Below are 57,671 nucleotides of genomic sequence, written 5' to 3'. Positions count from 1 at the left end.
ACTGGCCGGTACATCGAGATCGTTACTGATTGATTTAATCACTTCGGTTTTGCTGCCTCTTAACAAGCCAGCAAAGGCATACTCAGAGAGCGAATCTGGTACTGGCGTTACTGCACCTAGAATGGTTGCAGGGTCAGCACCAAAGGCTACCGAGACAGGAAATGGTTTTCCTGGGTTAGCTTCTGACCAATCTCTGAGATCTAGAGCACCGCCTCGATGCGCTAACCAACGCATAATGACTTTGTTTTTACTTAGCTTTTGTTGGCGATAAATCCCAAGATTTTGTCGCTTCTGGTTGGGTCCACGTGTAACTGTTAATCCCCACGTTAATAGTGGAGCTACATCCTCGGGCCAACAGCTCATTACTGGAATCTTATCTAAATCAACATCCTCGCCTTGCCAGACGATTTCTTGACAAGAAGCCTTACGAAGACGTTTTGCCGGCATATTTAGGACTTGTTTAAATACGGGAAGTTTATCTAAGGCATCTTTAAAGCCTTTTGGTGGCTCAGGTTCTTTAAGATAAGCGAGCAGCTTCCCTACCTCTCGTAGATCGCTGACTTGTTGACGCCCCATACCAAGAGCAACACGTTTGGACGTACCAAATAGATTGGTTAAGACCGGCATATCATAGCCAATAGGGTTCTCAAACAATAACGCAGGGCCGCCAGCACGTAGGGTTCGGTCGCTGATTTCTGTCATTTCATAGTCGGGATCGACCGGATGGGAGATGCGCTTTAATTGTCCTTCTTTTTCCAGAAGGGCAAGGAAGTCTCGCAAGTCTTTGCAGCTCATAACAATCCATTTAGCCTAAAAAGATGGGCGCAGTATAGCAAAAAGCCCATCACCTTCCGCTAACAAATTTAACGATTAAATATTTCTGGGTACTTACTTGCCCACTCGTTAAACCAACTGTTGTACCCATAGCTTTGGATACTTTTAGTGATAACCTGTGCATCACCTTGGTTTCTCATCCTAGAAACCAAAAAATCTTCTGCTGGTTGTGAGGTTGGCGCGTATTTGGCCAGTAGTTGCAGACTACGCTCACTCAATGAAGGGTTTTGACTTGCCACGATCATTTGCTGTATTGAAAAGACACTACCGTCTTTACCTAGCCTTTCTAGCTCTCTGTTTAATGCGCTATCGGCTTTCATTTTCCATACAATATTGTAGAGATCAGAGTTATTGGATGTCGTTGCCATTGCGACCATTAGATCTGAACTCGGTAGCCAAGATAACACGCTATTATCGGTAATCTGCCCAACAAGGTATGACAAACCTTCATCTGAGATCTTATCTATGTTGTTAATAAGTAATTTTTCTCTTTGTGAAGTCAGATCCGGGTTTTCCGTTAGCCAGGAGCGTAAATTGAGTTGCTCATTCTCCACTCCCACGTATAACTCAATCACTTGGTCATTCAGCTTCCAATCATCAATAAGACGCTGAGCCATTATCTGGTAAGAAAACGCTGGAGAAACAAAATGAAAACCATCCCCCTGTTCCACTATTTTCAGTGAAGGGGCTACCTTTCGCTGGGTATCCACAAAGACAGCTAAATCAGAGGTATATCGCGGTGTGCTTTCAGCAATAGATTTGATGGCGAGAAACCTAACGACTTCTTGTTGTGGTTGTTTAATTCGAAGCAGATTAAAGTTCGCTTGATCGGACTGTTCGGATAACGCAAGCGACACTATGCGTTGTGCACTCGCCTGAGACTGAGCATCGGACAGCATTTGTTGCTTATCTTCAAGGCTAAGTTCAAGAGCTTGCACCGTAAACGAACTGCCAAGTATGGCAGTTAACATCGTAGCCAAAAGCCTTTTATGCATACTCTTACTCCCTGTAATCCTATGTACCAGCTTAGTGGTACTATGCCATCCTGGCATATAATTATCGTCGTGATTTAAAAAACGCCACCTAATTAGGTGGCGTTTCATACGATAAGTTCCGCAAATTACAAATTCCTAAAGAAATCTGTTATTGACGTCGCATTGCGTCGAAGAACTCATTGTTGGTTTTGGTCATTGCTAACTTATCAATCAGGAACTCCATTGCATCGGTCTCACCCATTGGGTGCACGATCTTACGAAGAATCCACATTTTCTGAAGCTCATCTGACTTAGTCAGTAACTCTTCGCGACGAGTACCTGAACGGTTGAAGTCAATCGCAGGGAAGACGCGTTTTTCCGCAATCTTACGGTTTAGGTGCAGTTCCATGTTACCTGTACCCTTAAACTCTTCATAGATAACTTCATCCATCTTAGAGCCGGTATCTACCAACGCAGTTGCGATAATAGTTAAGCTACCACCTTCTTCTACGTTACGTGCAGCACCGAAGAAGCGCTTAGGTCTGTGAAGGGCATTCGCATCCACACCACCCGTTAGAACCTTGCCTGAAGAAGGAATTACGGTGTTGTATGCACGAGCTAGACGAGTGATTGAATCAAGAAGGATAACAACGTCTTTCTTATGTTCAACTAGGCGTTTCGCTTTCTCAATTACCATCTCAGCAACTTGTACGTGACGAGATGCTGGCTCATCAAACGTAGAAGCGATAACTTCACCCTGTACGAGGCGTTGCATTTCAGTTACTTCTTCTGGGCGCTCATCGATAAGCAATACCATCAACTCACACTCAGGGTGGTTGCGGGCAATACTTTGGGCAATGTTTTGTAGCAACATTGTCTTACCCGCTTTTGGCGGTGCAACGATCAAGCCACGTTGACCTTTACCTATCGGTGAAGCCAAATCTAGGATACGAGCTGTAATATCTTCAGTCGCACCGTTACCTACTTCCATTACCATACGCTCATTAGCGTGCAATGGAGTTAGGTTTTCGAACAAAATCTTATTACGTGCGTTATCTGGCTTATCGTGGTTAACAGTATTAACCTTTAGCAATGCAAAGTAACGCTCACCATCTTTAGGTGGACGAATCTTACCTGCAATGCTGTCACCAGTACGTAGGTTAAAGCGACGAATCTGACTTGGAGATACATAGATGTCATCTGGGCCAGCTAGATATGAACTGTCTGAGCTGCGCAGAAAACCAAATCCGTCTTGTAGAATCTCTAGGACGCCATCACCAAAGATATCCTCTCCGCTTTTCGCGTGCGCTTTTAGCGTCGAGAATATGATGTCCTGCTTTCTCAATCTAGCAAGATTCTCAAGACCAAGGCTCTCACCAAGTTTCACTAAGTCTGAGACAGGCCTGTTCTTCAGTTCTGTTAGATTCATAGTGGTCGATTTTGTGGTGGTCTTTGTATTAGATTTAGTAGTCAAAATAGGATCTGTATGTGTTAGTTAGAGAGATTTGGTCTCAGGATCGACCAAGAAAAGGAAAATTGTATGATTTACGTGCAATAAACTAGCACTAAAAACAAGCGTAGTCTAGCTTCTAGAAAAAACAAAACCGTGCATTAAAAAATACACGGTTAATTTGTTTTTCTCATTTCTAGATATTTGCGTCTAGGAACTCTTTAAGTTGAGTCTTTGAAAGCGCACCTACCTTGGTTGCCGCTACATTGCCGTCTTTAAACAACAGTAATGTTGGGATACCACGAATGCCATATTTTGGTGGCGTTGCTGGGTTGTGATCGATATTCAACTTACCAATGGTAAGTTTACCAGCGTACTCTTCTGAGATTTCACTCAGAATAGGGGCAATCATTTTACAAGGACCACACCATTCTGCCCAGAAATCTACTAGCACAGGGCCTGCAGCTTTAATTACATCACTTTCAAAACCATCGTCAGAAAGCTGCAAAATCTTATCGCTCATCTTTAGCTCCAAATCAATTTTCTGCTGCCGATTTGATGATTATCAGCAATTAGATTGCCTATTGGAATGGATTTCCTTTCTTAATGCAAGCGTAAGCTGATATTCTATGCTCATGAAAAAGACACACATCACAGAGCAAAAATTCGCCGACTTCGATTTGCACCCTCAGATTATCTCTGGGTTGCAAGCAAAAGGATTTGAGTATTGTACTCCGATTCAAGCGTTAGCGCTGCCAGTACTGCTCACTGGCCAAGACATTGCGGGGCAAGCTCAGACGGGTACTGGTAAAACTTTAGCCTTTCTAACCGCTACTTTTGATTACCTACTAAAAAACCCTGCCGATGAGTCTCGAGCAGTGAACCAACCGCGCGCCATTATTATGGCACCAACGCGTGAGTTGGCGATTCAGATCCATCGTGATGCTGAAGCTTTGATTGCAAGTACTGGCCTGAAAGCTGCACTTGCATATGGTGGTGAAAGCTACGACAAGCAGCTGAATGAGCTACAACAAGGTGTTGATATTTTGATCGGCACTACCGGCCGTATCATCGATTTCTTCAAGCAAAAAGCCTTTAACCTCAATCATATCCAAGCTGTAGTTCTCGACGAAGCTGACCGTATGTTTGATCTTGGTTTCATTAAAGACATTCGCTTCTTGTTCCGTCGTATGCCAGAGCCGAAAGATCGTCTTAACATGCTTTTCTCTGCAACCCTTTCTTACCGCGTGCAAGAATTGGCGTTTGAACACATGAACAATCCAGAACATGTGGAAGTAGAACCAGAGCGTCGCACCAATGTTCGTATCGAAGAAGAGCTATTCCACCCTTCAAACGAAGACAAAATCGCTCTGCTTATGACCTTGATTGAGCAAGATTGGCCTGAAAAAGCGATCATTTTTGCCAATACAAAATACAAATGTGAGCAAGTCTGGGGCTATCTAGCCGCCGATGAACACCGTGTGGGTCTTTTAACCGGTGACATTCCGCAGAAAAAGCGTGAGCGAATTTTAGAGCAATTTACCACGGGTGAATTGGACTTCTTGGTTGCGACTGATGTAGCAGCACGTGGTCTTCACATTCCACTAGTAACGCACGTATTTAACTACGACTTACCTGATGATGCTGAAGATTATGTTCACCGTATTGGCCGTACAGGACGTGCTGGTGAAAGCGGTCATTCCATCAGTTTTGCTTGTGAAGAGTACGCAGTTAACTTGCCTGCAATCGAAGAATACATCGCGCACTCAATTCCAGCCTCTGATTATGATCCTGAAGCTTTGATTCAAGAGCTGCCGAAGCCTATTCGTCTTCAACGCTCACCAAACACCCGTCGTCAAGGTGGTGGCAAACCTCAAGGTCGTAATAACAATCAGCGACGTAATAGACCATCTCGACCTCATAACAGAACATCAGGAAACAGCTAATTTAGGTTATGACAGACTCATCTCCTCTTTATGCCGCCATTGACCTTGGCTCGAATAGCTTCCATATGCTTGTTGTTAAGCACGTGCATGGAAGCGTCCGTACTATGGCCAAGATTAAGCGCAAGGTTCGCCTAGCTGCTGGGTTAGACAGCAACAACGCGTTAAGTCAGGAAGCAATACAAAGAGGATGGGACTGTTTGTCTCTATTTGCTGAGCGCTTACAGGACATCCCAGAACAAAACATTCGTATTGTTGGAACCGCCACGCTCCGTGTCGCAACCAACATTGATGAGTTCTTGAGTAAAGCCAACCAGATTCTAGGCAAAGATATTCAGGTGATCTCTGGGAAAGAAGAAGCTGCTACTATCTACAAAGGGGTTGCTCATACTTCTGGTGGTAAAGGCAAGCGTCTAGTTGTTGATATTGGTGGTGCCAGTACCGAGCTGATTATTGGTGAAGGTTTTGATGCCAAGGTACTCAACAGCCTACAAATGGGCTGTGTTACTTGGTTAGAGCAACACTTCAACGACAGACAGCTCACCGCTGACAACTTCCAACGTGCTATAGAGGCTGCCAAGCAAACCTTAGCTCCTGTTCTGAGTAATTATACAGAACTTGGTTGGGACTTGTGTGTAGGAGCTAGTGGCACGGTTCAAGCACTGCAAGAGATAATGCTAGCGCAAGGCATGGACGAAGTGATTACTCACTCCAAATTGAAGCGCTTACAAAAACAAGCCATGCGAGCTGATGCCTTAGAAGAGCTCGAGATTGAAGGTCTCACCCTTGAGCGAGCACTTGTATTCCCAAGTGGTCTTTCTATTTTATTGGCCATATTTGAGCTTTTAGATATTGATGAAATGACCCTTGCGGGTGGTGCTCTTCGAGAAGGCATGGTCTATGAAATGATCACGGAACTGCATCAAGAAGACATTCGTCAGCGAACCTTAACCAGCATTCAACAGCGTTTTCAGCTCGACCAAGACTATGCAAATCAGGTTGCTAAGACCGCAAGTAAGTTGGTTGAACAATGTGGTAGTGAGTTCCTTCCTGAACCCGTAGCCATAGAGTTGTTACAGGCCTCAGCTCAGTTACATGAGATTGGATTGACTATCGATTTTAAGAAAGCAGGGCTACATAACGCCTACCTATTGAGAAATCTTGATTTACCCGGTTATACAAGAGCACAGAAAAATCTACTTGCTGATGTTACGCTACGGTATAAAGACGCTTTATCTTCTTTGCCTGAGCAGCAAGCGGTCAATAAGCAGAGTGCAGAAAACATCTTAAGAATTCTGCGCTTATCTGTACTTCTTACCCATAGGCGTAATGTGAATTTGCAGCCTTCAGTCAAACTAGAAGCGACAGATAAACAGCTTTGTTTATCCATTAGTGAAAATTGGTGTAATGCCAATCCATTAACCTTCGCGGAACTCGAGATTGAAGCTAATCGGCAGTCAGACCAAAACTGGCCTTTGCAAATCAAGCAGATATAATTTAACTAGCCCAGTTTATTAAACTGGGCTTTTTTACAGACAAATATTTTGGACATAAAAGCAAAGCAAGGAGAGCTTGAGAAATGAGCATAATATTGGAGTGCATCCGCTGTGTTGGCCGAGGAGAGCGTGGGCGTAAACCTCTCTCGTTTGATCAAGCCTTTACTGTTATGGATCAATATCTTGATGGCCAGATCGACGACGATCAAATGGCGATGTTGATGATGCTCATCCGAGTCAACAACGAGACAGCAGCAGAGATTGCTGGTTTCACCAAGGCCTTCCACCAGCGATTGCCAACAATCGAAGTCGATATTGATTGGCCTTGTTATGCAGGAAAGAAAAGCAAACAAGATCTCAATGACAATCAGCAATCTCTACCTTGGAATCTGGTTGCAGCCTCTATTCTCGCAGATGAGGGTTACAAGGTACTGATCCATGGCCATCTTGATGCTGGGTCAGATCGCGTGCACAGCCAACATTATTTGCAACAACTCGATATCGAAACTGCCAACGATATTGAGCATGCTACCTCGTTGCTGCAATCCTCAAACATCGCTTACTTACCACTATCTCACTTTGCTCCTATCGCAGAGAAGATGCTTGATTGGAAGAAACGCTACGGTCTAAGAACTCCGATTAATACTGTAGTAAGAGGGTTAAACCCTGGAAGTGCTAAATATGGAGTCAGGGGTAGTTTCCACCCAGGGTTTCAGGAATTACATGCAGAGATAGAAACCAATATTGGCCATTCAAACTGTTCTATTGCTTCATTTAAAGGTGTATCAGGTGAGTCTGAGTACAATCCAAAGGTAAGCCAAACCATTTGGACAAGCGATAGTAAGGGCTTACATTCGCACTACTGGAAAGAAATGTACAATGAACAAATTGTCACGCCAAAGCGGTGCCCTCTTGGCACAATTGAAGCCGATAAAGTTCAAATGGCTAACCACGTAGTCGCTTCCATTGCAGTGTTACTTTTTACCAAACTAAAAGATAAGCAACTGGCCGATCAGGAAGCCTATCGTCTATGGGCACAGTTCTGCACCAAGCACTGATTCTAGACATAAAAAAAGAGCTCCGATAGGAGCTCTTTTTTTTGTTTTCTATGCCTCTGCAGCAATTCGTTGGTCAGGTTCGGTCGTCAGTTTTCGAATCAAATAATTGAGCAAGACACCATACATAGGAACAAACAAGCCCAAGCTAATCACAAGCTTAAACACATAGTCCACTAGTGCTATCTCTTGCCAGTGCTGCGCCATAAACGCATCAGGACTGTTATAGAAAGCGATACTAAAGAAAGCCAATGTATCTAATGCGTTACCAAATAAGGTAGAGCATGTTGGAGCTATCCACCATTGCTTCATTTGGCGCAGACGATTAAATACATGCACGTCCAAGATCTGCCCTAATAAATAAGCCATGAACGAAGCGATAGCAATTCTAGCCACGAACAGGTTGAATTCTCCAAGAGGTGAGAAGCCTTGAAATTGTCCTTCAAAGAAAACCACTGAAAGCAAATAAGACACTATTAGCGAAGGCAGCATTACCAAGAAGATAATTCTACGTGCTAGTGGCGCACCAAAGATGCGAACGGTCAGGTCCGTTGCCAAAAAGATAAAGGGAAACGTAAATGCCCCCCAAGTGGTGTGGAAACCAAAAACAGTAAATGGCAGCTGAACGAGATAGTTACTCGATGCAATGATGATCAGGTGAAATGACGCCAAAAAGAAAAGCGCTTTTCGCAGTTGCGATGGATTAAAACGGTTCATATTGTACCTTTTTAGTAGATGGGGGCGAGGGAACCCATTCGAAGCAAGTCGCTTCATCTCAAAATTTAAAGCCCACCAAAATGGCGGGCTCAGAATTATACATAACGATTCAGATTGTGCAATACATGAACAGCACTATGGTTTCATGTGAAACTTTTTTAACTAAATACCCTTTGCTACCAATCCTGCGAGGTATTGTAGTTCTTCTTCAGATTGGCCCGCAGATAGCGCCTCCAACCACATAGATTCACTATAGTGTTCCGCGCGCAACATTAATTGGCAACCTTCGAAGTCAATCAACCAAGAGTGAAGATCGGCATCCTGTTGCTTTTCTACTACCGTAGCACCAATAAGGTCGATAAATTGTTGTCCAACTGTAGGAAAATCATCATGGTCGAACGATGGCGTTATCAAAGAAATTCGACCTTTTTGTGAATCAAAATGACGAAGAGTAAAACTAGACACCCGTAATGTGCTCCTGAATTAGATCGAGAAAAGCATCAGCATATTTATCAAGCTTGCGCTGCCCTACACCATTTACGGCAAGCATTTCACCATATGAGGTTGGCAGGATATCCGCCATATCAATCAAGGTAGCATCATTAAACACCACATAAGGCGGTAAACCTTCCTCATCAGCAACGCGCTTACGAAGGTTACGTAATTTCGCAAACAACTTTTTATCGTAGTGTTTTGTTGGAGTCTTGTCGGATTTAGCAGAAACAGTAAGATCCAACCTTGGTACAGCAAGTTCTAGTTCCATATCGCCACGTAACAAAGGTCTCGCTTCTTCTGTTAGTTGCAAGGTTGAGTTTCGTGCTATGTTTTGTGTCAGCATGCCTTTATGCACCAATTGACGCATAACGCTCACCCAATAGTCATGGCTGTTATCGCGACCAATACCATAGGTTGATAGCTTATCATGGCCGTTCTCGCGAATACGTATATTCTGCATGCCCCGAAGCACCTCAGTCACATACCCCATACCAAAGGATTGATTGACTCGATACACACATGAGAGCGCCTTTCGAGCAGCCTCCGTGCCATCAAACGTTTTCGGTGGATCTATACAAATATCGCAGTTACCGCACGCTTTCTCTCGATACTCGCCAAAATAATGTAGCAGGACTTGTCGACGACAGGTTTGCGCTTCAGCAAAGGCACTCATTGCGTTGAGTTTATGCATCTCTACTTTTTTCTGCTTCTCATCTTCTTTTTCATCAAGCATACGGCGAAGCCAATTGATGTCTGATGGGTCATACAAAGTCATCGCCTCAGCAGGTAAACCATCTCGACCTGCTCGGCCTGTTTCTTGGTAATAAGACTCAATGTTTCTTGGGATATCAAAGTGCACAACAAAACGCACATTCGGTTTATTGATCCCCATGCCAAAGGCAACGGTTGCTACAACGATTTGAATATCATCTTTTTGAAACGCTTCTTGTACATAGCCCCGTTCATCAGGATCCATTCCTGCATGGTAGCCCATGGCTCGAATACCGTTGTTACAGAGTTTTTCCGTCACCATTTCAACTTTCTTACGGCTACCACAATAAATGATGCCACACTGACCTTTTTGGGTTGCTAGATAGCGAATCACTTGTGCAACCGGCTTTGCTTTTTCTACCAAGGTGTAGCGAATATTAGGTCTATCGAAGCTACCCAAGTAGCAAAGAGGATCATCAAGCTGCAGTCGAGCATTAATATCGAGTCGTGTCGTATCGTCTGCCGTAGCGGTAAGTGCCATAAACGGAACATGACTGAATTGCTGTTTCAACTGGCCTAGTGAAGCATATTCCGGTCTAAAGTCATGCCCCCATTGAGAAATACAGTGCGCTTCATCAATGGCGATTAGATTTATCTCTAGGTGCTGTAAGCGCTCCATAAACTCACGCATAAGCACTCGTTCTGGCGATACATAAATCAGCTTTATTTTACCTTGATGCATTCGGTTATACACCGACAACAACTCCTCACGAGTCATGCTTGAGTTAATACACTCTGCAGCGACACCATTCGCTTTCAATTGGTCGACTTGATCCTTCATCAATGAGATTAAAGGTGAGATCACCAAGCCCATTCCAGAAGCCACCAGCATAGGAACTTGATAACACATAGACTTACCACCACCCGTGGGCATGATAACCAAAGTGTCCTTTCCGGAGAGTGCAGCATCCACCACCTGCTGTTGGCCGTCTCGAAATTCCTGATAGCCAAACACATCCTCCAGCACACGCTGGGGCGTTGTTTGAGTATCGGATTCCTCAATCATAGACAAATGGGATGACATGTAGGATGTATTACCTGTGAGTAGTGTGTGATGAATCAGCGCTACATTGTAAAGGGGATGATCTAGGATGGAAACCGCATTTTACTGGCTCTTAGAGTGTACGCTCTCTATACTCTGCTGTTTTCCGATCAGTATCTCGAGAATCTATGGATAACCTAGCTCAACAACGCACTCGACAAGGTGTCATCTTTGCCATAATGGCATACACCATGTGGGGAATTGCACCTATATATTTCAAAGCGTTATCTTCAGTTCCGGCTATTGAGATACTTATCCATCGAATCATTTGGTCTTTCTTTCTACTTGCTGGGCTGATCCACTTTGGGCAAGGATGGCGCTCTTTTCAAGAAATACTAAAAAGTAAAACCAAGCTTATTTATTTAATCACCTCTTCTCTCTTGATCGGAGTGAATTGGCTTATTTTTATCTGGGCGGTCAATAGCAACCACATGCTAGAAGCCAGTCTTGGCTATTACATAAACCCAATCATCAATGTCATACTCGGTATGGCATTTCTGAGTGAACGACTAAGACCTGTACAATGGATCGCAGTTGCACTGGCATTTTGTGGTGTAGCTATTGAACTGATTGCCTTTGGTTCTATTCCTTACATCTCATTTGCTCTGGCTTGTAGTTTTGGCGGATATGGGTTGCTAAGAAAGAAGGTAAATCTTGATGCTCAAACAGGCCTGTTCGTTGAAACCCTGCTTTTACTGCCTTTAGCTGTAATTTACTGGGCATTCTTTGCCAATAGTGATACTTCGAACATGTTTAATAACAGCTGGGATTTAAACGCACTTCTTATGCTGGCAGGAGCAATCACCACAGCACCTTTGCTTTGCTTTACTGGCGCTGCGACTCGTATCAAGCTCTCTACTTTAGGCTTCTTCCAATACATAGGTCCAAGCTTGATGTTCATCTTAGCAATCACCATCTACGGTGAGCACTTTAGTATCAACAAGGCAGTAACTTTCTTGTTCATTTGGGCGGCATTAGTTGTGTTTAGTTTCGATGGAATAAGAAACGCTAGGAGCAATAGAAAGTGAATGAAATTAACGTGTTGTTGACGTTAGCTAGCGTGCATTTCATTGCTCTTATGAGCCCTGGTCCTGATTTTGCTTTAGTGGTGCAAAACTCAACGCGTTACGGCAGACAAACCGGTATTGCCATTGCGTTTGGTCTTTCCATTGGCATCCTAATTCATTCGATTCTCAGCCTAACAGGAATCAGCTACTTAGTTCATTCGCACCCGACGCTATTTCTTCTGCTTCAGCTCATGGGGGGTAGTTATCTGGCTTACCTAGGCTTAACAGGTATAACGTCGATAATCCAAAGTATTCGAAACCCTTCCCAAGACAAAAAGCCAAGTAAGGATTTTACCCTCAATAGCAAGAAGCAAGCCTTCACGCGAGGGTTGACTACTAACCTATTGAACCCAAAAGCCTTAGTGTTCTTTGTGAGCTTGATGTCGACATTAGTACCAGCAAGCATGTCTGTAGAAGGCAAAGTCGCAGCTCTGGTTATTCTTTGGGGCTTATCATTGTTTTGGTTCGCACTATTGGCTTGGGCCTTATCGACAAAAAGGCTGCAACAAGTACTGGCTCGAGTTGCCATCTATATTGATGTCATTTGTTGTCTGCTGTTTTCTATCTTAGGTACAGCCATTCTTTGGCAAGCTATCACTCAACTTCTATAACTTCTCTCTCAAAACGTTCGTTTTCATTTGAAAAATTATAATTAAATGCCACGCTTTCAGTACTTTACTGCAATAGCGTGGCAACCTAATGACTCTTCGAACACTATCTCTACTCACTTTAGCCTGCATGGCTCCTTCTGTAGCCATCGCCAATCAAGCCAGCGATGCTGTCGCTCCCGAAACACCTACTGGTTGGGAAGCTAAAAAGGCTCAGAAAAGCAAAAAATGGATGGTTACAGCCGCAAATCCTATCGCTAGCCAATATGCTGCTCAGGTACTAAATGATGGTGGGAATGCGATTGATGCCATGGTAGTGACACAATTGGTACTAGGGCTCGTTGAACCCCAATCATCGGGAATTGGTGGCGGTGCTTTTCTCGTATACTGGGATGGGCAGAAAAAAAAACTCACCACTTTCGATGCTCGCGAGACAGCTCCCTTAGCCGTAAAGCCAGAACACTTTATTGGCAAAGATGGTCAACCATTAAAATTTTATGACGCTGTTGTAAGTGGACTTTCGGTAGGAACACCCGGTGCGATAAAGCTATTGTGGGAAATGCACCAAGAGCATGGTAACGTCAAGTGGCCAAGACTGATTGAGCCCGTAATAGAGTTAGCAGAGCAAGGTTTTGCTATTAGCCCTCGATTAGCCCGTTTAATTGAACGAGACAAACAACACCTATCAATTGATGAAAACACCAAAGCTTACTTCCTAAATGAGGATGGTAGCGCTAAACAAGCAGGTGAAGTACTCATTAATCAGGAATATGCCGACACTCTAAAGCTTTTGGCCACCTATGGTGAAAATGCTTTTTACCAAGGCGATATCGCCAATGATATTGTTGCAGCGGTCACTAATCACCCTAAGCATACAGGCGTGCTAGCAAAGAAAGACCTTGCCAGATATGAAATCATAGAACGTACCCCAATCTGTGTGGACTATCTAGAATACGAGGTTTGCGGAATGGGACCACCGAGTTCAGGAGGGATTGCCGTAGGCCAAATACTCAAACTTTCTGAGCAATTCCCTCTGCATGAGTGGGGAGCTACCAACGCTAAAAGCTATAAAGTCATTGGTGATGCCACCCAGTTGGCTTTTGCAGATAGGGCTAAATTTTTGGCCGATGGTGACTTTGTGTCAGTCCCTTCTCAGGGGCTCATTAATGAAGACTATCTTAAACAGCGCGCAAAAATGATAAACCTAAAAACACCTCTCAAATCAACCAGTGCTGGGTCTCCTCCATGGGAAGTCGCCCTTAACTACGCCAATGACCAATCCATAGAGCTTCCCTCAACAACTCACTTTAATATTGTTGATGCACAGGGAAACGTAGTCAGTTTAACCAGTAGTGTAGAAAATGTTTTTGGCTCTCGAATCATGGTCAGAGGATTTCTGTTGAACAACCAGATGACGGACTTTTCCTTTAAACATCATCAAGATGGACAGATCATAGCTAACCACATTGCCCCAGGTAAAAGACCGCGCTCTTCAATGTCACCAACGATTGTACTGAAGAACGGTTCACCTTATTTATCTATTGGTTCACCGGGTGGTAGCTATATCATCGGCTATGTTGCACAAGCTCTCATCGCTCACTTAAATTGGCAATTACCTTTAGAGGAAGTGGTTCAATTACCGCATGTTTCCAATCGTTTTGGCATAGTAGAATTTGAACAAGACACTAACGCACGACAATATGAGCAACAATTTAAGAAATGGGGTTACAAAACTAAATCAAAGCCTTTGAATTCAGGCCTTCACATCATCAAAATTGGACAAGATTTAATCGGCGCGGCTGATCCAAGACGCGAAGGGGTCGCGATTGGAGAAAGTCAGATGGTAAGACAATAACGATATCCGCCCGAAATTTGTAAGAGATCTCTCACAAATGTGTGCGCGATCGAAGCTAATATTTGTCGATAATAGACACAATCAGTAGTAAGTCATTGTTTTTATTGCATATGACTTGTGAGTTATTGTTACGATTAAAATATTTTTACTGACACCCCATTGAGCAAAAATGAGAAAAGCATAATATAACAAGGGTCGGAAGGAAGCTGACACGGAAAAGGAAATCACCAAGGATTAGGTGTTCTTCAGGATGAAGATTCGGTTATTCAGGATGAATGGTCGGCATGGAAAGCAAATTGGACATTGAATGGACGCAATAGTAGCTAGGATGGTTACTACTAAGGAAAGACAATGGACACCTCTGGATGAGGAAAGGACTGAACATCAGGATGATGTAAGGGACACCGCTCAAGGAATAAGTGAAGTGCGCTAACGAGGATTGTTGGCAGACCAGGATAAGGTCATATGGACACCGCTAGGATGGCGAGAAAAGGAATACGCTGAAGGATAACAGCACACTATCATGGATTTGATGCATGGAGCACACTTAGTAGCCGGATTGCTGCGAGTAAGACTATAACCCCGAAGAGCGCAAGCTCTCGGGGTTTTTCTTTATGTGATATTCCATTCATTCGTAATGTTTACCGACAATTATAAATAGCCCATCATCGTCATGTAATGGGGGTAATTTTGACAGCTGTTACAGTAAATAGTCTTTTGCTTGATATAAAAAACCCCAGTATTTACTGGGGCTCTATATAATTATAGTCTTTCGAGTTTAGCGTATTGGGTAATCAGCCATTTTATGCCTTCACCGTTGAAGGCAACCTGAACACGACTTTGTGCACCACTACCTTCAAAATTGATAATGGTACCCTCTCCAAATTTTGGATGACTAACTCGCTGCCCTAAACTGAAGCCAGTCTCATTAAAGCTTTCTTTCTTAACCGTTTGGCTGAACCTACCACTATTTGTTGGTCGACTCACCTGGGCCTTCATTCGCACTTCCTGAACGCAAGCTTCTGGCAGTTCTTTAATGAAGCGAGATGGCTTGTGGTACTTGTCTTGCCCATACAAGCGACGCATCTCCGCATAAGTGAGATACAGTTTCTGCATCGCTCGAGTCATACCCACGTAAGCGAGTCTGCGCTCTTCTTCGAGTCGACCTGCTTCCTCTGATGACATTTGGCTTGGGAACATGCCCTCTTCTACGCCTACCATGAATACTAAAGGAAACTCCAGACCCTTGGCACTGTGCAGAGTCATAAGCTGCACCGCATCATCAAATTCATCAGCCTGACCTTCACCGGCCTCGAGAGCTGCGTGAGTCAGGAAAGCAGTAAGATCACTCATTTCGTCAGCCTCTTCAGGCTTTTCAAATTGACGCGTAGCGGTGACGAGTTCCTCAAGGTTTTCTATGCGAGCCTGAGCCTTTTCACCCTTTTCTTGCTGATACATGGTAAACAAACCAGAGGCATTAATGACATGGTCAGTTTGCTTATGCATTTCCATTGCAGCAGTATCGTCCTCTAGGGCATTGACTAATTCGACAAAGCGTCCTAGTGCACCTGCAGCTCGACCAGCAAAGACCTTTTCTTCTAAAAGCTGATTGCTGGTTTGCCACAGTGTGGCACCACGATCCCTAGCAGCAAAGCGAATGGTTTCAAGGGTTTTATCCCCTAGACCACGCGTCGGTGTGTTAACGACTCTTTCAAATGCTGCGTCATCGTTTCGGTTCGACATTAGACGTAAATAGCCCAATGCATCTTTGATTTCCTGACGCTCGAAAAATCGCATCCCACCGTAAATGCGATAAGGCATTCCTGCTTGAATCAAGGCTTCTTCAATCACACGTGACTGGGCGTTATTTCGATACAAGATTGCTGAATCTTTGAGTACACCACCCGTATCTTGCCACTCTTTGATCTTATTGACTGCAAAACGAGCTTCATCGAGTTCATTGTAAGCTGAATACACCGAGATAAGCTCACCGTCACTGCCATCGGTCCACAACTCCTTACCCATGCGTTCAACATTATTGGCAATCAGATGGTTAGCCGCTGTCAGTATGTTTTTAGTAGAACGGTAATTTTGTTCAAGGCGCACTGTTGACGCTTGCTTAAACTCATTCAGGAAGCGCTGAATATTTTCTATCTTAGCGCCACGCCAGCCATAAATAGATTGGTCATCATCGCCTACAATCATAACGTTACAGTCTGGGCTAGCCATCATACGCAGCCAAGCATATTGAATATTGTTGGTATCTTGAAATTCATCCACCAAGATATGTTTGAAACGAGCCTGATAGTGTTCACGAATATGTTGTTTATCACGCAGAAGCTCATGGCAACGTAGCAAGATTTCAGCAAAATCGACTAAGCCTGCTCGATCACACGCTTCTTGGTATACCGAATAGATACGCAGCCAAGTCTTCGTGACGGGATCATGATAGCTATCGATGTGTTGAGGCCTCAGCCCCTCATCTTTTTTACCATTAATCCACCAAGCTGCTTGCTTTGCTGGCCATTGCTTTTCATCTAGATTTTGTGCCTTGATCAAACGTCGAAGTAAGCGCAGTTGATCATCAGAGTCAATAATCTGAAAACCCTCTGGTAGCTTAGCATCAAGGTAGTGGGCACGAAGTATACGGTGGCAGATTCCATGGAAGGTGCCATTCCACATTCCAGAAGCGGTACCTTGCATCAGTTCTTCAATACGACCACGCATCTCGGCAGCCGCTTTATTGGTAAAGGTTACTGACATGACCGAAAACGGAGATGCTTGCTCTACAGACATCAACCAAGCTATACGATGAACCAACACACGGGTCTTACCACTGCCTGCGCCAGCTAGGATCAATAGGTTGCCCAATGGGGCTGCAACGGCTTCTCGCTGTTTATCATTGAGTCCGTCGAGTAATAATGATGCGTCCATCGTACCTTTCCAATCTATTACTGTTTATTTATACATTAAAGCTCAGTATACAGGGTTACAGGTACAATCTCTAACCTGTGTTCTTGTCATTTATCCATAAAAAAACAACAATAAAAAATTCTTTATTTTCATGTACATAGCAATAAAACCTCAATTTATTATATTTTTTTGAAAGATTTTTGTGGCCCAACCCGTCCTATCTAACAGGCAATCGCAACAAATTATTAACATTAATCAGCGATTGCTCAACCAACTTAGAATCATATCGAGGATGAAATTATGAAAAAGTCTAATCTTGCAGTTACAGCGGCAGTTACTGGTTTATTAGCTCTAGGTGGCACCATGCTGACAGCATCACATGCAGTCGCAGCGGACAAAGAAAAGTGCTATGGCGTATCGAAAGCAGGCAAAAATGACTGCGCAACGAAAACAAGTTCATGCGCCGGCACATCAAAAGAAGATCATCAAAAAGATGCCTTTGTAGTAGTCCCTAAAGGACTTTGTGACAAGTTAGCAGGTGGTAGTACTTCATCTTCGTAATCTAGCAACGAATTAGATTTAAGACCTGGGGCACACCTATCAATCGTGCCCCTCTTTTTCGCTAACTTATGAGGATAATGACTATGCGCAATATGGGGATTCATAACAGTATTGGAGTGGGTTTACGTCACCCTCATCTTAACTTTTTTGAACAAAATCCTGGTCACGTTTCTTGGCTAGAAGTGCATAGTGAGAATTACTTTGAAATCAATTCACCAGCACGACAGCAACTTAGAAGCATTCGCCAACAGCATCAAATATCTTGTCACGGTGTTGGACTATCTCTGGGCTCAGTGAATGAAATAGAGACATCCCATCTGCAATCTTTGGTTCAACTGGTTGATGAAATCGAACCATCGCTCGTCTCCGATCACTTAAGCTGGAGTGAGAATGGTGGTGTACATTTTAATGACTTGCTTCCTCTTCCTTATACAGAAGAAGCATTAGAAGTTTTTGTGCGAAATGTTCTTCAAGTTCAAGATGCTATCAAGCGTCCGCTACTAATTGAAAACCCAAGCAGTTACCTGCGCTTTAAGCACTCCACCATTTCTGAGTGGGACTTTTTAAATGAAGTACAACAACGTTCTGAATGCCAGCTACTACTCGACCTAAATAATATCTATGTTTCTTCTTTGAATCATGGCTTTGATGCTCTTCACTACCTGAATGCAATCAACCAAAACGCGGTTCAAGAGATCCACCTTGCTGGATTCACCGTCAAAGAAATACAAAACTCGAAGATATGGATTGATACACACAGCACTAAGGTGTGTGATGAAGTGTGGGAACTATATCGTGTATGGAGCCAATCAAACCCAAACACAGCCACTCTTATAGAGTGGGATATGGATATACCGTCACCAGAAGTACTGCTATCCGAGGCAAAAAAAGCATCTGTTATTGCTGGAAAATCGATACAGATTAGAGAGGCCTCATGATCAGTCTGTCTGAACTGCAAAGCAACTTTGCACGCTCATTAGTTTATCAAGGAGAAATCTCTGACTGCCACATTCATAGTGACCATTTCACTGATGATCAGCGCATTCAAATCTATCGCAACAATGTTATACATAGCTTCACTGATGTGCTGAAAGCTATGTACCCGTACACATTGGCTTTGGTCGGTGACGAGTGTTTTGAACAGATAGCAAGATCTCACATATTAAATACACCCTCATCAAGCGGCAACGTTTCTAGTTATGGCCAAGGGTTCGAGAAAACGATAACTACTTTTCCTCAAGTCATTGAAGCGGCTCCTTATATTAGTGAGGTCGCAAGGTTTGAAGCCTTGGGTGATAAACTTAAACTTAACCTTCACAACGCAATTGAGAATGCACACCGCCCGCTTTCTGCCTTGAGTCAGTTGAGCGACCAACAACATCAAAAATTATGCTTAGTCTCTAAAGCAAGCGTTCGTAGTTTTGAATCAAGTTACTCAATATTCGATCTGATTGAAGCCATTGATCGAAACTCGTTCGATGATTTGCAACTCAACCGTTCTCAATATGGTTATGTTCAAGCAACGCTAAATGGAAGCTTTCACTTTCATCAACTTGAAAACAACGAATTTCTGTTGCTAAGAGCAATCGAAAACAAACAACCATTATCAGAAATAAACGAACAGCTACTTTCATCTATACCGTCATTGGTAGAGCGAATGCTGATCGCCGGCTTTTTATAGCTAAGGAGTTGATATGAACAGTGCAATCCAATCTAAATATCAAATTTATGTCAGGTTAGTCGAACACCTTCAAGGCTTGGCAGTTCCTGCCCTTCTGCTCTTTTGTCGACTTTGGGTCGCTTGGGTGTTCTTTAATTCAGGATTGGTGAAGATAGGAACGTGGGACAGTACTCTGTTTTTATTTGAGTACGAATATCAGGTGCCTATCCTTCCGTGGGAAATAGCAGCTTATGTAGGAACAGCGACTGAACTCATCATTCCTGTTTTTATCGCCCTTGGTTTATTTACACGACCATTTGCTGCGATATTATTCGTATTTAATATCATGGCCGTGGTGTCTTATCCTGTACTGTGGGAGAAAGGATTTTATGATCATCAACTTTGGGGCTTAATGATCCTAATTAACTTAATTTGGGGAGCAGGACTACTGTCTGCCGATCATATTCTGGCTAAGCGATTCAAGCAATAATAACTGATAATAAGCTCCTATTTAGGAGCTTATTTATTCATATATGCTTTTAAATCTTCGACAGAGATACCGTCTTTTATGAGTTCTTGAGCAAGCAAATCAACCTGCTCACCTTTTCGAGACTCAATGACTCTTTGAAACTGATAAACGATGTCTTTTAGAGTATGTAACGGTAATTGCTTTGCCGCACTTCTAATTCTTTCTTCACTTTGATTTCCAAGCTCGCGCAGTAATTTGCCGTACATTACTTTTTCTGGAGATTCTTCCATCTGCTCCATTATACGAGCTAACTCATAGGTGGTTAATGCCATACTATTTCACTTCAATAAGAATTTGTTGTGTTTTGAAGAAATCAAAACTCGCGGTGGGACGAAAATATTGTCTGTATATAGAATATACTCTTTTTACTATAACTAGAACAGTTTTCATTTGCGTTATGTAACGTCATTTTCCACACTCTGAAATTGCACACAGACTTTAAAAAGAGTAGCTTAATCGCCATACGCATAAAGGTAGTAACGAAAAGGAGAGATTATGCCTGCTCAGATTAAAAGCCGTGTTGCAGATTTTCGCAACTGGTTAAGTACAAATGGATTGGACGCCTTCATTGTTCCCCACGAAGATGAGTTTCTCGGTGAGTATATCCCTGAACACAATGAACGCTTACACTGGCTGACAGGTTTCACAGGTTCAGCAGGAGCTGCAGTAATCTCAACTAGTGATGCGGCTATTTTTATCGATGGCCGTTATACCGTTCAAGTAACAAAACAAACTCCCTCTGACGTTTATTCTTATCAACATTTAGTGCAAAACCCACCTTTAGTTTGGGTGGCTCAAAACCTACCTAAAGGCAGTAAAGTGGGTATTGACCCGAGAATGCATTCGTCTCGTTGGTTAGCTTCTGCCAAGCTATCTCTTTCTGAAGATTATGAGATCGTGTACATCGACAACAACCCCGTCGATACATTGTGGGATGACAGACCACAGGCAACGCTTTCTACATTACGTCTAATGGAGAATGATTGGGTTGGTGTAGGTAGCCAGGAAAAACGTGCTTTAATTGCGAATGAACTAAAGGCAAACAAAGCAGATAGTGCAGTTCTTACCGCCCTAGACTCAATTTGCTGGTTATTGAATATTCGCGGTAGCGATATATCTCGTTTACCGGTCGCCCTCTCTCATGCCATTGTTCATAGCAACAATCAAGTTGAGTTCTTTATTGATTCAGATCGTGTACCTAGTCAGTTTAATGAGCACGTCGGGTCTGGGGTTCTCGTTTACTCTCCATCAGAACTTGAAGATCGCCTAACAGCGCTTAAAGGCCGCAAGGTAATACTTGATCCAGCAACCAGTAACGCGTGGTTTGAGCTGGTTCTTAATCAAGTAGGTGTGGAAGTATTACCCATTGCCGATCCTTGTTTAATTCCTAAAGCGGTAAAAAACAGTGTTGAAGCACAAGGAATGAAGAACAGTCACGTTCGCGATGGTGTCGCGATGGTTAAGTTTTTGTCGTGGTTTGATAAGAAAAATGACAATGGTGATTATCTCAATGAAGCTCAACTTTCCGATAAGCTAGAAAGCTTCAGAAAAGAAGATCCTTCTTTAGCTGACTTGAGTTTTGATACTATTTCCGCAGCTGCTCATAACGCAGCAATGTGCCATTACAACCACAACAACGAACCTACCCCCGGTGTTGTTTCTAACAACTCGATGTACTTAGTAGACTCAGGTGGTCAATATCCAGATGGAACGACAGACATTACTCGAACCATCGCAATTGGTACCCCAACAGAAGAAATGAAGAAACAATTCACTCTTGTATTAAAGGGGCATATTGGCCTAGCTCAAGCTCGATTCCCTATAGGAACAAAAGGACATCAATTAGATATTCTTGCGCGCCAACATTTATGGGCTAATGGATTTGATTACGACCATGGTACAGGCCATGGTGTTGGACATTTCCTTAGTGTGCATGAAGGGCCACAGCGTATCGCCAAGGTATATAATGATACCGCCTTAGAGGCAGGAATGGTTCTGTCCAATGAACCAGGTTACTACCGTACAGATGAGTTTGGCATTCGTATTGAGAACCTAGAGATTGTTGTTGAGATTGAGACCGAAGGCGATTTCTCTGTATTAGGTTTCGAGTCTCTGACTCGCTGCCCTATCGATAAGCGCAATATTGACCTGACTCTTCTTTCTTCACACGAAGTTGATTGGCTAAATACATACCATCAGAAAGTATGGAACGACCTTTCCCCATTAGTAGACAGTGAAGTTAAGCAGTGGCTGCAACAAGCGACTAGTGCCCTGTAATATTCTTTAAGGGTAACAAACAAAAAACCAGTGGCATCGCCACTGGTTTTTTAATTTGGTTTCACGTGAAACACCTATCTAGGAACCTATTTAGGAACCTATCTAGAAATCTTTATCCCGAGTAAATCGAAGTCCAGTCTCTCCACACCGGTTCTAGTCCTCTATTTCGAATCGCCAGCTCTACTTCTGAAGCGGAACGTTCATCCGAGATTTCAAACTGCTCAAGTTCTTCAGTATCGACAGCATATCCTCCCGGTTGAGTTTTAGATGCGGCTGACACTGTCGTCACACCTAGTGGAAGAATATTATCTCTGAAGCTTGCTGACTCTCTCGTTGAAAGAGAAATATCAACGTGCTGATTGAAAATACGGTACGCGCAAATAAGCTGTACCATCTGCTTATCATTCAATATTGATTTGGGTTGCACCCCACCCTCACAAGGCCTTAATCTAGGCAGAGAAATACTGTAGCGAGACTTCCAGTAGGTTCTTTCTAGATAATCCAAGTGAGTGGCAACAAACAGACTATCAACCCGCCAATTATCTAAGCCAATAAGCGCACCGATACCAATCTTATCAATACCCGCTTTTGCTAATCGATCTGGTGTTTCTAGTCGATAGTAAAAATCTGTTTTCGAGCCTTTAAGATGATGTTCGGCATAAGTCGATGGGTTATAGGTTTCTTGATAAACCATCACAGCATCCAAGCCCAAGGTCTTCAGCTCAGCATATTGCTCTTGCTCCAGAGGCTGTACTTCCATCGCAAGATAATTAAAGTCCTTTTTAATTTTAGGAAGCACCTGTCGGAAATAGTCCATCCCGACTTTAGTTTGATGCTCGCCCGTCACTAGCAATACACTATCAAACTTCATTTGTTTAAGTGCATCGATTTCCAGACCAATTTCGTCTAGATTAAGCGTCTTACGCTTGATCTTATTCTTCATGGAAAAACCACAATAAGTGCAATCGTTTGAACAGAGATTCGATAGATATAAAGGAACATACAGCCCCACGGTAGAGCCAAATCGCTGCCTTGTTTTCTGGTAAGAAAGCTGTGCCATAGACTCTAAATACGGCTCGGCTGCGGGTGAGATTAACGCCTTAAAATCCTCAATATCTAACCTAGGCTTGTTTAGCGCCTTTTCAACATCCATGGCCGTCTTAGACATAATGGATAGGTAGCTTTCACTCCAGTCTGTAGATTTAAATACATCTACAAAACTCATAACTTAGCCTCGTACTGAGAATCTAAAAATGCCGTCATAGGGCTAGAAGCTACCGCATTTAACTGCTGTGTACCTAAGCCCGCTTCGTAAGCCATCCTGCCAGCTTCAACTGCTAACTTAAATGCTCGACTAATCGCAATTGGATCACCTGCAGTCGCCATTGCTGTGTTAACCAATACCGCATCTGCACCAAGTTCCATGGCTTGTGCTGCATGAGAGGGCGCGCCGATACCTGCATCGACAATAACAGGAACGTTAGCTTGCTCAATAATAATCTTAAGGAAATCGATAGAAGCCAATCCTTTATTGGTGCCGATTGGCGCCCCTAGAGGCATAACCGCGGCACAACCTACTTCCTCTAATCGCTTACATAAAACAGGGTCAGCATGACAATAAGGCAACACTATAAAACCATCTTTAACCAACTGCTCTGCAGCCTTTAATGTCTCAATTGGATCTGGCATTAAATACTTTGGATCCGGATGAATTTCCAATTTTAGCCAGTTTGTTTGTAGGGCTTCTCTAGCAAGATGCGCTGCAAAGATTGCATCCTCTGCATTCTTTGCACCCGAAGTATTTGGTAATAGATTAACGCCAAGATCTTTCAGGGGCTTCAAGATGTCATCCTGCTGATCAAATACATCGACACGTTTTAGTGCCATAGTCACTAACTCGGACTCAGAGGCTTCAATTGATGATGCCATTAACGTGTTATTAGCGTATTTTCCAGTACCTGTGAACAGTCTTGATTTAAATGTCTTGTTTGCAATTTTAAGCATTATTAACCTCCAGCTATCGCGCGGAACACAGAAAGTGTGTCACCCTTTTGTAATTCAATGGTGTTCCACTTTGATTTAGGAACCACCTTGTTGTTTACCGCAATAGCACAACCCTCTGAAGGGATACCTTGCTTATTTAAAACGTCAATAAGTTTAGACTCCATACCAATATTGGTCGGCTTGTCGTTTATAGTTACCATTACTTCATTCATTGTTGTTTCCCTCACTACATACCGCGCAACTTTCATCTTTCTCAATCATAAACTTTTGATGACTCATCTCTCTCCCGTTGAACACAATCAATTCACCGGTGGTTAGTGTTGTTGGCTCTGCAATTGCTCTTATTGCGAGCATAGATTGAAGGCTTCCAATCATATTGACACTCGGCCCCATTACACCGGCTTCGCTGCATTTGGTCGCTTGATTGGATTCATTGAACGGATATAAACAGTGATAACAAGCGCTATTTTGCTGACCATCAAAGTAAGCAACTTGGCCATCCCATCCAATTGCCGCACCCGACACTAACGGGGTATGACTCGCCGTACAGGCCCGATTAATATCTTGTCTAGTAGGGAAGTTGTCACTACAGTCGATAACGAGATCAGCTAAACTGATTTCGATCTTCAGCAAATCTAAGGACATGCGTCTGTTTACGCTACGTGTACTAATCGATGGATTGAGTTGTTTAATCTGCCCCGCTAGGGCAGCTGTCTTTGCTTGGCCAAGGTCCGACTCTCTGTAACTTAGTTGACGATGCAAATTGCTTAACTCAACACTATCATCATCACAAAGAACTAGTTTACCAATGCCTGCGCCGGCAAGTTGCAACGCTACAGCACTGCCTAAACCACCACACCCAACAATAAGCACCTTAGCGTCGAGCAATAATCGCTGCCCATTCTCACCCAGTTCAGGCAGCATAATCTGACGTTGATAGCGCAAAAACTCTTGATCAGACAACATGAGTTGCCTCTTCGAATTGATGCTTTTGTTCAAATAACTGTTGGAATTTTTTTACTACTTCATGTTTGTCGTGCGCTTGGGTTACTGCTCTAACCACAGCCACACTCGTTACACCTGATTGAATAACTAACGGAGCTCGCTCTAGGTCTATACCGCCAATCGCAACAGAAGGGAGTATGTCTCCACGTTGTTCACCAATAGAAGTAATGAGAGCTTGGTATAAGTTGAGCTTGATTAGGCCTTGTGGTGAAGATGGCATTTCTTTCGTAGTAGTCGGAAATATGTGTCCCAATGCCAAATAGGAAGGCTTGTACTGCAACGCATTGATAATTTCATAGTAGCCATGCGTCGATATCCCTAAGCCAGTTTCGCTGCTCAAAAGGCGACTATCAGCTAACTTCGCTAAGTCCTCTTGTCCTAAATGAATGCAAGAAGCTCCATGCTCTAGAGCTAGCTCCCAGTAATCATTAATGACAACATCCACTCCTCGTTCTCTTCCGATCTGAATTGCACGTCTGATATCTTCGGATACTGCATCATTAGACTTGTCTTTGATTCTCAGCTGTAAAATGTTTACGTCGCTTTTAGAGACTTCATCGACTAGTTCAAGGTTATCAAGCACAGGATACAAACCATAGCATCGAGTCGATTTTCTCGTCACAACTTGATGATGGCGCGCTGTTAATTGAGGAAAGAACTTAATATGGTTGGGCCATGTTTCACATGAAACATGCTGGGCACTCCTCGCAATAAGCGCGGCATCTTCAATAGTGAATTCTAAAGACAAAGCGATAAGAAGCCATGCTACATAGCTATCACTGCAGGTTGGATAGTCTTCAGGTTTATATGCCCACTCAAAGGAACTAGCACCACTAAAAGTGATTGAGTCCTGCCCTTTAGTATGAAGAACTACAAGGGAGGCAATTTGGTGGTTGTCTGAATCGACGATAGTCGCAGAAAACTGTTGTTCATCATTGTTATCAGCAACAAGCTTAAATGTTTGATTTGGAGTGGCGACAACGTAGCTATCCCCACCAGAGATCGCAGTAATCACATTGCTAAAGCCCGCTGTAATAGCCTTGCTTACAACAAGTGAAAACGCTTTTTCAAAAGCAGGTGTTATCGTTGGGGATTGTATAAAACTATTTAGCGGGGAATTCATCGCCCTATCCTTCTGTAAAAAACACAGCTTGTCGGATAGTTTGATGGTGCAAGTATCAGGTAAAAACCCAATAGCTTTTCGAAATGACCACCTTGTTTCCTTCGCAGGTATTATCCTGTATCAGGTTCAACGAATTCCGTATTCACGGTCTCAGCATCTTGTGATTAACACTTCAGCACTCCGACAAGCAGTCCCATTATATATAAACTACGAGAAGAACAAAGCAGACATGTTAATTTTTGAATACTAAATGGAATCCAATCATTGCAGCAGAGATACTAAATACAACATTGAGTACAATATTTAAACCTGCCTTCCAGTAGTCCCCTTGTTGGAACATAAGGACATTATCCATTGAGAAGGTAGAAAAGGTCGTTAATGCTCCCAAGAAGCCAAGACCGATGATTTGACGCCAAGGATCAACAGCAATCACTTCATTTTCAAATAGGGCAATAAGTGCTCCCATGATAAATGAACCTACAATATTGACAGTCAACGTACCATACGGAAAACCACGTCCCAGAAGTATGACACACAGTTCAGAAATCAAATATCGCGAACAGGCACCAAAAGCGCCACCAATTGCGATAAATCCAAGGGTTGCTAGCTGTCCCATCCCTTACTTCTCCTCAGTAAAATAGCTTACATTTCAAAAGTTACACCTGTCACGTAACGGTGCCTTTTTGTGATATAGATCGATAGCATAGCAAACATATGCATCGGATATCGTGTAAAAGTTTAGATTGCAGAAAATAACAGCAAATGATTTTGGGGTTGGTATAGGAGGAATAGAAATACTACAGATACAAAAAAACCGCTGACTTGTCAGCGGTTTTTTGCAATGTGGCGGAGAGATAGGGATTTGAACCCTAGAACCGCTATTAACGGTTGCCGGTTTTCAAGACCGGTGCTTTCGACCACTCAGCCATCTCTCCACAAATTGTTACTAGTTAAGGTCTTATTAATGCCTTGTCTAGCTTTTGTTTTCAGATTAATAAATCTAAAAACGTATTTAAAGCCTGGCGATGTCCTACTCTCACATGGGGAAACCCCACACTACCATCGGCGCTATTATGTTTCACTTCTGAGTTCGGCATGGAATCAGGTGGGTCCACAATGCTATGGTCGCCAAGCAAATTTTAAAATTCGGAAAGCTAATATCTAAAAGTTCTTAATACACATTCAAAGTTCTTACTTCGAGTCCACAAAACCCCTTGGGTGTTGTATGGTTAAGCCTCACGGGCAATTAGTACAGGTTAGCTCAATGCCTCGCAGCACTTACACACCCTGCCTATCAACGTTCTAGTCTTGAACAACCCTTTAGGACACTTAAAGTGCCAGGGAAGACTCATCTCAGGGCTCGCTTCCCGCTTAGATGCTTTCAGCGGTTATCGATTCCGAACTTAGCTACCGGGCAATGCCATTGGCATGACAACCCGAACACCAGAGGTTCGTCCACTCCGGTCCTCTCGTACTAGGAGCAGCCCCCTTCAATCTTCCAACGCCCACGGCAGATAGGGACCGAACTGTCTCACGACGTTCTAAACCCAGCTCGCGTACCACTTTAAATGGCGAACAGCCATACCCTTGGGACCGACTTCAGCCCCAGGATGTGATGAGCCGACATCGAGGTGCCAAACACCGCCGTCGATATGAACTCTTGGGCGGTATCAGCCTGTTATCCCCGGAGTACCTTTTATCCGTTGAGCGATGGCCCTTCCATTCAGAACCACCGGATCACTATGACCTGCTTTCGCACCTGCTCGAATTGTCATTCTCGCAGTCAAGCGGGCTTATGCCATTGCACTAACCACACGATGTCCAACCGTGTTTAGCCCACCTTCGTGCTCCTCCGTTACTCTTTGGGAGGAGACCGCCCCAGTCAAACTACCCACCAGGCACTGTCCGCAATCCCGATAAGGGACCAACGTTAGAACATCAAGCATACAAGGGTGGTATTTCAAGGACGGCTCCAACGATACTAGCGTACCGTCTTCAAAGCCTCCCACCTATCCTACACATGTAGGGTCAATGTTCAGTGCCAAGCTGTAGTAAAGGTTCACGGGGTCTTTCCGTCTAGCCGCGGGTACACTGCATCTTCACAGCGATTTCAATTTCACTGAGTCTCGGGTGGAGACAGCGTGGCCATCATTACGCCATTCGTGCAGGTCGGAACTTACCCGACAAGGAATTTCGCTACCTTAGGACCGTTATAGTTACGGCCGCCGTTTACCGGGGCTTCGATCAAGAGCTTCGACCGAAGTCTAACCCCATCAATTAACCTTCCGGCACCGGGCAGGCGTCACACCGTATACGTCATCTTACGATTTTGCACAGTGCTGTGTTTTTAATAAACAGTTGCAGCCACCTGGTATCTGCGACTCCTAGTAGCTCCATCCGCAAGGGACTTCACCGCCAAGAGCGTACCTTCTCCCGAAGTTACGGTACCATTTTGCCTAGTTCCTTCACCCGAGTTCTCTCAAGCGCCTTGGTATTCTCTACCCGACCACCTGTGTCGGTTTGGGGTACGATTTCTTATAATCTGAAGCTTAGAGGCTTTTCCTGGAAGCATGGCATCAATGACTTCACTGCACGTAGCAGCTCGACATCGTATCTCAGCGTTAAGAAAGTCCGGATTTACCTAAACTTTCCGCCTACATACTTGAACCTGGACAACCATCGCCAGGCCCACCTAGCCTTCTCCGTCCCCCCATCGCAATTATAAGAAGTACGGGAATATTAACCCGTTTCCCATCGACTACGCCTTTCGGCCTCGCCTTAGGGGTCGACTTACCCTGCCCCGATTAACGTTGGACAGGAACCCTTGGTCTTCCGGCGAGGGAGTTTTTCACTCCCTTTATCGTTACTCATGTCAGCATTCGCACTTCTGATACGTCCAGCAGCCCTTACAGACCACCTTCAACCGCTTACAGAACGCTCCCCTACCCCGCATACAAAAGTATGCAGCCGCAGCTTCGGTGTATAGCTTAGCCCCGTTACATCTTCCGCGCAGGCCGACTCGACCAGTGAGCTATTACGCTTTCTTTAAATGATGGCTGCTTCTAAGCCAACATCCTGGCTGTCTGAGCCTTCCCACATCGTTTCCCACTTAGCTATACTTTGGGACCTTAGCTGGCGGTCTGGGTTGTTTCCCTCTCCACGACGGACGTTAGCACCCGCCGTGTGTCTCCCGGATAGTACTCAATGGTATTCGGAGTTTGCAAAGGGTTGGTAAGTCGGGATGACCCCCTAGCCTTAACAGTGCTCTACCCCCATTGGTATTCGTCCGAGGCGCTACCTAAATAGCTTTCGGGGAGAACCAGCTATCTCCAGGTTTGATTGGCCTTTCACCCCTAGCCACAAGTCATCCGCTAATTTTTCAACATTAGTCGGTTCGGTCCTCCAGTTGATGTTACTCAACCTTCAACCTGCCCATGGCTAGATCACCTGGTTTCGGGTCTAATTCTAGCAACTCGACGCCCAGTTAAGACTCGGTTTCCCTACGGCTCCCCTATACGGTTAACCTTGCTACTAAAATTAAGTCGCTGACCCATTATACAAAAGGTACGCAGTCACGCTTCGAGGCGCTCCTACTGCTTGTACGTACACGGTTTCAGGTTCTATTTCACTCCCCTCACAGGGGTTCTTTTCGCCTTTCCCTCACGGTACTGGTTCACTATCGGTCAGTCAGTAGTATTTAGCCTTGGAGGATGGTCCCCCCATGTTCAAACAGGATATCACGTGTCCCGCCTTACTCGTTTTCACTTAAAATGCGTTGTCGGTTACGGGGCTATCACCCTATACTGCGAGACTTTCCAGACTCTTCACCTGACGCATTAAAAGCTTAAGGGCTAATCCAATTTCGCTCGCCGCTACTTTCGGAATCTCGGTTGATTTCTCTTCCTCCGGGTACTTAGATGTTTCAGTTCCCCGGGTTTGCCTCGTTATGCTATGTATTCACATAACGATACGTGCTTATGCACGTGGGTTTCCCCATTCAGAAATCCCAGACTCAAATGGTTATTACTACCTAATCTGGGCTTATCGCAAGTTATTACGTCTTTCATCGCCTCTGACTGCCAAGGCATCCACCGTGTACGCTTAGTCACTTAACCATACAACCCCAAAGGGTCTTGCTTAACGCAATACGCTTGCTACAGCGTAGTATGACGTTTCCAAGGTGCGTTATCTCTTTATTATGAGCGAGATAACATTCGATTTTGCCGGACTCAAATTTGAATGCACTCTGGCAAGAGTACATTCCCAAGAACACTTGAATGTGTGTTGGTACCTACATCATAAAGACATAGGATTTGAGAACTTTTAAATTTGAACAACAATGAAATCACATTGTTGTTCGTCAGCTTTCCAAATTGTTAAAGAGCGAGATTCAAACAAATGAACCATTTTTAAACACACTAACTTCTTTATTTCTAGAAGAAATATGCTTAAAGATGGTGGGCGATACCGGGCTCGAACCAGTGACCCCCTCCTTGTAAGGGAGGTGCTCTCCCAACTGAGCTAATCGCCCACATTGTTTTGCTGTTATTCACAGCTTCCTCTGTGGGGAGGAAATGGTGGGTCGTGCAGGATTCGAACCTGCGACCAATTGATTAAAAGTCAACTGCTCTACCAGCTGAGCTAACGACCCAATGGTATCCCGTAGGGGAGTCGAACCCCTGTTACCGCCGTGAAAGGGCGGTGTCCTAGGCCTCTAGACGAACGGGACACTAGATTTATCTTCACTCCGAAGAGTAAACATAAACTGTCGAAGCACCTTGGGAGGTGCTTCAAATCTCTTTACTTTCTAAACCATATCAATCTGTGTGGACACTCATCGTGAGTAATCATCGTATAAGGAGGTGATCCAGCCCCAGGTTCCCCTAGGGCTACCTTGTTACGACTTCACCCCAGTCATGAACCACAAAGTGGTGAGCGTCCTCCCGAAGGTTAAACTACCCACTTCTTTTGCAGCCCACTCCCATGGTGTGACGGGCGGTGTGTACAAGGCCCGGGAACGTATTCACCGTGACATTCTGATTCACGATTACTAGCGATTCCGACTTCATGGAGTCGAGTTGCAGACTCCAATCCGGACTACGACGCACTTTTTGGGATTCGCTCACCATCGCTGGTTGGCCGCCCTCTGTATGCGCCATTGTAGCACGTGTGTAGCCCTACTCGTAAGGGCCATGATGACTTGACGTCGTCCCCACCTTCCTCCGGTTTATCACCGGCAGTCTCCCTGGAGTTCCCACCATTACGTGCTGGCAAACAAGGATAAGGGTTGCGCTCGTTGCGGGACTTAACCCAACATTTCACAACACGAGCTGACGACAGCCATGCAGCACCTGTCTCAGAGTTCCCGAAGGCACCAATCCATCTCTGGAAAGTTCTCTGGATGTCAAGAGTAGGTAAGGTTCTTCGCGTTGCATCGAATTAAACCACATGCTCCACCGCTTGTGCGGGCCCCCGTCAATTCATTTGAGTTTTAATCTTGCGACCGTACTCCCCAGGCGGTCTACTTAACGCGTTAGCTCCGAAAGCCACGGCTCAAGGCCACAACCTCCAAGTAGACATCGTTTACGGCGTGGACTACCAGGGTATCTAATCCTGTTTGCTCCCCACGCTTTCGCATCTGAGTGTCAGTATCTGTCCAGGGGGCCGCCTTCGCCACTGGTATTCCTTCAGATCTCTACGCATTTCACCGCTACACCTGAAATTCTACCCCCCTCTACAGTACTCTAGCCTGCCAGTTTCAAATGCGGTTCCGAGGTTGAGCCCCGGGCTTTCACATCTGACTTAACAAACCACCTGCATGCGCTTTACGCCCAGTAATTCCGATTAACGCTCGCACCCTCCGTATTACCGCGGCTGCTGGCACGGAGTTAGCCGGTGCTTCTTCTGTCGCTAACGTCAAACACATAAGCTATTAACTTATATATCTTCCTCACGACTGAAAGTACTTTACAACCCGAAGGCCTTCTTCATACACGCGGCATGGCTGCATCAGGCTTTCGCCCATTGTGCAATATTCCCCACTGCTGCCTCCCGTAGGAGTCTGGACCGTGTCTCAGTTCCAGTGTGGCTGATCATCCTCTCAGACCAGCTAGGGATCGTCGCCTTGGTGAGCCATTACCTCACCAACTAGCTAATCCCACCTGGGCATATCCTGAAGCGAGAGGCCCGAAGGTCCCCCTCTTTGGTCCGTAGACGTTATGCGGTATTAGCTATCGTTTCCAATAGTTATCCCCCACATCAGGGCAATTTCCCAGGCATTACTCACCCGTCCGCCGCTCGACGCCCAATAAATCACCCGAAGGGTCAATGTTGTCGTTTCCGCTCGACTTGCATGTGTTAGGCCTGCCGCCAGCGTTCAATCTGAGCCATGATCAAACTCTTCAATTAAAGTTTTTTTGGTCTTTCGACCGGCTCAATGAATACTGACTTCAAAACTGTTCCTTACTCGAAAGTAAGAAGTAATTTTAAAGCTATTATCGTTCCAACAGAACGATAATGAATTGACTGTGCCAATGATTAAAAATCATTGTATTGGTCACTCAGTTCATTGATAAATCTTTTCGATTATCATCAACGAGTGCCCACACAGATTGATAGGTTTAAATTGTTAAAGAGCGTTGCTTTCGAGGCTTACCTCTCAAGCGGACGGCCATTCTAGCGATTTGAATCTCAGTGTCAAACACTTTTTTGAATTTATTTTCGAAGAGAAGTTAAACTCAAATGATTCAGCTACTTAGCCTACTGAAACACTGCGAAGCGTTGTCGCCATTGCCGTGTCAGTGAGGCGCATTATAGAGAGCTGAGTCACATTGGCAAGCCTTTTTTGACGTTTTTTTTGAATTTATTGTCGTTCGGCTAATTTTGCATCACCAAAGGTCAAAAGTGACTATTTACTGTCCATTTCTGCTACTTTTTTCGTGAATAAAGAGACTTTTTTCCAGTTGGTATACTCAACTTCTTTAGTTGTATCTGTTTCTCCACCCGTCATAGACATAATGAAGCGAATCATAAATTTGTCGAAGAAGTTATAGCGTGGATAACGTAGAGCTCCAGCAAAGACTCCTATTAGCTTGGGCTCCCATGGTGATTTCTTTAGGAAGGTTTTAATGTACGCACTCCCCTCTGGAGTATCTTTACCTTGGTCTTCCTTTCTCGCAGTTAGGTTCACACAGAAGAAAGCGGCATTCACCTGCTCTAATTGTACTAAGTGCTTTTGAATGAATTGGTACAGTTTCTTGTTCAAGTGCCCATAACGTATAGAAGCACCAATCACTACACGGTCAAACTTGAGTAAATCCAAGGTATCTATCGAGGCTAGATCAAAAGACTCGCATTCAAACCCTTCTAGTTCACCCTCTATATGAGCGGATATCTTACGAGTCTGTCCATCGCAGGTGGAATACAACAATGCTGCCTTTTTCAATGATTCTTCCTTTAACTTTTCCAAAATGCAGGAGTAAATAGGATCAATAGTGTGAAGACCTCTAGTCGACCAAACAACATAGAGACAACCAAGACCCATTTCGCAGAGTCACTTATATCACCGTAATGCAGAGATACTTCACCTAGACCCGGGCCTAAGTTGTTTAATGTTGAAGCTACAGCCGAGAATGCGGTCAATTCGTCCATACCCGTTGCAATCAATGCCAGCATACAAATAACGAATACCAGCGCATACGCTGAGAAGAAGCCCCAGACGGCATCAATGACTCTCGATGAGAGCGCTTTATTACCCAGTTTGATCGTAAATACGGCTCTAGGGTGAACAAGACGCTTTAGTTCACGAAATCCTTGCAACGTTAATAGCAGTACTCGGATTACCTTCATACCACCACCCGTTGAACCCGCACACCCGCCTATAAAAGAAGAGAAGAGTAAAAGCACAGGTAAGAACAGTGGCCACTCGGCAAAACCCGTAGTAGTAAATCCGGCTGTCGTGGAGATGGACACGCTCTGGAACAAAGCCTGGTCAAACGCTTCATAGTAGGTGTCATAACTATGATGATTAAGTAGCACCAAGAAACAAATAGCAAACAGAATGACCTGAACACCTATAAAGGCTCTAAATTCAGGGTCTCTTAAATAGTATTTAGGGTGGATTCCACCGGAGGCAAATGCTGCGAAGTGCAAAGAGTAGTTACACGCAGAAATAAGTAAGAAAACTACGGTGATCATATTCACCGCATAGCTATCGAAGTAAGCCATGCTTGCATCGTGAGTAGAGAACCCTCCTATCGCGATGGTAGAAAAACTATGCCCAACCGCATCAAAGAAAGTCATACCGGCCATCCAAAATGCAATAGCACATGCTACCGTTAAGCTCAGGTAGATGTACCAAAGCGCCTTAGCTGTTTCTGCAATTCTAGGCGTCATTTTGCTGTCTTTAACTGGCCCTGGTATTTCTGCACGATAGAGCTGCATACCACCGATACCTAAAACGGGCAGTATAGCCACCGCCAATACAATGATCCCCATCCCCCCAAACCACTGTAGAAACTGTCGATAAAAAAGCATCGCCTTGGGTAATTCATCTAACCCAACAATTACGGTGGCGCCAGTCGTAGTTAATGCAGAGAAGGATTCAAAGAAAGCATCGGCAACACTTACAGCGGCATTGTCGATAACGAGAAAAGGTAACGAACCTGCGCTTCCGATAACCGTCCAAAACAAAACAACGATAAGGAAGCCATCGCGCGCTTTTAAATCTCGCTTATGATGCCGATTGGGAAACCAGCAGGCAAAACCACATATCAACAAAATGATAAAGGTCACCACGAAGGGCACACCTGCACCATCTCGGTAAATTAGAGCAACCCCTGCAGGTGCCAACATAGATACGCTAAACAGCGCAAGTAGCAGACCTACTATTCGAATAATGGAACGAAACTGCATACTTGGGTTAGCTCATCCTTGAAACTAAGGCTTTCGCCCCTGTTTTGTTAGTCATGGTTTGGATAAAGTCACTTTCGTTAAGGACTTCAATCTCCACAATCAGTTTAGCCTTGATATCGTAAGAGGCTGATATTTCCACTGCCTCATACTGCGCCATAATAGACTGAGTTAATGATATGAGAGAGTAATCAACCTCTACTATTAACTGAGTTGTGATTTTCTTTTCAATTGTCTCAAGTAGTTTAAGGGCTTGTTGAACCCCTCCACCGTAGGCTTTAACAAGCCCACCAGTCCCTAACCGAATACCACCATAGTAACGAGTCACTACTGCAGTGAGCTCACCTACTCCCGAGCCAGTTAACTGAGCCAGTATAGGTTTCCCTGCTGTACCAGAAGGTTCGCCATCATCGCTAAATCCCCACTTCATTGAGTCTTCAGGGCGACCAGCAACGAATCCCCAGCAGTTGTGTCTCGCGTCATTATGTTTCGCCTTTATTTCATCCACAAATGCTTTGGCTTGTTCTATAGACGGAGTGTGAGCCAAGTAGGTAATAAACTGGCTCTTCTTGATCTCTTCTTCAAAAATCGTTGATTTTGCGGGTATTAGATAAGGAGAGGCGTTCATTAGATCTATGTTTTGTTTAGGTAATCCTATTAGTTTATCACGAGAACGCATTTCGATTAATAGTGACCGGAGTAACGATTGTTAATGACTTGTTGAACAAATGTATTGAATTTTGCTTATTATATGGTCAAACTTAACTGGTCTTACCACGATCTTTAGCTCGCCTTTAAGGCTGACCCGACTCATGGAGAACACGGATGATCTATCAAGCAGAGACCCTCACGGTCAAACAACATCAAGATGGCATAGCAGAAATATGCTTTAGTGGGGCGAACTCCGTCAATAAACTCGACCTTAAAACACTAGAATCTCTTGATATTGGCATTAAATCACTACAACAACATCAAGACCTCAAGGGTGTAATTGTTACGAGCGATAAAGACACCTTTATCGTTGGTGCCGACATTACAGAGTTTCTGGGACTTTTTGCTAAACCCAAAGAAGAATTAGGCCAGTGGCTGCAGTTCGCTAATTCCATCTTTAATAACCTTGAAGACTTACCCGTTCCAACCATTTCTATCATTAAAGGGCATGCTCTTGGTGGTGGTTGTGAAGCTATCTTAGCTACCGATTTTCGCTTAGCAGATAAGACTGCCAACATTGGTTTACCGGAAACCAAGCTAGGCATAATGCCAGGTTTTGGTGGAACCGTTCGACTGCCACGTCTCATTGGTGCTGACAGTGCAATGGAAATCATTACTGCTGGAAGCTCAAAGCGAGCAGAAGAATTACTCAAAATTGGTTTAATCGATGCCATTGTAGATACCGATAAGCTATTTGATTCAGCTGTTTCGCTTATACATGACGCCAATTGTGGCGCCATCGATTGGCAAGCTCGTCGCAAACAAAAAACCTCAGCACTAGGCTTAGGAAAACTAGAAGCCATGATGAGCTTTACAACAGCCAAAGGCCTCGTTGCTCAAAAAGCTGGCCCTCACTATCCCGCACCGATGATGGCGGTTAAAACCATTGAAAACGCAGCTAGATTTGCTCGTGATGAGGCGCTCAATATAGAAAGAGAAAACTTCATTGCTCTGACTCAAACAGAAGTCGCGACCTCACTAGTAGGGTTATTCCTTAATGACCAATATATAAAGGGGCTCGCTAAAAAAGCCGCTAAAGCTTCAAACAAATCCACGGAGCGAGCAGGCGTACTTGGTGCAGGCATTATGGGGGGCGGTATCGCCTACCAATCCGCACTCAAAGGGGTTCCTGTATTAATGAAGGATATTGCACAACCCTCTTTAGATCTGGGCTTGGATGAAGCCTCAAAATTGCTAAACAGTCGTCTACAACGAGGGCGCATTAAACCTGATAAAGTGGCTAGGGTTCTCACCTCTATTACACCGAGCCTTCACTACGCAGGTATTGAGCAAGCTGATGTCATTATTGAAGCGGTTGTTGAAAATCCTAAAGTCAAAGCAAGTGTATTGGCTGAGGTCGAACAACACGCAAGTACAGACGCGGTAATTACCTCTAACACCAGCACCATTCCTATCAACCTTCTAGCGAAATCATTGGAACGCCCAGAAAATTTCTGCGGCATGCACTTCTTTAATCCTGTACATAGAATGCCTCTGGTGGAAATTATTCGTGGGGAGAAAACCTCAGACGAAACTATTAATCGTGTTGTGGCTTATGCCGCCAAAATGGGTAAATCACCCATAGTGGTCAATGATTGTCCTGGGTTCTTTGTAAACCGCGTTCTATTCCCATATTTCAACGGATTTAGCCAGTTAGTCAACGATGGTGCTGACTTTCAGCATGTCGATAAAGTAATGGAGCGTAAATTTGGTTGGCCAATGGGACCCGCCTATTTGCTCGACGTTGTTGGACTAGATACGGCGCATCATGCTCAGCAAGTAATGGCTCAAGGATTTCCAGAGCGAATGGCAAAGCAAGGTACTGATGTGATTGATGTTCTATTTGAGCAAAAACGCTATGGTCAAAAGAATGGCGCTGGCTTCTACGAATATCACCCCGATAGAAAAGGTAAGCCTAAGAAGTCCTTCAACCCTGAGGTTAGTGAGCACTTAGCAACACTAAACGCACCCACTAAGCAATTCAGTGATGAAGAGGTACTTCATCGTATGATGATTCCAATGATCAACGAAGTTGTGCTGTGTCTTGAGGAAAACATTATTGCCTCACCACAAGAAGCGGATATGGCTCTAGTGTACGGCTTGGGATTCCCACCATTTAGAGGAGGCGTATTCCGCTACCTAGACAGCTTGGGCATCAAAAGCTATCTAACACTATGTGAACAGTATCAATCGCTAGGTCCACTGTACAAAGCACCACAGCTACTTTACTCAATGGCCAGTTCTGGCGATAGCTTTTACGCAAACCAACAAGCCACCAGCGTGTAATCAATAAGAGGGATTAGAAAATGAAAAACGTCGTAATTGTTGATTGCATTCGTACACCAATGGGACGATCTAAGGGCGGTGCCTTTCGTCATGTTCGAGCAGAAGAACTTTCTGCTCACCTTATGAAGGGACTACTAAAAAGAAACCCAGCAGTTAACCCTAGTGAAATAGAAGATATTTATTGGGGCTGTGTGCAACAAACCCTTGAACAAGGCTTCAATATTGCCAGAAACGCCTCTCTACTTGCTGGCCTCCCTATTGAAATTGGAGCGGTGACAGTAAATAGATTATGTGGTTCTTCCATGCAAGCACTCCACGATGCGAGCCGCTCAATAATGGTGGGTGACGCTGATATTTGCATCATTGGTGGTGTTGAACATATGGGCCACGTACCAATGAATCATGGTGTCGATTTCCATGATGGTTTGGGTAAGAGTATCGCTAAGGCTTCGGGCATGATGGGACTTACTGCCGAAATGCTGGGTAAGCTGCACGGTATACCAAGAGAACAGCAGGACGAATTTGCGGCTCGCTCGCATGCGAGAGCTCACCAAGCCACCCTCAGCGGTGCTTTTAAGTCAGAGATCTATGCCACTGAAGCACACGCTGCAGATGGTTCTCTCATTTCACTCGACTACGATGAGGTTATTCGTCCCGAAACCACCGTAGAGGGACTATCACAACTAAGGCCAGTTTTTGACCCCGCTAATGGTACTGTAACTGCAGGATCATCATCCGCTCTGTCGGATGGAGCTTCAGCAATGCTGATCATGAGTGAAGAAAAAGCTAACGAACTTGGCCTGACTATTCGAGCTAAGGTTAAATCAATGGCAATTGCGGGCTGCGATCCTGCCACAATGGGGTACGGCCCTGTTCCGGCAACCAAGAAAGCTCTAAAGCGGGCCGGGCTGACCATTGACGATATGGATGTGGTAGAACTTAACGAAGCCTTTGCGGCACAGGCACTTCCGGTAGCCAAGGACCTTGGACTGCTTGAGGTAATGGACGAAAAGGTTAATCTGAATGGTGGCGCCATTGCCCTTGGACATCCATTAGGGTGTTCAGGTGCTCGAATCTCAACAACATTGATAAATTTAATGGAAAGTAAAGATGCAAAATATGGCTTGGCAACCATGTGTATTGGTTTAGGACAGGGCATCGCAACCGTATTTGAACGACCATAGTCCTGCCTCTGTATGCGACTCTAGTATTCGCTAGAGTCGCACCATCACGAAGATCATAAATTAATCGCAATTAATGCACAAAACGCATAGTTATAATGATAACAAATCATTTTTTTTATCTGCCAATCTTCTCTACACTTATCAGCAATCAAGAACGTTAACCCTTTGGAGTTACTAATGTTTAAAGCACTTGTTCTGAACCAAGAAGACAAAAAAACCCTTGCTGCTATCGAGCTGGTTGATGAATCACAATTACCAGAAGGTGATGTGGAAGTCGCAGTCGATTACTCATCTCTTAACTACAAAGACGGTCTAGCGATTACGGGTAAAGGCAAAATCATTCGTAACTTCCCTATGGTACCTGGTATCGATCTAGTCGGTACGGTGACAACTTCTGAAGACGCACGCTACCAAGCTGGCGACAAAGTGGTTTTAACCGGCTGGGGTGTAGGTGAAAACCATTGGGGTGGCATGTCTGAGAAAGCTCGCCTAAAAGGTGATTGGCTAGTACCACTAGTAGATGGCTTATCAGGTCAGCAAGCAATGAGTGTTGGTACTGCAGGTTTCACGGCAATGCTTTGTGTACAAGCAATCGTTGATGGTGGCGTAAAACCTGAAGACGGTGAAGTGCTTGTAACCGGAGCTAGTGGTGGTGTAGGTAGCGTAGCCGTAACTCTACTAAACCAACTTGGGTATTCAGTTGCTGCAGTAACAGGTCGTGCGTCTCAAAACGGTGATTTACTCACAAGTCTAGGTGCCTCTCGCATCGTTGAACGTTCTGAATTTGCAGAACCAGCAAAACCACTAGAGCGTCAAGTATGGGCCGCTGCAGTAGATACTGTGGGTAGCAATATGCTGGCAAAAGTATTGGCGCAGACTAACTACAACGGTGTAGTGGCAGCATGTGGTCTTGCTGGCGGTTTCGACCTTCCAACATCAGTTATGCCATTCATCTTGCGTAATGTGCGCTTACAAGGTGTTGATTCAGTAATGTGCCCAAGAGAAAAACGCATTCAAGCTTGGGAGCGTTTAGTGGAACTGCTTCCTGCATCATATTTCGAGCAAGCAACTAAGCTCATCAACCTTGAAGATGCGATTCAAGCAGCTAATGACATCACCAATGGCCAAATTACGGGTCGTGTTGTGATTAAAGTAAATTAGATTGCTGGGGGCAGCATTCTATAAGCCAGTGAAGAAATTCACTGGCTTACTTCAACCCTAAATCCATAACCCTCTTTTCAATTAACCTTCCACATTCCTTTTTCAGTATTCCCCTTAGCCACTTTTGCGCTGGAGAGGTATCGCATCTCGAATGCCAGATAAGAGAATAATCGAATGGAATGAATTCAAATGGCAACGGCTTGATCACTAAGTCATGTCTTTCTGATACCAGGTAAGCTAAATCGGCAGGAACGGTAATCACTAAAGGTAGGCGATCCACAATCGCTAATGCCGCCTCCAAGTGATATGCACGCATTATCAAATTCATTGAGCCATGAGGCTTCAAACTCTCATCAATCAAAGACTTAACACCATCACTTATCGCTATCATAGCGTGAGGTAATGTCAAAAAATCACTAATATTCAGAGGTTTGTCCGATAAAGGGTGATGCTTTGATAGCAGGCAGGTAACTCCAACTTTACCAAGTACCTCTCTACGTAAAGGTGTTATTTCTGAAACAGGTCGGCAGATGGCCATATCAGCTCTTTCTGCTGTTAATTGATGGTAGATGTTGTCGTGCTGCAGTGGCTGAAAGTCCAAAGAGATATTCGGCGCTTCTTCATAGATCTTAGGCAGAGCAAACGGCAGTATAGTTTGCATTGCATAGTCAGTTGTAGCCACTACAAAGCGTTGTGTGCACTTTGAGGGATTAAAGTCTGTAGGAGTGAGCAAATCTCTTATCGCTTCTAGCGGGAACTGAATCTGCTCATTGATCAATAACGCTTTTTCTGTGGCTATTAGGTTTTGCCCATTGCGAGTAAACAATGGATCATTTAGCAACTCTCTTAGTCGCCCTAATACGCGGCTCATCGCCGACTGGCTGAGATTAAGCCTGAGGGCGGCTCGACTCACACTTCCCTCTTCTACCAAAACCCGTAAGGCTATAAATAGATTAAGATCTCTGCGATAAATATCTTCTAGTTCCATGTAACCTCAAACACCAACAAAGCTTATTGTTTATAGTATCAGTTAACTGAATTCGTAGTTACAAATAACCAATTTGGGTAGGGTACTGAATTTTAGACAAAAAAATCCCGCATCGGAGTGCGGGGAAGCCCAAGAAAAAGGGATAGTATCGGAATATCTGTCCAACCTGACTGTTATCAAGTTGTTAAATTTAAGTTAAATTAACAATACACCTTGAACTGAAGATTGCCAAGTTGATATTGAATATTTTTTATACTCGAGTATGATCGCGATCTCATTTTTTGGGAGAGGAAACTATGTCGTTTAATCCAGAAGTTGCAAATCACATCCTAGAAGCAGAAGGTTTACGCTGCCCAGAGCCCGTTATGATGGTAAGAAAAACCATTCGTAACATGCAAGATGGCGAAGTATTACTCGTAAGAGCAGACGACCCATCTACAGTACGTGATATTCCAAGTTTCTGTCGCTTCATGGATCATCAGCTAATCGCTGAAAAAACTGATACAGCCCCATTTCAATACCTAATCAAAAAAGGGCTGGCTTAATCTCATCTCTCTAGTAAATGGCTGCGCTTACCGCAAGTATTGCGAATAGTGCAGCGGTTACCTTTCTAATCATTGCCAATGGCAAACGCTCTGCCGACAATTTACCAATAATCACAATCGGCACATTCGCAAGTAACATCCCTATCGTCGTGCCCAATACCACCATCATCAACGCATCTGCATATTGTGCACCTAAGATTGACGTTGCTATCTGTGTTTTATCGCCAATCTCAGCGATAAAAAAAGCAATGAAGCTGGCAACAAAAGGACCTCGATTAGAGATGGATTCGTCTTCATCCAATTTATCTGGGATTAGCACCCATAACGCCATTGCAATGAAGCTTACGACAACAACCCACTTCAAGACCGCTGGACTCAATAAGTCAGAAACTAATACTCCCAACCAAGCAGCTACCGTGTGATTAGCAATGGTGGCTAGAAAAATGGCGGCAATGATAGGCAAAGGCTTGCGATAGCGGCTTGCCAAAAGAAGGGATAAAAGTTGGGTTTTATCACCAATTTCCGCCAAAGCAACGGTGGTGATAGAAATGGCTAGTACGCTCAAAAGATTCTCTCAAGAGGCGGGGGATAACAAACAATAGATAAGCCTCACTCCCCCACCAAGGTTCATGATTCTTATCTAAGGTCTTGCTAAACAAAGTGTCTCGAACGCCATGATGATTTTGCATCAATTATGTTGACGGACGAACCGAGCAATTGGTTGCCACGGTAAGCTACTCCCCAAAGATGCGTGCGATTTTAATCATCCACTAGGTCAGAATCAAGCGCCAATTCCCACTCTAAAGAGCAAGATAAGCCACCTTCTTGCCGTTAAAGCCCTTCTGAACTGAGTATTGATGCTTTTTTCGCTACTCCCCATCGCAATTCATGGGTATAATTTGAAGTTATTTCATTTTCAGACAAAAGAATCGCGCGAAACGACTATGCAAAAATACGATATCAAAACCTTCCAGGGAATGATCCTCGCGCTGCAGGATTATTGGGCTCAAAACGGTTGTACCATTGTTCAACCGTTAGATATGGAAGTAGGTGCTGGCACCTCTCACCCAATGACATGTCTGCGTGCACTTGGCCCTGAGCCAATGTCTACGGCATACGTTCAGCCATCTCGTCGTCCAACTGATGGACGCTATGGTGAGAACCCAAACCGCCTGCAGCACTACTATCAATTCCAAGTAGCTCTTAAGCCTTCTCCAGATAATATTCAGGAGTTGTACCTTGGCTCGCTTGAAGTACTTGGTATCGATCCATTAGTTCACGATATTCGTTTCGTAGAAGACAACTGGGAAAACCCAACACTAGGTGCTTGGGGTCTTGGCTGGGAAGTTTGGCTAAACGGCATGGAAGTAACTCAGTTTACGTACTTCCAGCAAGTCGGTGGTCTTGAGTGTAAGCCAGTAACAGGTGAAATCACTTACGGTATCGAACGTCTAGCAATGTACATCCAAGAAGTTGATTCTGTATATGACCTAGTATGGAACGTTGCGGCTGATGGCTCTAACGTAACTTACGGTGATATTTTTCACCAAAATGAAGTAGAGCAATCGACTTACAACTTCGAACACGCTGATGTTGATTTCCTGTTCACCTTCTTCGACCAGTGTGAAAAAGAGTGTAAAGAACTCCTAGAGCTGGAGAAGCCATTACCGCTTCCTGCTTATGAGCGTATTCTAAAAGCGGGCCACGCATTCAACATTCTTGATGCTCGCAAAGCGATCTCTGTAACAGAGCGCCAACGCTACATCCTCCGTATCCGCAACCTAACGAAAGCAGTTGCAGAAGCATACTATGCATCGCGTGAAGCACTTGGCTTCCCAATGTGCAAGAAACAAGGTGAGGAAAAGTAATCATGGCAAAAGAATTTCTAATTGAATTGGGTACCGAAGAGCTACCACCAACACAGCTTCGTACTCTTGCTGAAGCATTTTCTGCAAACTTCGAAGCTGAGCTTAAAGACGCAAGTCTGACTCACGAAGGCATTAAGTGGTACGCAGCTCCTCGTCGCCTAGCACTTAGGGTTTCAGCTCTAGCTGAAGGTCAAGCTGACAAAGTGGTAGAAAAACGCGGCCCTGCAATCTCTGTAGCATTCGACGCTGAAGGCAACGCAACGAAAGCAGCACAAGGCTGGGCTCGCGGCAATGGTATTACCGTTGACCAAGCTGAGCGCCTTAAAACAGACAAAGGTGAATGGCTACTGTGTAAGCAGGAAGTAAAAGGCCAAGCAACAACCGATATCGTTGTGAACCTTGCGGCTAAAGCACTGGCCAACTTACCTATCGCCAAACCAATGCGCTGGGGTGACAAAACCACTCAGTTTATTCGTCCAGTAAAAACTCTGACTATGTTGATGGGTAGCGAGCTTATTAATGGTGAGATTCTTGGCGTAGCCTCCGATCGCACTATTCGCGGCCACCGCTTCATGGGTGAGCAAGAGTTCACTATCGACTCGGCAGAGCAATACCCTACGATTCTGGAAGAGCGCGGTAAAGTAATGGCTGATTACGATGCACGTAAAGCCATCATCCTAGCTGATTCTCAAAAAGCTGCGGCAGCTGTTGGCGGTATTGCTGACCTAGAAGATGACCTAGTAGAAGAAGTGACGTCTCTAGTTGAGTGGCCGGTTGTACTGACTGCGAAGTTTGAAGAAGAATTCCTAAAGGTACCTTCTGAAGCTTTGGTTTACACCATGAAAGGTGACCAAAAGTACTTCCCCGTCTATTCATCTGGAGAAGGCGATGAAAACAAGAAGCTTCTACCAAACTTTATCTTTGTTTCTAACATCGAATCAAAAGAACCTCGCCACGTTATCGAAGGTAACGAAAAGGTTGTACGTCCTCGCCTAGCTGACGCTGAGTTTTTCTTCAACACTGACCGTAAGCGTCCGTTGATCGACCGTCTTCCTGAGCTAGAGCAAGCAGTATTCCAAAAGCAGCTAGGTACTATCAAAGACAAAACAGACCGTATCACAGCGCTAGCAGGATACATTGCTAAGCAAATTGATGCTGATGTTGAGAAAGCAACACGTGCTGGCCTACTGGCGAAATGTGACCTTATGACCTCTATGGTATTCGAGTTTACCGATACCCAAGGTGTAATGGGCATGCACTATGCAACTCATGACGGTGAAGATGAGCAAGTAGCACTGGCTCTTTACGAGCAGTACATGCCTCGCTTTGCGGGTGACGACCTACCGAGCACTGGTATTTCTTCAGCAGTCGCTATGGCCGACAAGCTGGATACTATTGTAGGTATCTTCGGTATTGGTCAAGCACCTAAGGGTTCTGACCCATTTGCACTGCGTCGTGCGTCGCTAGGTGTATTGCGTATCATCGTAGAAAATGGCTACAACCTAGACCTTGTTGACCTTATTCGCGAAGCTAAAATTCAGTTTGGTACCAAGCTAACTAATGACAACGTTGAGCAAGATGTAATCGATTTCATGCTAGGTCGTTTCCGTGCATGGTATCAAGATGCTGGCTTCAGCATTGATATCATCCAAGCGGTACTGGCTCGTCGCCCTACTAAGCCAGCTGATTTCGATCAGCGTGTTAAAGCCGTATCTCACTTCCGTGAACTTGAAGCGGCAGAGGCACTAGCGGCAGCGAACAAGCGTGTGGGTAATATCCTAGCTAAATTCGATGGTGAGCTAGCTGAAGAGATCGATCTTGCGCTTCTACAAGAAGATGCAGAGAAAGCACTAGCGGAAAATGTTGAAGTTATGGCTGAAGCACTAGAGCCTGCATTTGCAACGGGTAACTACCAACAAGCCCTAAGCAAGCTTGCAGATCTTCGTGAACCTGTTGATGCCTTCTTCGATAACGTTATGGTTATGGCCGATGACGAAGCATTAAAAAAGAATCGCTTAACGCTACTGAATAAGCTGCGTAACCTGTTCTTGCAGATTGCTGATATTTCTGTTCTTCAGAAATAATCCTTTTAAAGCCCAGCTCTCGCTGGGCTTTTTCTTTGCAAATAGTTATTCCAGCTATTGAGTAACCCCCTCCCTCTAAGCTAAGGTTTGTCTCTTCCTATACTTTTTAGAAATAGTCAGGGCCTAGCATGTCTTCTTCGAAAACCTATTCAAAATTCGGTGAGAAATTTAACCGTAACTCAGGCATAACTCAATTAATGGGTGATCTCAATGATGGCCTGCGTACGCCTGGTGCCTTGATGCTTGGTGGTGGTAACCCTGCGGCTATTCCAGAGATGATGGACTACTTCTCAGAAGTAACGGCTCAAATGCTCGCAAATGGAGAACTGGTTTCTGCCATGGCTAACTATGATGGTCCTCAAGGCAAAGATACCTTTGTAAAGGGCTTAGCAAAGCTACTCAGAGATACCTATGATTGGGAGATTAGTGAAAAAAACATCTCACTGACCAATGGTAGTCAAAGTGCATTCTTTTATCTCTTTAACCTGCTCGCAGGTAAGCAGCCAGATGGCAGCCATAAGAAAGTACTACTGCCACTAGCACCCGAGTATATTGGCTATTGTGACTCTGGTATTGAAGACGACATCTTTATCTCCTACAAGCCTGAGATTGAATTGCTAGACGATAGACAATTTAAGTATCACGTAGATTTCTCACAACTGAAAATTGATGAGTCTGTCGCGGCCATTTGCGCATCTAGACCTACCAACCCAACTGGAAACCTACTGACCGATGAAGAGGTTTACAAGCTCGATGAATTGGCACGTAAGCATAATATTCCTCTGATATTAGACAATGCCTATGGCACCCCATTCCCTAATATCGTATTTGAAGAGGCGACACCATTTTGGAACGACAACACCATATTATGTATGAGTCTCTCCAAGCTAGGTTTACCGGGTCTACGATGTGGGATCGTAATCGCGAATGAAGAAACCACACAAGCCTTAACTAATATCAATGGCATCATTGGATTAGCCCCTGGCAGTATTGGTCCAGCTGTGGCTCAACATATGATTGAGTCAAATGATCTATTGCGCTTGAGTGACGACGTCATCAAGCCTTTCTATCAACAAAAATCAATACGAGCGGTATCCCTGCTGCAATCTGCCATCACTGATCCTAGATTTAGGATCCATAAACCCGAAGGAGCAATGTTCCTTTGGCTATGGTTTGATGAATTACCGATTACCACAATGGAATTGTACAAGCGCCTGAAAGCTAGAGGGGTTTTAATTGTTCCAGGAGAGTACTTCTTCTTTGGTCAAGAAGACCAGTGGGATCACTCTCACCAATGCTTGAGAATGAACTACGTACAAAATGATGAGGATATGCAAAAGGGAATCCAAATCATTGCTGAAGAAGTCGAAAAAGCTTATCGCAACCAATAATAAGTTATCGATAATAGATAAACGACGATCACCGAAGAAGGTCATCGTCGTTTATTATAATTAAACCAATATGACATCTGAACGCATACTATAGAGAACAAATAGCACTTCTTCTTGCTCTCTCTGCCCGACACCATTCTTATTCATCGCAGCTAGCGCATCATCCAAAACCGCAACAAACTCAACAGCAGAGATATTCATTCCTTTATGCACGGCAAGCATATCTTTTCCCTTATACAGATTTGGGCCTCCTGTGCCCGTTATAAAGAACTCTGCTACCGATTGCTTTAGGCGCGATAAATCAGAATTGGCAAACCGAGTACTGATCGCTTTATTGGCAAGATGAAGGTCTACAATATCACTCGATATTTGAGTAATAGAATCTGAACCGCCCAGTCTCTCATATAATGTCGACATAACTCTGTTCCTTAATTATTTATTCTTGATTGGCACCATAATATGAGCGTAAGGGGTATCCTTCCACATAACATAGGGACCGCCATTAAAAGGGTCATCACTGATGCCCTTGAGAAGCTCTTTGGGCACAACAATCATCAAGTGAGGCCCCTCTTTTACCCATACGTCACCATTATCAGGATCGGTTGCAGCTGGGTTGGAATTACTCACATAAGCATCGCCCTGCATCATGTATGAAATACCAATACGATCGGTTTCAAACGGCTGTCCTAAAGCTGCAGCCTTAAGCAACTCTGACCATACCGCATCATTACACATTGGATGCATGTCACCAGGTATAACCGGTACACCAGGAACACAATGCCAGTGTGGGCTTCCCTCTCTCAGGACTTTACCGTCAGTATCAAGGATAGTTGCTTTTGAGCTTAAATCGCTATGCGCAGCACTCTCAGCTTGTTGTATCTTTTTATCCGTAGCGCTGACATTAAAGCTAATCAAATAACCCCCTAGCAGTAGGCTAACCAGTAATTTACTCATAGGAACTCCTCACATTTCACCGCTCAAAGACATCTATAAAGATAAAGTTTGATAGCAACTATAATTATGAGGATTTAATGAGATTTACATGAAGTAACGTGAATAGGCACACTTATCACCCTCACCTAGGCAAGGACTATGGATATAGCAGTCATCAATGAGACCCGATCCAGAGAACTCAGTTTCTTAGCTCAAAGTATGCAGTGCGACGGCCCTGATGTTATCGGTGTATACGGCATCGCTGGTGTTGGGAAAAGTACCTTACTCAACCAATTCGCGACTCTCTATCCAGATCGCTGCTTTAAGCTCAATTGCCAACAGATAGAACCAACGCCAAGAGCGTTTCTTCAATATCTTCAACAGATAACCAATAGCGATGATGAAAGTCTAAGCGCTATCTCTGCCGCTCTAGATTTAGCGCCCAATCAAAGTGTACCGGTTTTGTTGCTTGATCAATTTGAGTCAATAAATTTGATCGAATCATGGCTTAGACAAGAGTGTATGCCTGCGCTTTTAGGCAAAATTAGGATCATTTTTTGTGGTCGACTCGTTCCCGCAAGCCAATGGATAATCAACCCTACGGGCGAGCTTCACTACCTCAGCCTAAAACTAGAGTGTTTATCCTTTAATGAATCAATTCAATTCTTACAGAGTCAGGGGCATTCGACAGGTGTCGCATTGGGAATCAACCAATTTGCTAATGGCCACCCTCTTGCATTGCGATTAGCCAGTAATGCAGTATTAGAGCGCCCACAGCGCCAACTCAGTGAACAGCCTCCTAACAATATCATTCATTCCTTAGTCCGCTTTTTTATTGAAGACATTAGCGATAAAGAGCTACAGCAAGCCTTACTCGCTTGCTCGATCATCAGACGTATGACGGAGCCATTACTTAAAGCTATGCTGCTTTGTACTGACACCCAAGCCAGAAAGCTGTACGAGGATTTAACCCTCATCGATTTCGTAGAGGTTAATGAAGATGGTTTAAGCTTACATGAGGTGCTCAAAAAGACGTTGAGCTCAGATCTAAAATCTCGCTCACCACAGCAGTTTAGCCTCTTTCGTCATAGGGCAAGCCAACAGATCCGCTCAGAGCTTGAGGTCGCAAGTTTGGGTCAAATGTGGCGATACACTGCCGATATCATCTATCTAGTAGAAAATAACGTTATTCGTAACGCTTTCTTTCCTCCCAATGATCGACGTGAATACAGTATTGAAGCTGCATGCGAAGCGGATAAGTCAAAGGTGATGGATATCGTGACAAAGCACGAGCCTATGCAGGCTTTATCTCTCTATGAACACTGGTGGCGTAAACATATTAATGCTTTCCATTGTGTGAAAAACACACAAGGGCAGATTGTCGGATTCTATTGCTTATTAAAAACGACAGAAATACTTGCCCACCAGCTCAATGATGATCCTATCACCAAGGCTTGGGTTACCCATTTAAATCAGACTGTGACGCAAGACTGCAGTGCAGAGCACATCTTTATCCGTCGATGGTTATCTCTAGACAAAGGTGAGTCATTAAGTGGTGTACAAGCGGCATGTTGGCTTGATATAAAACGAATCTATTTAGAAATGAGGCCACAGCTAAAACGAGTTTATCTCACACTCCAAGACCTCCAGCCCTATGCCCCAGCGGCTCTAGAGTTGGGATTTCAAGTCCTTGATATAAAAGTTGAAATTGGTGACAAAACTTATTACTCAGCAATGCTCGATATGGGAGAAGAATCCGTCAACGGTTGGGTCTCTAAACGATTACTGCATGAGCTCAGTAGTCAAGAATCCATCCAGGCATCTCCAGCATGGTTTGACGTTAATGCAAGACAGATCCGTATTAATGACTCTCAAATCAACCTAACACCTTTGGAGTTTGAGACTCTAGCTTTATTAATCTCACACCAGGAAGAAGTCGTCTCACGAAAACTTTTACTTGAAGAAGTATGGGGAATTAAACACGATGGTTCGAGTAATGTCGTGGATACGATAATACGCTCATTAAGAAGAAAGCTGGGCAACCACTCAAAACTCATTCAATCTGTCAGAGGCACCGGCTATCGATTCATTTCTGACACCTAAGTAATAAAAAAGAGCGCCTTAGGCGCTCTTTCACTGCTTTGTTCTGTCGCTAACTTACTCTGCTGAGTCAGCATTGCTCTCAATAAGCTTGCTACCATTGATAGCGATCTTACGAGGCTTCATTGCTTCTGGAATCTCTCTTTGCAGATCGATATGAAGCAAACCATTTTCCATTGTCGCACCAACCACTTTTACGTAGTCAGCCAATTGGAATTTACGCTCAAAATCACGCTCAGCAATACCTTGGTAAATGTACTTTTTACCTTCTTCAGCTTGACGCTCACCACGCACGATTAGCACGTTTTCTTTTTGAGTAATATCCAACTGATCGTCAGCAAAGCCAGCTACTGCCATAGTGATACGGTAGTTGTTTTCATCTTGCTGTTCGATGTTGTATGGAGGGTATCCTGCAGAAGTGTTCTTAGCTGATGACGCTTCCATCATGTTAAACAGACGATCAAAGCCAATAGCGTTGCGGTACAAAGGAGTGAAATCTACAGTTCTCATAATACTATCCTATTCATTAGCAATAGCCTTAACTCAGAGTGGCGAGTTAAGGGTGTTGTTTCCATTCCATCTCGGACATGGGTTCAACAGATTTAAGTTATGTGCTTTTCTCTGTCCTTCCTCTCTTGAGCGAAGCGAGTTAAGCGGTTCAGAAGACCCATCAGGCATCCTCTTCACAACTAGATATAAGGATGAGCAAAATCTGTTTCAAGGGATTAATTTGAAAAATTTTAAATCTATCTATTTTTCAGAACGTTAGATAAGAAAAAAGCACTACCAAAATGGCAGTGCTTTCTAAATAATTATCCGCGAGCTAATCGTGATTAAACGTCTAGGTTCGCTACTTTCAGGGCGTTATCTTCGATGAAGCGACGACGTGGCTCTACATGATCACCCATTAGAGTGGTGAACAACTGGTCAGCGCCCACTGCATCTTCAATAGTCACCTGCATCATGCGGCGAGTATCAGGATCCATTGTGGTTTCCCAAAGTTGATCTGGGTTCATCTCACCTAGACCTTTGTAGCGCTGTAGTGAAAGACCACGACGAGACTCTTTAGTTAGCCACTCAAGTACTTCAAGGAAAGTAGAAACTTGTGCTGTACGCTCACCGCGCTTCACATAAGCACCTTCTTCAAGTAGACCGTCAAGTGCATCGGAAAGTGATGCCAACTTGCCGTACTCTTTTGTCGCAAGTAACTCTAGACTCACAACATACTCGTAATGAACACCGTGAGTACGAACAACAACCTTAGGTAGGCATACGTTCAGCTCTGCGTGCTTTTCAACCTCAAGACTGTATTGGCTAGCACCTACTTCTTTAGCATTAAGCTGAGAGACTAGACGCTCGCCCCAAGCTGTTACTAGTGCTTCGTCTTGGCATTCTTCGACCGTCAAACGAGGTACATAAATGAACTCTTCCACCAGCGATTTTGGTAATTGACGAGCCATACGCTCAACGAGCTTAGTTGCTTGGTTAAACTGAGTCACAAGTGCTTCTAGAGACTCACCCGAAAGCGCAGGAGCTTCTGGGTTTACATACAATGCTGCGTTATCAAGAGCCAGTGCCGTTTGGTACTGTGTCATCGCGTCTTCATCTTTAATGTATTGCTCTTGCTTACCCTTCTTCACTTTGTAAAGTGGTGGCTGAGCAATATAGATGTAACCACGCTCAATAAGCTCAGGCATTTGGCGATAGAAGAATGTCAGCAGTAGAGTACGGATGTGTGAACCATCCACATCGGCATCGGTCATGATGATGATGTTGTGGTAGCGCAGTTTATCCGGGTTGTACTCGTCACGACCGATACCACAGCCAAGTGCTGTTATCAGTGTGGCTACTTCTTGAGAAGAAAGCATCTTGTCGAAGCGTGCCTTCTCAACGTTTAGGATCTTACCTTTAAGTGGAAGAATCGCTTGGTTCTTACGGTTACGACCCTGCTTAGCACTACCGCCCGCAGAGTCACCCTCCACTATGTATAGTTCAGAAAGTGCAGGGTCTTTTTCTTGGCAATCTGCTAGTTTACCTGGCAGACCGGCTAAGTCTAATGCGCCTTTACGACGAGTCATTTCACGTGCTTTACGCGCTGCTTCACGAGCTCGTGCTGCATCAATGATCTTGCCACAGACAATTTTCGCTTCACCTGGGTTCTCAACTAAGAACTCTGATAACTTCTCACCCATTGCAGATTCAACAGCAGACTTCACCTCAGACGATACTAGCTTGTCTTTGGTCTGGCTTGAGAATTTAGGATCTGGCACCTTAACCGAGATAACCGCAGTCAAACCTTCACGAGCATCATCACCAGAGGTGGACGCTTTGGCTTTCTTAGAGAAACCCTCTTTATCCATGAAGGTGTTAAGGGTACGCGTCAACGCTGAACGGAAACCAGCAAGGTGAGTACCACCATCGCGCTGAGGAATGTTATTGGTGAAGCAGAAAATGTTCTCTTGGAAACCATCATTCCACTGCATCGCTACTTCAACACTGATACCGTCTTCACGCTCAGAATCAAAATGGAAGATTTTTTGGATGATAGGTGTTTTGTTGATATTTAGATGGTCAACAAAGGCTTGAATACCACCTTCAAACCTAAAGTGGTCTGATTTATCTTCTTCACGTTCATCAACTAATCTAATTGATACACCAGAGTTCAGGAATGATAGTTCACGTAATCGCTTAGCGAGAATGTCATAGTGAAACTCAATGTTATTGAATGTGCCTTCGCTTGGCCAAAATCGGATTTCTGTACCCGTTTTATCAGTATCGCCCACTACCGCTAGTGGCGCTTGTGGCTCACCATGATGGTAGGTTTGGCTATGAACATGACCGCCACGCTGAATCGTCAGAGTAACTTGTTTAGACAGTGCGTTTACAACTGAAACACCTACACCGTGAAGACCGCCCGATACTTTGTACGAGTTATCATCAAACTTACCACCGGCGTGCAGAACGGTCATGATAACCTCCGCTGCAGATACTTGTTCTTCTTCGTGCATTTCAGTCGGAATACCACGACCATCATCTCGAACAGAAACAGAATCGTCGTCATGGATGGTCACTATGATGTCGTTACAGTGGCCTGCTAGCGCTTCATCAATAGAGTTATCCACCACCTCGAATACCATATGGTGAAGACCTGTTCCGTCGTCTGTGTCACCTATGTACATACCTGGACGCTTACGAACCGCATCTAGGCCTTTTAGTACTTTAATACTCGATGAATCGTAATTTTCTGCCATGAGTTACTCTCTATTTGGGTCTATGTATCATCCATGTCACGGCCAAACCAAAGTGACGCTTTGGTGAGCTCGCAAATACCGATAATAGCCATCTATATTGAATATGTTCTACTACGCTAGGAATCTATAGTACCTAGCAGTTAAAGTAGCATTGTTAGACTTAAACCTATTCTTTGAGGGACTTTCATCCATCATTGGCTTAAATCTCGATTTTTCGTCAAATTTGTCTAATCTGCTCAGCTACAACAAAGGGGTTGATACATAATATTCCCCTTATTCTACTAGCTCTATTTTGCCACGTTCCACATGAAACATCTTGCTATTTTCGCTGTTCATTTCAGCAATTTGGCTTTTTGTAATAGAGCTTACAAATACTTGTGCTCCAGTTTCCTTTAAGCAGTCCGCTAAGCGTGCTCTTCGTTGACTATCAAGCTCTGATGCAAAGTCATCGAGAAGGTATATACACTGTTTTTCAGTCAACTTTGTTAGGTGTTGACCTTGGGCAACTCGCAATGCGCATACCAGTAGTTTGAGCTGTCCACGAGACAGGATATCTTCTACTGGTGTGCCGTTGACCCTAATTTTTAGGTCAGCCTTATTTGGTCCACTAAAAGTATAGCCAAGGTGCTGATCTCTCTCGAAATTTCTTTCCAGTAATTCAGCATAATCTGCCCCTTTCTCCCAACCTTGGTAAAAAGAGATAGAAACATCAAATTCTGCAAGGAAATCCTTGCACAAGGGTTCGGCCACTTCTTTCAGTTGTGCTACATACTGAGCACGCCAAATAGAGATCATTTCAGCCAGCTTAGCCAATTCCTGATCCCAGTAACTAAGCTCTCGATAACTACTGGCTGTTTTTAGTAAGGCATTTCGCTGCTTGTTAAGGCGCTTTATTCGCCCCCACACTTCATAAAACTGAGGTTCACAATGAAACACACCCCAATCAATAAAAGCGCGACGGTGCTTAGGCCCATCGGTAAGCAAATCAAAGCCTTCCGGATGAATCAACTGCAAAGGCAACACCTTGGCAAGCTCAGCTAGCTTTTGCCCTGACTCACCAGAGATTTTAACCTCAGTACTGCCATCACGACGCTTATTAATACCGATAGGGAGTTCAAATTGCTGCGGGTTCTGCAATCTGCCATGAACAAACAATTCACCACAGTCATGCTGGATAATTCGACCGGTAATCGAACTCTTAAACGAGCGACCATGTCCAAGTAGGTAAATAGCTTCTAGCAAGCTGGTTTTACCACTGCCATTAGCCCCTATAAGAAAATTAAAGCCTGGCGATGGGCTAACATCGCAGGCTTCAATATTTCGAAACTGTTTAATAACAAGACGAGTAAGAGGCATACCGTTATAGACGGATCGGCATTACCACGTATTGAGCGCTTGAGTCGTCAGCATTCTCAATCAAGGCACTCGCATTTGCATCAGACATAGAAAGGGAAACCTTTTCACAGCGTACTGCGTTTAATACATCCAACACATAGCTGACATTGAAGCCAATCTCGAGATCATCGCCTTGATAATCAACGTCAACCACCTCTTGTGCTTCTTCTTGTTCAGGGTTATTGGCAGTAATCTGCATAGTGCCACTGGAAAGATTTACTCGCACACCACGAAATTTCTCATTTGAAAGAATAGCGGCGCGTGAGAATGCCTGACGTAAGTCTTCACAATCTGCAATCACAGTCTTAGTGGTGTTTTGTGGCATAACACGGCGATAGTCAGGAAAACGTCCGTCTACCAGTTTAGAAGTGAACACAAAGTTCGCGACACTTGCTCGAATGTTTGAGGAGCCAATCAACAAGGTCACTAACTCATCCGGCTGGTCAAGGATCTTCATCAACTCAAGGACACCCTTACGCGGGATAATCACCTGCTGTTGAGGGTGGCTGTCAGAAAGTGTTGTTTCAGAAACCGCCATACGATGACCATCGGTTGCCACTGAGCGTAAAGTACTGCCATCGATGTCAAATAACATACCATTGAGGTAGTAGCGAACATCTTGGTTAGCCATAGAGAATTGTGTCTTCTCTATTAATGCTCTTAGATTGCCTTGGGTCAAGGTTAGCTCAGTATCAGATTGCCAATCTTCAATGTTTGGAAAATCTATCGCAGGTAGCGTCGCTAAAGAAAAGCGGCTTCGACCAGAACGAACAACCACACGTTCCGCATCAAGTGAAAGGGTAATATCCGCATTATCAGGAAGACCACGACAAATATCGAAGAACTTACGAGAAGGCACTGTGATGCTTCCTGGTTCAAAGTCATTCTCTAACTGAACCTGACTAATCAACTCGACCTCAAGGTCTGTTGCCGTCATAGATAAGAAGCCATTTTCAACCTTGAGCAATACATTGCCCAAAATAGGTAAAGCAGGGCGACCTGCTAGCGCACCAGAAACCTGTTGCAGGGGCTTGATCAAAAGCTGACGATTAATAGTGAATTTCATTCTATTAATTACCTATTACGATGAAAGTGTACGAATTAAGTTAGAGTAGTCTTCTTTGATGTCATGACTCTCTTCACGAAGCTGTTCAATCTTACGGCATGCATGCAGTACCGTAGTATGGTCACGACCACCAAACGCATCACCAATTTCAGGCAAACTGTGGTTGGTCAGTTCTTTTGCCAATGCCATCGCCAATTGACGCGGACGAGCAACAGAACGAGAACGACGCTTAGACAAGAGGTCAGCAACCTTAATTTTGTAGTATTCGGCGACGGTCTTTTGGATATTGTCTATGGTGACGAGTTTTTCTTGAAGTGCGAGTAAGTCACGTAGCGCTTCACGAACAAAATCGATAGTGATAGGACGGCCGGTGAAGTTCGCATTAGCGATAACACGGTTCAATGCCCCTTCAAGTTCGCGAACATTTGAACGCAGGCGTTTAGCAATAAAGAACGCCACTTCATCCGCTAAATGAATCTGATGGTCTTCAGCCTTCTTCATCAAGATAGCAACACGAGTCTCAAGCTCTGGTGGTTCAATCGCTACCGTCAAGCCCCAGCCGAAGCGAGACTTTAGACGGTCTTCTACCCCGGTAATCTCTTTAGGATAACGATCCGAGGTAAGGATAATTTGTTGGTTGCCTTCCAATAGCGCATTAAAGGTATGGAAAAACTCTTCTTGTGAGCGCTCTTTGTTCGCAAAGAATTGAATATCATCGATAAGTAAGGCATCGACGCTTCGGTAATAACGCTTAAATTCTTCTATCGCATTGTTTTGAAGAGCTTTAACCATATCTTGCACGAAACGCTCAGAGTGCATATACACCACTTTAGCATTCGGCTTGTTATCAACAATGGCATTACCTACGGCATGCAAAAGGTGAGTCTTACCCAAGCCCGTTCCACCGTATAGGAATAATGGATTATAAGCAGCGCCTGGATTGTCAGACACTTGTCGCGCAGCTGCTAGGCCCAATTGGTTCGATTTACCCTCAACGAAATTATTGAAGCGGTGCTTCACATTCACATTTGAGCGGTAAGTAATGTCAGAAACATCACTATCGTTATCCCATGTTTTATGCACAGGCCTACGACGAGCTAATTGTGCTGGCGCAGAAAACTCAGCAGCAACGTCAGCAGCCGATTTTTTAGCGACTGGTCTCGGTGCAGATACAGGCTTGCTACCCACCTCGAATCTCAGACTAGGAATATCGTTATCGCAGAATTCTTGTAGGTGGCGATTGATGCTGTTGATGTACTTATCGCGAACCCAATCCAATACGAATCGATTTGGGGCAAATAAGGTCAGTGTATTACCACTTAGCTCAGCTTGGAGCGGACGCACCCACATGCTGAATTCGGTTGCAGGAAGCTCTTCCTGAAGTTGCTGCAAACATTGAGTCCAAAGCGAAGATGACAC

At 44.3% G+C, this 57,671-nt stretch carries 45 protein-coding genes, 4 tRNA genes, 3 rRNA genes, 1 pseudogene and 1 riboswitch (1 of these 54 running past the window's edge); of the genes and pseudogenes, 19 read left to right on the top strand and 34 right to left on the bottom strand.

Annotated elements, in window-relative coordinates:
• From ubiD to trxA, 4 genes and pseudogenes are all read right to left on the bottom strand, one after another.
• Positions 1-795, bottom strand: a pseudogene (gene ubiD, locus OCU48_RS00265) (4-hydroxy-3-polyprenylbenzoate decarboxylase); its annotated part reaches 594 nt to the left of the window's first position; the annotation flags it as partial.
• A 68-nt stretch (positions 796-863) separates the two neighbouring features.
• Positions 864-1,829, bottom strand: coding sequence for a hypothetical protein (locus tag OCU48_RS00260; protein WP_141347324.1), 966 nt, complete (start codon positions 1,827-1,829; stop codon positions 864-866).
• 148 nt (positions 1,830-1,977) lie between these two features.
• On the bottom strand, positions 1,978-3,237 hold the full coding sequence (gene rho / locus OCU48_RS00255; protein ID WP_141347330.1) for a transcription termination factor Rho: 1,260 nt from the start codon (positions 3,235-3,237) through the stop codon (positions 1,978-1,980).
• Between the two features lie 217 nt (positions 3,238-3,454).
• Positions 3,455-3,781, bottom strand: a complete 327-nt coding sequence (gene trxA, locus OCU48_RS00250) for a thioredoxin TrxA (RefSeq protein ID WP_141273647.1) — start codon at positions 3,779-3,781, stop codon at positions 3,455-3,457.
• Positions 3,782-3,893: 112 nt separating this feature from the next.
• Between trxA and rhlB the strand changes: the two genes are divergently transcribed.
• The 3 genes from rhlB (at position 3,894) to OCU48_RS00235 (ending at position 7,755) form a co-directional block, all read left to right on the top strand.
• The gene (gene rhlB / locus OCU48_RS00245) at positions 3,894-5,204 is read left to right on the top strand and encodes an ATP-dependent RNA helicase RhlB (RefSeq protein ID WP_141347323.1); all 1,311 of its coding nucleotides are present in this window, start codon (positions 3,894-3,896) and stop codon (positions 5,202-5,204) included.
• Positions 5,205-5,212: 8 nt separating this feature from the next.
• Entirely contained in the window at positions 5,213-6,697 is a 1,485-nt protein-coding gene (gene gppA / locus OCU48_RS00240; RefSeq protein ID WP_141347322.1) for a guanosine-5'-triphosphate,3'-diphosphate diphosphatase, read from the top strand.
• A gap of 83 nt (positions 6,698-6,780) precedes the next feature.
• Positions 6,781-7,755: a glycosyl transferase family protein gene (locus OCU48_RS00235; protein ID WP_141347321.1), complete on the top strand. Its 975-nt coding sequence runs from the start codon at positions 6,781-6,783 to the stop codon at positions 7,753-7,755.
• Between the two features lie 48 nt (positions 7,756-7,803).
• Here OCU48_RS00235 and OCU48_RS00230 read toward each other — a convergent pair whose 3' ends face one another.
• The 3 genes from OCU48_RS00230 to recQ form a co-directional block, all read right to left on the bottom strand.
• On the bottom strand, positions 7,804-8,469 hold the full coding sequence (locus OCU48_RS00230; protein WP_141347320.1) for a 7-cyano-7-deazaguanine/7-aminomethyl-7-deazaguanine transporter: 666 nt from the start codon (positions 8,467-8,469) through the stop codon (positions 7,804-7,806).
• Between the two features lie 162 nt (positions 8,470-8,631).
• On the bottom strand, positions 8,632-8,934 hold the full coding sequence (locus OCU48_RS00225; protein WP_141347319.1) for a DUF3630 family protein: 303 nt from the start codon (positions 8,932-8,934) through the stop codon (positions 8,632-8,634).
• Positions 8,927-10,741, bottom strand: a complete 1,815-nt coding sequence (recQ, locus tag OCU48_RS00220) for an ATP-dependent DNA helicase RecQ (RefSeq protein WP_371859142.1) — start codon at positions 10,739-10,741, stop codon at positions 8,927-8,929. The genes OCU48_RS00225 and recQ overlap by 8 nt, the downstream gene beginning before the upstream one ends.
• A 164-nt stretch (positions 10,742-10,905) precedes the next feature.
• On the opposite strand from recQ, the gene rarD reads away from it, so the two are divergent.
• From rarD to ggt, 3 genes are all read left to right on the top strand, one after another.
• Positions 10,906-11,805, top strand: coding sequence for an EamA family transporter RarD (gene rarD / locus OCU48_RS00215; protein WP_141347317.1), 900 nt, complete (start codon positions 10,906-10,908; stop codon positions 11,803-11,805).
• Entirely contained in the window at positions 11,802-12,455 is a 654-nt protein-coding gene (locus OCU48_RS00210) for a LysE family translocator (RefSeq protein WP_141347316.1), read from the top strand. Before rarD ends, OCU48_RS00210 begins: the two co-directional genes overlap by 4 nt.
• A gap of 88 nt (positions 12,456-12,543) precedes the next feature.
• On the top strand, positions 12,544-14,307 hold the full coding sequence (gene ggt / locus OCU48_RS00205) for a gamma-glutamyltransferase (protein WP_371859141.1): 1,764 nt from the start codon (positions 12,544-12,546) through the stop codon (positions 14,305-14,307).
• Between the two features lie 762 nt (positions 14,308-15,069).
• On the opposite strand, the gene uvrD is transcribed toward ggt, so the two are convergent.
• Positions 15,070-17,241 (bottom strand): DNA helicase II, encoded by a 2,172-nt coding sequence (gene uvrD / locus OCU48_RS00200; protein ID WP_141347315.1) that lies wholly within the window; start codon positions 17,239-17,241, stop codon positions 15,070-15,072.
• A gap of 279 nt (positions 17,242-17,520) precedes the next feature.
• Between uvrD and OCU48_RS00195 the strand changes: the two genes are divergently transcribed.
• From OCU48_RS00195 to OCU48_RS00180, 4 genes are all read left to right on the top strand, one after another.
• Positions 17,521-17,781, top strand: coding sequence for a BufA1 family periplasmic bufferin-type metallophore (locus OCU48_RS00195; RefSeq protein ID WP_141347314.1), 261 nt, complete (start codon positions 17,521-17,523; stop codon positions 17,779-17,781).
• 83 nt (positions 17,782-17,864) lie between these two features.
• Positions 17,865-18,719 carry an MNIO family bufferin maturase gene (bufB, locus tag OCU48_RS00190; protein WP_141347328.1) on the top strand — a complete coding sequence of 285 codons (855 nt, stop codon included), beginning with the start codon at positions 17,865-17,867 and terminating at the stop codon, positions 18,717-18,719.
• On the top strand, positions 18,716-19,462 hold the full coding sequence (locus OCU48_RS00185) for an HvfC/BufC N-terminal domain-containing protein (protein ID WP_141347313.1): 747 nt from the start codon (positions 18,716-18,718) through the stop codon (positions 19,460-19,462). The genes bufB and OCU48_RS00185 overlap by 4 nt, the downstream gene beginning before the upstream one ends.
• A 13-nt stretch (positions 19,463-19,475) precedes the next feature.
• A complete protein-coding gene (locus OCU48_RS00180) occupies positions 19,476-19,931 on the top strand; it encodes a DoxX family protein (protein ID WP_141347312.1) in 456 nt (151 codons plus the stop codon).
• Between the two features lie 29 nt (positions 19,932-19,960).
• Here OCU48_RS00180 and tsrA read toward each other — a convergent pair whose 3' ends face one another.
• A complete protein-coding gene (gene tsrA, locus OCU48_RS00175; protein ID WP_141347311.1) occupies positions 19,961-20,242 on the bottom strand; it encodes an H-NS-like global regulator TsrA in 282 nt (93 codons plus the stop codon).
• A 223-nt stretch (positions 20,243-20,465) separates the two neighbouring features.
• Between tsrA and OCU48_RS00170 the strand changes: the two genes are divergently transcribed.
• Positions 20,466-22,247, top strand: a complete 1,782-nt coding sequence (locus OCU48_RS00170; protein ID WP_141347310.1) for an aminopeptidase P family protein — start codon at positions 20,466-20,468, stop codon at positions 22,245-22,247.
• A 112-nt stretch (positions 22,248-22,359) separates the two neighbouring features.
• Here OCU48_RS00170 and thiH read toward each other — a convergent pair whose 3' ends face one another.
• From thiH to OCU48_RS00090, 16 genes are all read right to left on the bottom strand, one after another.
• On the bottom strand, positions 22,360-23,472 hold the full coding sequence (thiH, locus tag OCU48_RS00165) for a 2-iminoacetate synthase ThiH (RefSeq protein WP_141347309.1): 1,113 nt from the start codon (positions 23,470-23,472) through the stop codon (positions 22,360-22,362).
• Positions 23,469-24,251, bottom strand: coding sequence for a thiazole synthase (locus OCU48_RS00160; RefSeq protein ID WP_141347308.1), 783 nt, complete (start codon positions 24,249-24,251; stop codon positions 23,469-23,471). The genes thiH and OCU48_RS00160 overlap by 4 nt, the downstream gene beginning before the upstream one ends.
• A gap of 2 nt (positions 24,252-24,253) precedes the next feature.
• Positions 24,254-24,463, bottom strand: coding sequence for a sulfur carrier protein ThiS (gene thiS / locus OCU48_RS00155; RefSeq protein WP_141347307.1), 210 nt, complete (start codon positions 24,461-24,463; stop codon positions 24,254-24,256).
• Positions 24,456-25,217 carry a HesA/MoeB/ThiF family protein gene (locus OCU48_RS00150; RefSeq protein ID WP_141347306.1) on the bottom strand — a complete coding sequence of 254 codons (762 nt, stop codon included), beginning with the start codon at positions 25,215-25,217 and terminating at the stop codon, positions 24,456-24,458. Before OCU48_RS00150 ends, thiS begins: the two co-directional genes overlap by 8 nt.
• The gene (locus OCU48_RS00145; protein WP_141347305.1) at positions 25,207-26,379 is read right to left on the bottom strand and encodes a thiamine phosphate synthase; all 1,173 of its coding nucleotides are present in this window, start codon (positions 26,377-26,379) and stop codon (positions 25,207-25,209) included. Before OCU48_RS00145 ends, OCU48_RS00150 begins: the two co-directional genes overlap by 11 nt.
• A 79-nt stretch (positions 26,380-26,458) precedes the next feature.
• Positions 26,459-26,572: riboswitch (TPP riboswitch) on the bottom strand.
• A gap of 39 nt (positions 26,573-26,611) precedes the next feature.
• The gene (gene crcB, locus OCU48_RS00140; protein ID WP_141347304.1) at positions 26,612-26,995 is read right to left on the bottom strand and encodes a fluoride efflux transporter CrcB; all 384 of its coding nucleotides are present in this window, start codon (positions 26,993-26,995) and stop codon (positions 26,612-26,614) included.
• A 228-nt stretch (positions 26,996-27,223) separates the two neighbouring features.
• Positions 27,224-27,314: transfer RNA gene (locus OCU48_RS00135), tRNA-Ser, on the bottom strand.
• An 82-nt stretch (positions 27,315-27,396) separates the two neighbouring features.
• Positions 27,397-27,512 (bottom strand): 5S ribosomal RNA (rrf, locus tag OCU48_RS00130).
• A 92-nt stretch (positions 27,513-27,604) separates the two neighbouring features.
• Positions 27,605-30,494, bottom strand: a 23S ribosomal RNA gene (locus tag OCU48_RS00125).
• 340 nt (positions 30,495-30,834) lie between these two features.
• Positions 30,835-30,910: transfer RNA gene (locus tag OCU48_RS00120), tRNA-Val, on the bottom strand.
• Positions 30,911-30,954: 44 nt separating this feature from the next.
• Positions 30,955-31,030, bottom strand: a tRNA-Lys gene (locus OCU48_RS00115).
• 2 nt (positions 31,031-31,032) lie between these two features.
• A tRNA-Glu gene (locus OCU48_RS00110) sits at positions 31,033-31,108 on the bottom strand.
• A gap of 126 nt (positions 31,109-31,234) precedes the next feature.
• Positions 31,235-32,787, bottom strand: a 16S ribosomal RNA gene (locus OCU48_RS00105).
• Together the 16S, 23S and 5S rRNA genes with 4 tRNA genes alongside form the textbook arrangement of a ribosomal RNA operon.
• Positions 32,788-33,286: 499 nt before the next feature.
• Positions 33,287-33,823, bottom strand: a complete 537-nt coding sequence (gene hemG / locus OCU48_RS00100) for a menaquinone-dependent protoporphyrinogen IX dehydrogenase (RefSeq protein WP_141347028.1) — start codon at positions 33,821-33,823, stop codon at positions 33,287-33,289.
• A gap of 11 nt (positions 33,824-33,834) precedes the next feature.
• On the bottom strand, positions 33,835-35,292 hold the full coding sequence (locus OCU48_RS00095) for a TrkH family potassium uptake protein (protein WP_141347027.1): 1,458 nt from the start codon (positions 35,290-35,292) through the stop codon (positions 33,835-33,837).
• A gap of 7 nt (positions 35,293-35,299) precedes the next feature.
• Positions 35,300-35,917, bottom strand: a complete 618-nt coding sequence (locus OCU48_RS00090) for a YigZ family protein (protein ID WP_141347031.1) — start codon at positions 35,915-35,917, stop codon at positions 35,300-35,302.
• Between the two features lie 197 nt (positions 35,918-36,114).
• Here OCU48_RS00090 and fadB point away from each other — a divergent pair, with 197 nt between their 5' ends.
• The 3 genes from fadB (at position 36,115) to acuI (ending at position 40,631) form a co-directional block, all read left to right on the top strand.
• Complete coding sequence (gene fadB, locus OCU48_RS00085) at positions 36,115-38,286, top strand: fatty acid oxidation complex subunit alpha FadB (RefSeq protein WP_141347026.1); 2,172 nt, start codon at positions 36,115-36,117, stop codon at positions 38,284-38,286.
• Between the two features lie 20 nt (positions 38,287-38,306).
• Positions 38,307-39,470, top strand: coding sequence for an acetyl-CoA C-acyltransferase FadA (fadA, locus tag OCU48_RS00080; protein WP_141347025.1), 1,164 nt, complete (start codon positions 38,307-38,309; stop codon positions 39,468-39,470).
• A 177-nt stretch (positions 39,471-39,647) separates the two neighbouring features.
• Positions 39,648-40,631, top strand: a complete 984-nt coding sequence (acuI, locus tag OCU48_RS00075) for an acrylyl-CoA reductase (NADPH) (protein ID WP_141347024.1) — start codon at positions 39,648-39,650, stop codon at positions 40,629-40,631.
• 46 nt (positions 40,632-40,677) lie between these two features.
• Here acuI and OCU48_RS00070 read toward each other — a convergent pair whose 3' ends face one another.
• The gene (locus OCU48_RS00070) at positions 40,678-41,619 is read right to left on the bottom strand and encodes a LysR family transcriptional regulator (RefSeq protein WP_141347023.1); all 942 of its coding nucleotides are present in this window, start codon (positions 41,617-41,619) and stop codon (positions 40,678-40,680) included.
• Positions 41,620-41,915: 296 nt separating this feature from the next.
• Between OCU48_RS00070 and tusA the strand changes: the two genes are divergently transcribed.
• Positions 41,916-42,164 carry a sulfurtransferase TusA gene (tusA, locus tag OCU48_RS00065; RefSeq protein ID WP_141347022.1) on the top strand — a complete coding sequence of 83 codons (249 nt, stop codon included), beginning with the start codon at positions 41,916-41,918 and terminating at the stop codon, positions 42,162-42,164.
• 10 nt (positions 42,165-42,174) lie between these two features.
• Here tusA and OCU48_RS00060 read toward each other — a convergent pair whose 3' ends face one another.
• Positions 42,175-42,729 (bottom strand): TMEM165/GDT1 family protein, encoded by a 555-nt coding sequence (locus tag OCU48_RS00060; RefSeq protein ID WP_141347021.1) that lies wholly within the window; start codon positions 42,727-42,729, stop codon positions 42,175-42,177.
• Between the two features lie 379 nt (positions 42,730-43,108).
• On the opposite strand from OCU48_RS00060, the gene glyQ reads away from it, so the two are divergent.
• The 3 genes from glyQ to OCU48_RS00045 all read left to right on the top strand — a co-directional run bounded on the left by glyQ (position 43,109) and on the right by OCU48_RS00045 (position 47,507).
• Positions 43,109-44,032 (top strand): glycine--tRNA ligase subunit alpha, encoded by a 924-nt coding sequence (gene glyQ / locus OCU48_RS00055; RefSeq protein ID WP_141347020.1) that lies wholly within the window; start codon positions 43,109-43,111, stop codon positions 44,030-44,032.
• 2 nt (positions 44,033-44,034) lie between these two features.
• On the top strand, positions 44,035-46,116 hold the full coding sequence (glyS, locus tag OCU48_RS00050) for a glycine--tRNA ligase subunit beta (protein ID WP_141347019.1): 2,082 nt from the start codon (positions 44,035-44,037) through the stop codon (positions 46,114-46,116).
• A gap of 128 nt (positions 46,117-46,244) precedes the next feature.
• Entirely contained in the window at positions 46,245-47,507 is a 1,263-nt protein-coding gene (locus OCU48_RS00045) for a valine--pyruvate transaminase (protein WP_141347018.1), read from the top strand.
• Positions 47,508-47,567: 60 nt separating this feature from the next.
• On the opposite strand, the gene OCU48_RS00040 is transcribed toward OCU48_RS00045, so the two are convergent.
• Positions 47,568-47,924 carry a group I truncated hemoglobin gene (locus OCU48_RS00040; RefSeq protein WP_141347017.1) on the bottom strand — a complete coding sequence of 119 codons (357 nt, stop codon included), beginning with the start codon at positions 47,922-47,924 and terminating at the stop codon, positions 47,568-47,570.
• A gap of 15 nt (positions 47,925-47,939) precedes the next feature.
• Positions 47,940-48,461: a hypothetical protein gene (locus OCU48_RS00035; protein WP_141273376.1), complete on the bottom strand. Its 522-nt coding sequence runs from the start codon at positions 48,459-48,461 to the stop codon at positions 47,940-47,942.
• Positions 48,462-48,599: 138 nt separating this feature from the next.
• Between OCU48_RS00035 and OCU48_RS00030 the strand changes: the two genes are divergently transcribed.
• Complete coding sequence (locus tag OCU48_RS00030) at positions 48,600-50,543, top strand: winged helix-turn-helix domain-containing protein (RefSeq protein ID WP_141347016.1); 1,944 nt, start codon at positions 48,600-48,602, stop codon at positions 50,541-50,543.
• Positions 50,544-50,597: 54 nt separating this feature from the next.
• Here OCU48_RS00030 and OCU48_RS00025 read toward each other — a convergent pair whose 3' ends face one another.
• The 5 genes from OCU48_RS00025 to dnaA all read right to left on the bottom strand — a co-directional run bounded on the left by OCU48_RS00025 (position 50,598) and on the right by dnaA (position 57,671).
• Positions 50,598-51,050: an Hsp20 family protein gene (locus tag OCU48_RS00025; protein WP_141273372.1), complete on the bottom strand. Its 453-nt coding sequence runs from the start codon at positions 51,048-51,050 to the stop codon at positions 50,598-50,600.
• Between the two features lie 323 nt (positions 51,051-51,373).
• Positions 51,374-53,791, bottom strand: coding sequence for a DNA topoisomerase (ATP-hydrolyzing) subunit B (gene gyrB / locus OCU48_RS00020; RefSeq protein WP_141347015.1), 2,418 nt, complete (start codon positions 53,789-53,791; stop codon positions 51,374-51,376).
• 273 nt (positions 53,792-54,064) lie between these two features.
• The gene (recF, locus tag OCU48_RS00015) at positions 54,065-55,147 is read right to left on the bottom strand and encodes a DNA replication/repair protein RecF (RefSeq protein WP_141347014.1); all 1,083 of its coding nucleotides are present in this window, start codon (positions 55,145-55,147) and stop codon (positions 54,065-54,067) included.
• Positions 55,148-55,151: 4 nt separating this feature from the next.
• Positions 55,152-56,252 carry a DNA polymerase III subunit beta gene (gene dnaN, locus OCU48_RS00010; protein ID WP_141347013.1) on the bottom strand — a complete coding sequence of 367 codons (1,101 nt, stop codon included), beginning with the start codon at positions 56,250-56,252 and terminating at the stop codon, positions 55,152-55,154.
• Between the two features lie 15 nt (positions 56,253-56,267).
• Positions 56,268-57,671, bottom strand: a complete 1,404-nt coding sequence (gene dnaA, locus OCU48_RS00005) for a chromosomal replication initiator protein DnaA (RefSeq protein WP_141347012.1) — start codon at positions 57,669-57,671, stop codon at positions 56,268-56,270.

It is taken from the genome of Vibrio inusitatus, from assembly GCA_024346935.1.
Classification (GTDB): domain Bacteria; phylum Pseudomonadota; class Gammaproteobacteria; order Enterobacterales; family Vibrionaceae; genus Vibrio; species Vibrio inusitatus.
Note: the sequence above shows the minus strand (reverse complement) of the source record. Positions and strands in the feature narration are given on the sequence as shown.

What these genes read in the sequence shown, in the direction of transcription:
- OCU48_RS00260 (WP_141347324.1), bottom strand. Translation starts at nt 1,829, where the DNA reads ATGCATAAAAGGCTTTTGGCTACGATGTTAACTGCCATACTTGGCAGT.
- rho (WP_141347330.1), bottom strand. Translation starts at nt 3,237, where the DNA reads ATGAATCTAACAGAACTGAAGAACAGGCCTGTCTCAGACTTAGTGAAA.
- trxA (WP_141273647.1), bottom strand. Translation starts at nt 3,781, where the DNA reads ATGAGCGATAAGATTTTGCAGCTTTCTGACGATGGTTTTGAAAGTGAT.
- rhlB (WP_141347323.1), top strand. Translation starts at nt 3,894, where the DNA reads ATGAAAAAGACACACATCACAGAGCAAAAATTCGCCGACTTCGATTTG.
- gppA (WP_141347322.1), top strand. Translation starts at nt 5,213, where the DNA reads ATGACAGACTCATCTCCTCTTTATGCCGCCATTGACCTTGGCTCGAAT.
- OCU48_RS00235 (WP_141347321.1), top strand. Translation starts at nt 6,781, where the DNA reads ATGAGCATAATATTGGAGTGCATCCGCTGTGTTGGCCGAGGAGAGCGT.
- OCU48_RS00230 (WP_141347320.1), bottom strand. Translation starts at nt 8,469, where the DNA reads ATGAACCGTTTTAATCCATCGCAACTGCGAAAAGCGCTTTTCTTTTTG.
- recQ (WP_371859142.1), bottom strand. Translation starts at nt 10,741, where the DNA reads ATGATTGAGGAATCCGATACTCAAACAACGCCCCAGCGTGTGCTGGAG.
- rarD (WP_141347317.1), top strand. Translation starts at nt 10,906, where the DNA reads ATGGATAACCTAGCTCAACAACGCACTCGACAAGGTGTCATCTTTGCC.
- ggt (WP_371859141.1), top strand. Translation starts at nt 12,544, where the DNA reads ATGACTCTTCGAACACTATCTCTACTCACTTTAGCCTGCATGGCTCCT.
- uvrD (WP_141347315.1), bottom strand. Translation starts at nt 17,241, where the DNA reads ATGGACGCATCATTATTACTCGACGGACTCAATGATAAACAGCGAGAA.
- OCU48_RS00195 (WP_141347314.1), top strand. Translation starts at nt 17,521, where the DNA reads ATGAAAAAGTCTAATCTTGCAGTTACAGCGGCAGTTACTGGTTTATTA.
- bufB (WP_141347328.1), top strand. Translation starts at nt 17,865, where the DNA reads ATGCGCAATATGGGGATTCATAACAGTATTGGAGTGGGTTTACGTCAC.
- OCU48_RS00185 (WP_141347313.1), top strand. Translation starts at nt 18,716, where the DNA reads ATGATCAGTCTGTCTGAACTGCAAAGCAACTTTGCACGCTCATTAGTT.
- OCU48_RS00180 (WP_141347312.1), top strand. Translation starts at nt 19,476, where the DNA reads ATGAACAGTGCAATCCAATCTAAATATCAAATTTATGTCAGGTTAGTC.
- tsrA (WP_141347311.1), bottom strand. Translation starts at nt 20,242, where the DNA reads ATGGCATTAACCACCTATGAGTTAGCTCGTATAATGGAGCAGATGGAA.
- OCU48_RS00170 (WP_141347310.1), top strand. Translation starts at nt 20,466, where the DNA reads ATGCCTGCTCAGATTAAAAGCCGTGTTGCAGATTTTCGCAACTGGTTA.
- thiH (WP_141347309.1), bottom strand. Translation starts at nt 23,472, where the DNA reads ATGAGTTTTGTAGATGTATTTAAATCTACAGACTGGAGTGAAAGCTAC.
- OCU48_RS00160 (WP_141347308.1), bottom strand. Translation starts at nt 24,251, where the DNA reads ATGCTTAAAATTGCAAACAAGACATTTAAATCAAGACTGTTCACAGGT.
- thiS (WP_141347307.1), bottom strand. Translation starts at nt 24,463, where the DNA reads ATGAATGAAGTAATGGTAACTATAAACGACAAGCCGACCAATATTGGT.
- OCU48_RS00150 (WP_141347306.1), bottom strand. Translation starts at nt 25,217, where the DNA reads ATGTTGTCTGATCAAGAGTTTTTGCGCTATCAACGTCAGATTATGCTG.
- OCU48_RS00145 (WP_141347305.1), bottom strand. Translation starts at nt 26,379, where the DNA reads ATGAATTCCCCGCTAAATAGTTTTATACAATCCCCAACGATAACACCT.
- crcB (WP_141347304.1), bottom strand. Translation starts at nt 26,995, where the DNA reads ATGGGACAGCTAGCAACCCTTGGATTTATCGCAATTGGTGGCGCTTTT.
- OCU48_RS00095 (WP_141347027.1), bottom strand. Translation starts at nt 35,292, where the DNA reads ATGCAGTTTCGTTCCATTATTCGAATAGTAGGTCTGCTACTTGCGCTG.
- OCU48_RS00090 (WP_141347031.1), bottom strand. Translation starts at nt 35,917, where the DNA reads ATGAACGCCTCTCCTTATCTAATACCCGCAAAATCAACGATTTTTGAA.
- fadB (WP_141347026.1), top strand. Translation starts at nt 36,115, where the DNA reads ATGATCTATCAAGCAGAGACCCTCACGGTCAAACAACATCAAGATGGC.
- fadA (WP_141347025.1), top strand. Translation starts at nt 38,307, where the DNA reads ATGAAAAACGTCGTAATTGTTGATTGCATTCGTACACCAATGGGACGA.
- acuI (WP_141347024.1), top strand. Translation starts at nt 39,648, where the DNA reads ATGTTTAAAGCACTTGTTCTGAACCAAGAAGACAAAAAAACCCTTGCT.
- OCU48_RS00070 (WP_141347023.1), bottom strand. Translation starts at nt 41,619, where the DNA reads ATGGAACTAGAAGATATTTATCGCAGAGATCTTAATCTATTTATAGCC.
- tusA (WP_141347022.1), top strand. Translation starts at nt 41,916, where the DNA reads ATGTCGTTTAATCCAGAAGTTGCAAATCACATCCTAGAAGCAGAAGGT.
- glyQ (WP_141347020.1), top strand. Translation starts at nt 43,109, where the DNA reads ATGCAAAAATACGATATCAAAACCTTCCAGGGAATGATCCTCGCGCTG.
- glyS (WP_141347019.1), top strand. Translation starts at nt 44,035, where the DNA reads ATGGCAAAAGAATTTCTAATTGAATTGGGTACCGAAGAGCTACCACCA.
- OCU48_RS00045 (WP_141347018.1), top strand. Translation starts at nt 46,245, where the DNA reads ATGTCTTCTTCGAAAACCTATTCAAAATTCGGTGAGAAATTTAACCGT.
- OCU48_RS00040 (WP_141347017.1), bottom strand. Translation starts at nt 47,924, where the DNA reads ATGTCGACATTATATGAGAGACTGGGCGGTTCAGATTCTATTACTCAA.
- OCU48_RS00035 (WP_141273376.1), bottom strand. Translation starts at nt 48,461, where the DNA reads ATGAGTAAATTACTGGTTAGCCTACTGCTAGGGGGTTATTTGATTAGC.
- OCU48_RS00030 (WP_141347016.1), top strand. Translation starts at nt 48,600, where the DNA reads ATGGATATAGCAGTCATCAATGAGACCCGATCCAGAGAACTCAGTTTC.
- OCU48_RS00025 (WP_141273372.1), bottom strand. Translation starts at nt 51,050, where the DNA reads ATGAGAACTGTAGATTTCACTCCTTTGTACCGCAACGCTATTGGCTTT.
- gyrB (WP_141347015.1), bottom strand. Translation starts at nt 53,791, where the DNA reads ATGGCAGAAAATTACGATTCATCGAGTATTAAAGTACTAAAAGGCCTA.
- recF (WP_141347014.1), bottom strand. Translation starts at nt 55,147, where the DNA reads ATGCCTCTTACTCGTCTTGTTATTAAACAGTTTCGAAATATTGAAGCC.
- dnaN (WP_141347013.1), bottom strand. Translation starts at nt 56,252, where the DNA reads ATGAAATTCACTATTAATCGTCAGCTTTTGATCAAGCCCCTGCAACAG.